Origin of the sequence: Aliiroseovarius zhejiangensis (assembly GCF_014656375.1) — a bacterium.
In the GTDB taxonomy this organism is placed as follows: domain Bacteria; phylum Pseudomonadota; class Alphaproteobacteria; order Rhodobacterales; family Rhodobacteraceae; genus Aliiroseovarius; species Aliiroseovarius zhejiangensis.
This window is the reverse complement of the sequence record NZ_BNCH01000005.1, coordinates 57,672-113,830: the sequence shown is the minus strand read 5'-3', so window position 1 is coordinate 113,830 and position 56,159 is coordinate 57,672. Positions and strand designations below refer to the sequence as shown.

Genomic DNA, 56,159 nt, shown 5'->3' with positions numbered 1-56,159 from the left:
CGCCCGGCTCAATTTATTATTGGGAATGTCTGATTCTTTCGCGGGCGGGTCAAGGGGATAGGCCCAAAACCCGCCGTCGTTTTGCCAAATCAGGCTTCAAGCGCGCGGCGCAGAAGCTCAAGATCCTCGGCGATCTGATCGTCGGCGACTTTCAGTTCGTCGATCCGCTTCACCCCGTGCATGACGGTGGTGTGGTCGCGACCCCCGAAACGACGCCCGATTTCGGGCAACGACCGCGAGGTCATGTGCTTGGCCAGATACATCGCCACCTGGCGCGGTCGGGCAATGGTGCGTACCCGCTTGGGGCCGATCAGGTCGGACAGACGAATGTTGTAATGATCGCTGACCTTGCGTTGGATTTCTTCGACCGTGACCTTGCGATCCGAGGCGCGCAGGATGTCACCCAGACAGTCCTGTGCTAGCTCCATCGTCACTTCGCGCCCGACAAGCGAGGCGAACGCGAACAGCCGCATCAATGCGCCTTCCAGCACGCGCACATTGGTCGAGATACGATGCGCGATGAATTCCAGAACGCCATCGGCAATCACCAGCCCGTTATATTGCTCGCGATAGGCATTGACCTTGTTCTGCAACACGCCAAGACGCAATTCGTAGTCGGTCGGGTGCAGGTCAACCACAAGGCCACATTGCAGACGGCTCTTGATGCGGTCTTCCAGGTCCTTGATTTCGCCGGGGGCACGGTCGGCCGAGATGATGATCTGCTTGTTCTGATCCACCAGCGCGTTGAAGGTGTGGAAGAATTCTTCCTGCGTGCTGTCCTTGCCCGCAATGAACTGCACATCATCCACCATCAGCACATCGACCGAGCGGAACAGTTGCTTGAAATCCATCATCTGCTTTTCGCGCAAGGCCTGCACAAAGCGATACATGAACTGTTCCGCCGACAGATAGACGACGCGCAGCTCGGGGTTGCGGCTGGTCATTTCATGCGCGATGGCATGCATCAGGTGGGTCTTGCCCAGACCCACGCCGCCATACAGGAACAGCGGGTTGAAGGTGACGGGGCCGCCCTCGGCGACGCGCCGGGCGGCGGCATGGGCCAACTCGTTGGGTTTGCCCACAACGAAGTTGTCGAAAGTGAAGCGGTCATAAAGCGGCGCGCCGGGCAGGTCGTCCTGATCGGTTCGGGTGGCAGAAGCGGTGGGGGCAGCACTCTCCGCGCCGTCAACCTTCTGCGACGATGAGGGCTTCGCCTGCGCGGGTTTGCGTGGAACTTCGAAGTCCAGCCGCGAGACCTTCAGCCCTTCGCCGACCATATGATTCAGAATCTTGTCACCGAAGTTCCGATCCACCCAGTTGCCCATGAAGTTGGTCGGAACCAGAAACCTTGCCACGCCGTTCTTCAGATCGGCAAATTCAAGCGGTTCAATCCAGTTGGTATAGTTGTTCTGCCCTACAGCCTTTTGCAGCTTGTTTCGAACAAGTCCCCATTCTTCGTTCGTCATGTCACCTCGACCCGGTTTCTTAAACGGACTGCTCACTGACAGCCCTTTGCCCAAACACATTCACACCAGGCGCCCCCAAGCACCTGACGATCCACATTTCCGGCACGCTTGCCTCACCTAAGCGTGCACGACCAAGGACGTTCGCTGCACAAGACCGCAGTCTTGGCGCAGGATCGCCCGATTGGGCCAGGAGACATAACATAAGTTAACAAACCGGTCCGAGACGGTCCGGCATTCACTGAGTGACGCAGATTTCCCCACCGACCCCCAAGTCGGCAACAAATACTGGCGTCGATTGCACCGGACAGGCTCCGATTCAATCTTCAGGTCAGATTTTAACCTAATTTTTCAAGGGGTTAACCCTTGATGTATCATAGTCCCAAGTCGGCGATGTGAATCGCTGAAGGCAAATTAGCAATCTGTCCGCGGCGCGTGCAACTGATCTTCGTGCTTGACTCAGTCTTTCCCAGAGCGAATCCCAAGCGGCTTGCACTAATGCAATTTTTACCGCCGAAAACGCGAACGGAGCGTGCCTTTGAGGACACGCTCCGCCTGTTTTTGCTTACTGGTCTTTCGACCAGAATCGCGATCAGCCCAGGGCTTTGACGCGCGCCGACAGGCGCGACATTTTGCGGGCTGCGGTGTTCTTGTGATAAACGCCTTTGGTCACGCCGCGCATCAACTCGGGCTGGGCAACCTTCAGGGCAGCGGTCGCGGCTTCCTTGTCGCCGGACGCAATCGCTTCTTCGACTTTGCGCAGGAAGGTGCGGATGCGCGAACGGCGGGCTTTGTTGACGGCGAAACGAGCCTCGTTCTGGCGGGCGCGTTTTTTGGACTGGGGCGAATTTGCCATGTGTCTGTTCCCTTCATCGGGTGTAGTTAACGTTTCAAAAGCTGCGCATCAGCACCCGACCGGGTTCAGAACCGGTGATTCTGGCCAAAGCGGGCCTCACGCGCATGTATGACGGCACCCTTTACGGAAAAACCTCCGTAAAGGGAACCCTTAAAACGCGTTACTTGTCGCGGAATTGCGGTTCGCGTTTTTCCGAGAAGGCGGCCATGCCTTCTTTCTGGTCCTCGGTCGCAAACAGAGAATGGAACACGCGGCGTTCAAACAGGATGCCTTCGGTCAGCGGCAGCTGTTCCGCGCGATTCACCGATTCCTTGATCGCCATCACGGTGATCATCGACTTTTCCGCGATCTTGGCGGCGGCGGACATGGCTTCGTCCATCAGCTTCTTGGCGGGCACGACGCGGCTGACAAGGCCAGCGCGTTCGGCTTCTTCCGCGTCCATGAAACGGCCGGTCAGGTTCATGTCCATCGACTTGGCACGGCCGACCAGCTTGGTCAGGCGCTGCGTCCCACCCATGCCAGCCATCACGCCCAGGTTGACTTCGGGCTGGCCGAATTTGGCGGTGTCCGACGCGATGATGAAGTCGCACATCATTGCCAGTTCGCACCCGCCGCCCAGCGCATAGCCGGACACGGCCGCGATGATCGGCTTGCGAATGCGCATGATCGCATCTTCTTCCGGTGTGAACAGGTCGCCCGCGAACACATCGACAAAGCTTTTCTCGGCCATCATCTTGATGTCAGCCCCGGCAGCGAAGGCTTTTTCGGATCCGGTGATGACGATGCAACGGGCCTTGTCATTCTTCTGAGCGTCCGCCAGGGCGTCACCAAGTTCGCCCAGCAGGTCAAGGTTCAGTGCGTTCAGCGCGTCGGGTCGGTTGAGCTTGATCAGACAGATGTGATCTTCGATCTCAACGATAATGTTTTTGTAGGCCATGGTTCCCCTTGCCATTGTCCGTGGTGGTCGAAGCGGAGTCGTAAGGCTGCCCGCCCCGGTGATCAAGTTATCTTTGGCATTGCGCACAATAGAATGTCGATCGCCCGGATTGCGTGATTCGCCTTATTTTTCCAGTGCAACCTTGCGTCACACAGGGTTGGCCCTCGCGCCCATAGACCCGGAAATTGTGTTGGAAATAGCCCAGTTCGCCATCGGCCTGCCGGTAATCGTTCAGTGACGAGCCACCACTTTCAATCGCCTCGCCCAGCACATCGCGGATGATTGGCACCAATCCGGCGGCGCGGGTTGAGGACAGGCGCGCGGCCTTGCGCGTGGGGTGAATGCCCGCGCGAAACAGCACCTCGCAAACATATATGTTGCCAAGCCCCGCGATGATTCCCTGATCCAGAAGTGCGGTCTTGATCGGGGAGTTTCGGCGCTTGAGCGCGTCCATCAGATAGGGTTCATCAAACGCATTGCCCAAGGGTTCCGGACCCAGCACACGGATCAGCTTGTGGGCGTCCAGCCCGGCCGTGTCACACAGGTCCATCGCACCGAAGCGCCGTGGGTCGTTGAACGTCACCCGCGCGCCATTTTCCATGTCCAGCACAACGTGGTCGTGTTTCTCAGGCGCCGGGTGGTCGTGATGAAACTTGCCCAGCGCATGGCCCGAGATCAGCATTCGCCCCGACATGCCCAGATGGGTGATCAACGTCTCGCCGGTATCAAGATCGGCCAGCAGGTATTTGGACCGTCGCGCCAGCCGCAACACCCGTGCGCCGGTCAGCCGGTCGGCCATCCGGTCGGGAAACGGCCAGCGCAGACCGTCACGACGAATGTCAGCCCGGACGATCCGCGCGCCTTCCATCACGGGGGACAGACCGCGACGAACCGTCTCGACCTCGGGTAATTCGGGCATATCGAGCGCCTCTCCATTGTGCGTGGGTATTCGTCGGGATATGAGGGAGCAATCGCAAGAAATGGGCAAGCCCGATGAGCACATCCGAGACAAAAACAACCCATTTCGGGTTCAAGACCGTGGCCGAGGATGACAAGGCCGGCATGGTCCACGGCGTCTTTACCAATGTCGCATCAAAATATGACATCATGAATGATGTGATGTCGGCGGGCATTCACCGCGTCTGGAAAGACGCGATGATGGACTGGCTGGCCCCCCGAAACGGTCAGCGGCTTCTGGATGTGGCGGGCGGCACTGGTGACATTTCGTTCCGGTTTCTGGACCGCGCGCCCGAAGCCTCCGCCGTTGTGCTGGACATGACCGAACAGATGCTGGTCGAAGGCCGCAAACGCGCCGATGCCACCAACAAGGCAGATCGGCTGGATTGGGTCGTTGGTGACGCGATGGCGCTGCCGTTTGAAGACAACAGCTTTGACCGCTACACGATCAGCTTCGGCATTCGCAACGTGACGCGCATCCCTGACGCATTGCGCGAAGCCTATCGCGTGCTGCGCCCCGGTGGCCGCCTTATGGTGTTGGAGTTCAGCCAGCTTCCCAATGACGGAATGCAGAAGCTCTATGACCTGTATTCCTTCAACGTCATACCCCGGATGGGCAAGCTGATCGCGAATGATGCCGACAGTTATCAATATCTGGTCGAGTCGATCCGCAAGTTCCCCGATCAGGAAACCTTCGCGCAAATGATCCGGCAAGCCGGGTTCGAGAATGTGAAATACCGCAACCTTTCCATGGGCATTGCGGCGCTGCATTCGGGTTGGAAAATCTAGGATGCGCGGCCCCCACAACATCTGGCGGCTGATCCGCACCGGTGCGACCTTTCAACGGACGGGCGCGATGGGGGTTGTGCTGGATGCGATGAACGCGCCGCCGATCATTCGCATGGCCGCGCGGATCATCGGCTTTCCCTTCGCGTGGCTGGGCAAGAAGGGCGACACATCGCTGCCGCCCCTGACGCGCGCGATCACCGCGCTTGGCCCGGCCTATATCAAGTTTGGCCAGATCCTGTCGACGCGGCCCGATGTGGTTGGTGCGGAACTGTCCGATCAGTTGCAGTATCTGCAAGACAAGCTGCCCCCGTTTCCGTCTGCCGTGGCCCGGCGGATGATCGAAAAGGAACTGGGCATCAAGATCGACGAGGTGTTTTCCGAGTTTTCAGAACCTGTCGCCGCCGCATCCATCGCGCAGGTGCATCGCGCCCGGATTGCGGCCACCGGGGAAGAGGTCGCGGTCAAGGTTTTGCGCCCGCATATCGAACGCGCCTTTCGCACCGACATTGACGCTTTCCATTTTTCGGCTGCGGTGATCGAGTTTTTGCTGCCGTCCACCCGCCGCCTGCGCCCGGCCGATGTGGTCGAACATTTCGAAGGCGTGGTGATGGGCGAGCTGGATTTGCGTCTGGAAAGCGCCTCGGCCAGCGAATTTGCAGAGAATACCGCGAATGACGAAGGGTTCGTGGTGCCCAAGGTGAATTGGGGCCTGTCTGGGCGCACGGTGATGACGCTGGGTTGGGGTGAGGGGATTCCGGCCAATGATCTGCCGGCCATCCGTGCTTCGGGGCTGGACATGGATCGTTTGGGCGAACGTGTGTTGCAACTCTTCCTGTCACATGCGCTGCGCGATGGGCTGTTTCATGGCGACATGCATCAGGGCAACCTGAAATTTGCTGCAAACGGGGACATCATCGCCATTGATTTCGGCATCATGGGGCGGATCGACGAATACACCCGCCGTGTCTATGCCGAGATCCTGTATGGCTTCATCAACCGCGACTATCGCCGAGTGGCCGAGGTGCATTTCGAAGCGGGCTATGTGCCTGCCGACCGCAATGTCGAAGAGTTTGCCCGCGCCCTGCGCGCCGTGGGCGAGCCGATCTTCGGCATGGATGCGACGCAGATTTCGATGGGGCGGCTTCTGTCTTACCTGTTCGAGGTGACCGAGAGGTTCGGGATGGAAACCCGCACCGAGCTGATCCTGCTTCAACGCACCATGGTGGTGGTCGAAGGGGTGGCGCGATCGCTGAACCCGAATATCAACATCTGGCAGGTCGCCAAACCGGTGGTCGAAAGCTATATCGCCAGTTCGATCGGCCCAAAGGCGCTGCTGACCGATCTGGCCCAGACAGTACGTGTGCTGGCGCGTTTCGGCCCGCGCCTGCCCGAACTGGCCGAAGCCGCCCTGATCCGGCAAGCCACGCCGATACCGGAAACCGACCGGGCGCGTCCGGTCCGGGCGATGGGTTATGTCACCCTTGGCGGCGGGTTGGCGTTGGTCGCGGTCTGGGTCTCAAGCCTGCTCTGACGCGGCCAGTTCCAGGTCGGCGGCGCGGGCATAATCCTGATCCCCGCGCCCCGCTTTCCAGAGGCAATAGGCCGCCATGCGCCAGTGATACAGCGGGGACAGCGCGCGATAGCGGGCGATGGTCTGCGCGTCGTTGCTTTCATGCAGATAGGCGGACAGAAATTGCGCAATCTCGTCCCGGTTTAGTGGACGATGGCCGTACAATAGCTGCATGGCTGGCGACAAAAATATCGCGATGTCCGCGCTGGGGTCGCCAAGGGCCGGGCATTGCCAGTCGATCAGGCGCAGCCCATGGGGCGTGTCCAGAATATTGCCCGGCACGATGTCACCGTGCAGGAATACACGGCGGGCGTTTGGTGGTTCATCCGGAACGGGTGGCGGAGCTGTCAGGCCGGATGGCGCCATGCCATACCCATCGGCACACAACGCGGCGGGGGTCACGGTCAGTTCCGGCAGACCATCCGGTGGGGTATGTGCGTGCAGCCGCGCCATCATCCGCGCAACCTCGGTCACGTCGCCGCTCCAGACACGCCCTTCGATATGTTGATAGATGATCGTTTCGCCAATCGTGCTGTCCTGGAATGCCACAAGATCCGGCGCAATCTCTGCGCCCGACAAGGCGCGCAGGGCCAAGGCCTCGCGCGTTCCGTCATTGGCAAACAGCGGCGTGGCGGTGTTCGGAAGGAACAGTTTGCAGACCAATGGCGGTCTGTCGGGCAGATCAACCCGCCAGGTCAGGTTGGTGCGCCCACCTGTCAGAAGGGACCAACTGGCATGTTCCGGAACAACACCCGCATCCGCCCAGATGCGTTGCAGTTGGCGTCGTCGTGACCCCGCAAGACTGTTCTCCATAGCGCCGCCCCTGTTTCGTGCGTCGCCAAGCTAGGGGGCCGGGCCGTGAAGGGCAACCAGAGTGGTCTATATTGATAGCGGGTCTTTGCGATGGCTTAACAGCTCGACCTTTCGCGGCCGCGCTGCTTGAGTTGGTTGGCGAAGCCGCAGCCCTTTACGGTTCGCGGATGGCAGACACGGTGTCTGCCGCGATCTTTTGTCCGCTTTCAAGGATCAACCACAGTTTCCCATCGGCGTTCTGGCTTTCCGTGATCTTGCTATAGGCTTGCACGGCGTCGGTCGACAGATGCCGCCCGTTGCCCGAGCTGACCAGCTCGAACGTGTATACCCCGCGTGGGAACGGTGTACCGGATTCGTCCACGCCAGCCCATTCGATCGGGTCGGTCGAGGTCGGGATGATCTTGTTTTCAACAATCGCGCCGTCCGCATTCTTGACGACAAGCCGGGTTTCGTCCGCACCGGTTGCCGGTGCGGGCACCAGCGTGACCGGGGTTTGGTCAAACAGAACCGGCGCGGCGACGCGCGCCTCCATCCCGACCCATCCGGCAATATCGGACAATCCCATCAGCCCCAGCTTTGTGCCAAGCCCGTCCAGCAGGTCATTGGTGCGCACTTGCTGTTCGACACCCGAGAATGTGGCAAGCTGCACGGCGTAATCCGAACTTTCAATCGGGTTCATCGGATCCTGATTTTCCATCTGGGCGGTCAGCATCTTGAGAAACGTCTCGAAATCGGACGAGATTACGGCATCACCGTTCCTGGTGCCCTCGGAATACTGTGCGGGTCCGGCCGTCAAGGCGGCGGGCATGGTTTGAGTGACGTCCATCTGCTGTCCTTTCTATATGCGAATGTCCATGCCAGCGCCCGGGCTGATATGGATTTGCACCTTGTCCTGCGCGACAGGTTGGTCGCCAAGACCATCGGTGCGTGGGGTCGATCGTGTATCTGGATCTGCACCGGCCTGACCGTTCGACGCGGCATCCTGTTGCTGTTGCTGGAATGTGAAATTGACCTGATCATAGCCAAGATCGTGCATGTCCTGCGCCAGTTGCTCGATGTGGCGTCGCATCAGATCCAGCGTTTCGGGCCGTTCGACCTGAAGAACAACGGTCAGGGAAGATGCATCTGTTTGAAAGCTCATCCTGAGACGTCCCAACTCCTCCGGGTTCAGGGTCAGTTCGACTGGTTTGTCCGGGGCAGTGCGCACGATATCGGCCAGTTGCGCCGCGATGTGGCGCGGCAGGTCAGGCAACGTGCGGGCCGGTTGGGACGGCTGGCTTGCCTCGCGCAGATGGGATGTGGTCAGTTCGGACCTGGGGTCATCGGTTGAGGTGACAGCATCATTCAGGCCGGCACTGTCGTCCACGGGATTGACTGGCGTCCAGTTCGCGCCGGTCTGCATCTGGGCGGTGGCAATCGGTATGGATCCGGCCACAGGTGAGGACGGATGCGGCACGGTGTTCTGTGACGCATTTCGGATCTGGCCAGTGAGCGGAGCTGGTTCCTGCAGCGCATTTTGCCCGCGCAGATCCGCGGTCGGTGGGTGCGAAGTGGACTTTGTGTGGTCATGTGATGGAGCGGCGGGCGGGGGCGACTTCAGGCTTGGCGCAGTGGGGTCTGCGGCCAGATGCTCAGAATGCGGCGAAGGCGTTGGTTGGACACCCTCGTGATTCGAAAGCGGTGGCTGACCCGCGTTCGGCGATGCCAGGACACCGGATTGGGTGGGTGCAAAATGCGCAGGTGTCGTGGACGGCGATGCCGTGCCGAATGCTGCAAGATCGGCTCGCACGTGTTTCGCCGGGTCCGACCGCGACAGATCGCGCGGCGAAGTGTCGGGGTATGCCCCCCCCTTGTTTGCCTGAGGCGCATCGACCGGTGGTATCATTTCACGCAATCTGCCCCCCTCTCTCGCGATCGGCATCTGCCCGGCAGACGGCAAGGGGGTTCCTGATGCATTCTGCAGGTTCCGCGCGGACAGCGACCCGATGTTGCTTGCCAGCGCCCTGTTCCCCTCATCAGGTTGCGCCACACTTGGCTTAGACGGTGGATTGACCGCCGGCATCGCTTCTTCGTGGCGCGATCTGTTGGGTTGCGACGCAGCCATACGGTGTTCGGCGAGGATCGGATTTGCGTCTGGATCAGGTGTAGGCTTCGTGTCTTTATTGCCCGAAACCGCAAGATCCGGGTCGTTCTGATGTCCTGCTTCCCTTGCGTGCGCAACTCTTGCCTCGGTGTGCGCCACCGGAAAGCCAAAGTCCTGGGATGCTATCGACGAACCCTCGTCCAGCGAAAATGGTGCACTGTCCGGCGCGGACCCAACCTTCGATGGCTCGGGGTTGGCCTTGGCCGTCACATGGCCATTTCTGGTGTCGATGTCGCCTTGTCCGATGGACGGGATGGCGGGATTGAACTGCATGTCACGTTCCGGGTGTTCTAACTCCGATACCGCGATCATGTCAGGTGCAAGTTACCAGTTCTTTACCGCTTGCTGCGATAACCGGGAAAATTGTCGCTAAAAAGGACTGGAACATGGATGCAGTTGCCGCCCCCCGCCTGATCGGCGCCCCCCCCAAGACCGACCCAAACGGGCAAGATGATGCACGCCTAAAGGAGGTCGCCCGCAAGTTGGAGGCCAGTTTCCTGTCCGAAATGCTGAAATCTGCGGGGGTTGGCGCCACGCCCGACCAGTTCGGAGGGGGTGCAGGTGAGGATCAGTTTTCCTCGTTTCTGCGTCAGGCGCAGGCGGATGAAATGGTTAAGGCCGGTGGCATTGGATTGGCTCAATCCTTGTTCGAAGCGTTGAAGGAGCAGACCAATGGCGGACAATAAGGCCCGATCCATAACCCATGCGCTGGAAGATTTGCTGGAGCGTGAACGGCACCTTGTTCTTGCTGGCGAAATCGAGCAACTGACCCGTCTTGCCCCCGAGAAAGAGCGATTGCTGCAAAGCCTTGCCGCATGTGACGGCAGCCCGACGGACCTGGAACATTTGCGATTGAGCACCGAGCGGAACCAGCAGTTGCTGACGGCAGCGGCGCGTGGAATTCGCTCAGTGAAACAGCGGCTTGATGCGCTGATAAGCGGTCAATCGGAGTTGCGCACCTATACGCGCGACGGTTTCGCGCGGGATCTGTCCCGGCGGGAATCACGTTTCGAGCGGAAGGCTTGATCGTGCCGAAGTTGTCTCAAATTGAAGGCAATTTAAGCGGGCAGATTCAGACTTCCTTTAGACCCTTGGAACACGGTTGTCCTGCATCCTGATGGATGGCGCGTTCCGGTCAAATGGCAACGCAACGGTCAGAACGACTTGAATACCCGCCGTGACAGGCGGTTTTGAAATCTGGTGCAAAGCACCAAAGACTGAAGGAACAACTCAATGTCCAGTATTCTGACCAACAACAGTGCGATGGTCGCACTTCAGACGCTGAAATCCATCAACTCGAACCTCGCCAGCACGCAGGCGGAAATCTCGACCGGTAAGTCCATTGGTTCAGCCAAGGACAACGCGGCTGTTTGGGCCATTTCCAAGGTGATGGAAGCCGATGTCAAAGGGTTCAAGGGAATTTCCGACAGCCTGTCGTTGGGGGAAAGCACCGTCGCCGTGGCACGCCAGGCGTCGGAGACCGTGACCGACCTTCTGACCGAGATCAAATCCAAGATCGTCGCCGCACAGGAAGACAATGTCGACCGCGGCAAGATCCAGACCGACATCGTCGCGCTTCGTAACCAGATCACATCGGTGGTCGGCGCGGCGCAGTTCAACGGACTGAACCTTGTTGATGGCTCGCAAACCGGAACGAATGCCAATGGCAACACCGGTGTGGATGTGCTGTCGTCACTTGATCGCAAGGCGGACGGGTCCATCGTGACCAGTTCGATCGGTGTCGACGCACAAAACCTGTCCCTGACCGCTGGCACGGCGCTGGGCGCGGCCGCCGCGTCTGTCGGAACCGATACGGGAACGGCTGGCGTCATCGACGCCAATGATGGCGGAACCAACGATTCGATCACGTTGGATACGTTTGCGTTTCTTGATGCTTCCGGGGGTGCCACAGCTACCGCTGCGGTGATGCCAGATGCCGCGGGTGTCGATACCGCTGTAACCAACGGCTTGGTTGTCGGTGATCAATTGTCCCTGACCATCGGAACGGTGCAGGGGAACTATGTCGTCAAGGAAGGTGACACCGCAGAATCGGTCGTGGCCGGGATGAAAAATGCCCTGGTTGCGCAGGGTCTTGATGGTGACAGCTTCAGCATGGACATCGACACCAACGCGGCCCAGCTGGTGATTACCAATGAAACCAACGCCGATGTTGCTTACTCTTTCAGCGCATCGCGCGGGTCGGGTGGATTGTCCGGTCTGGCCACGATGGATGTCTCAAGCAGCGGTGGTGCTGATGCCGCTCTTGGTGCGATCGAGAACATGATCCAAACCTCGATTGATGCCTCTGCCGCTTTCGGTTCCGTCGAGGGCCGGATCGAGATCCAGTCCGACTTCGTCGGCAAGTTGTCCGACTCGCTGAAGTCGGGTATCGGCGCAATGGTGGACGCTGATATGGAGGCGGCTTCGGCACGGTTGCAGGCGCTTCAGGTGCAGCAACAATTGGGCACGCAGGCCCTGTCGATTGCCAACCAGGCGCCGCAGAACATCCTGTCGTTGTTCCGCTAAGCGGACCCTGAGGGCGCCAAAAGGCGCCCTCTTTCCCCCCACCTCAACTAACCAACCCGTCACAGGAAGGACTCCCCCGTGAACGCAGTTGCCTTGGCCAAAACGGCCTACAACACCTCCTCCCGTGCGCCACTTCGCACGTCCCGCGGAACCGAATATGATGCATTCGCGAAGGTCACGCATCAACTTGGGCGGGCGCAGACCACCGGTTTCGCTGTTCTTGCGGCCGCCCTGCACGAAAACCGCCGACTTTGGACCCTGCTGGCGGCAGATGTCGCGGAAGTTGGAAATGGTCTGCCGGATGACCTGCGGGCCCGCATCTTCTATCTGGCCGAGTTTACCGCCGACCATAGCCGGAAGGTCCTGTCCGGCGAGGAAGAGGTTTCCATCCTGATTGAAATCAACACCGCCGTGATGCGCGGATTGCGCCAGTCGGGGGACGCGACATGAGCGGTCTGGTCCTGAAACTCAGCCCGAAAGAACGCGTCCTGATCAACGGGGCGGTCATCGAAAATGGTGATCGCCGGTCGCGTCTTTCGATCGTGACGCCGAATGCCAACATTCTGCGGCTGCGGGATGCGATCCATCCGGAAGACGCCAATACACCGGTGCGCAGGGTATGCTACATTGCGCAGCTTGTTCTGTCGGGCGATGTGACCAAGGATGATGCGCACCTGCAGCTTTTGCGCGGGATAGAGCAGTTGAGCCAGGTGTTTACTGACCCGGACAGTCGCGATTTGCTGTCGCTGGCCACGTCTGCGGTGCTGGAAGATCAACACTATCTTGCGCTTAAACAGTTGCGGGCCTTGTTGCCGCGCGAGGAGCGTCTGTTGGGCGCACGCCTGTCATGAGCTATCAACCCGTCATCCCCATGAGCGGCGCGGCGGGCTACGCGTTTCTGAAACGCACCCAGGTCGTGCAACAAGCAGCGTTTGACGCTTCACCACAAATCCAGCGGGATACGAAATACTTCGAAGACAAGATCGGATCGGTCAAAACCAGCGAGGAATTGGTCAGTGACAGACGCCTGTTGCGTGTGGCGCTTGGGGCATACGGATTGGGCGAGGACATCAACAGCACGTATTTCGTGAAGAAAGTGCTGGATGACGGGACGCTTGATCCGGGCGATCTGGCCAACAAACTGTCTGACAAGCGCTACCTTGAGTTTGCCAAGGACTTCGGCTTTGGCGACTACGATATCCCACGCACACAGCTTTCGGACTTCGGGACCAGGATCACCGGGGCGTATCGAAAGAACCAGTTTGAAATCGCGGTGGGAGAGCAGGACCCGAACATGCGCCTGGCCATGACGCTGGACAACCAGCTGTCGGATATTGTGCAAGGCACAGGGTCGGATGACACCAAATGGTACAGGATCATGGGCAATCCGCCCCTGCGTGAAGTGTTTCAGACGGCATTCGGACTGCCCGCTGCCTTCGGTGCCATCGACCTTGATCAGCAGCTTGCAACCTTCCGCGACAAGGCGGACCGGTATCTGGGGGCCTCGTCGGTTGACCAGTTTGCGGATCAGAGCAAGGTCGACGAACTGAACCGGCTGTTCCTTGTGCAGTCCCAGATCGCCTCCGGCTCGGCGGCGATGTCCAGTGGAGCAATTGCACTAAGCTTGCTTCAGACTGTTTAGAAGTGCTCCGGTGGGCGTCAGGGCGTCAGGGCGTCATGCAAGCCGCAAGACGCTGGAAGCTCGCGGCGCAATCCCCGACTTCGGATTGGGTCAGGAATGTGTCCAGGTCGGGCCAGGCAGCGATCGCCTCGTCCAAAGCCGGGTCTGATCCGGGGGTGTACAAGCCGGACTGGATCATCATCTCGGACCGACTGTAGTGACCGAGCAACCGCCGTCCCTTTGAAATCAGGGCGTTTTCGTCGTCCGTTGCGGCCTCGGGTAATGCGCGCGACACCGAGCGCAGCAGGTCGATCGCCGGGAACCGGCCACGTTCGGCGATGGTTCTGTCCAGCACGACATGCCCGTCCAATACGCCGCGCAAGATGTCTGCCACCGGCTCTTCCATATCTGAACCTGCGACCAGCACCGAGAATATGGCGGTGATGTCCCCGGCCGCCGCGGACCCCGGCCCGGCGCGTTCGCACAGGGTGGTAATCTGTTGTGCGGTCGATGGGGGAAAACCACGCAGATTCCCGCCTTCACCGGATGCCAGCGCGATCTCGCGATGGGCTTCGGCATAGCGGGTGACGCTGTCAGCCAGAAGCAACACATGCAATCCCTGGTCGCGAAAATGCTCTGCCACTGTCATAGCAGTCCAACCGCAACGCCGCCGCACCATCGGTGACTGGTCCGAGGTGGCGGCAACCACAATTGCGCGCTTCATGCCCTCGGGGCCAAGGACCCGATCAACGAACTCTTTCACTTCGCGCCCGCGCTCGCCGATCAGCGCGATAACGACAACATCGGCCTGCACACCGCGTGCGAGTTTCGCCAGCAAGGTCGACTTGCCCACCCCCGAACCGGCAAACAACCCGATTCGCTGCCCACGCACGATGGGCAAGAACGTGTTGAACGCCGCCAGACCGGTTTCCAACCGGGATCCCAGGGGACGTCGCTGGGTGGGGTTTGCTGGCTGTCCCCGCAAGGGTTTTGTCTGTGTGCCGCGCAAGATCGGCTGCCCGTCCAGCGCCTGTCCCATCGGGTCGATCACGCGTCCAATCCAACTGTCGTCAGGCGCGATTTCGGCCCGTCCGTGCAGGATCACCTGATCCCCGATCTGCAACCCCTCGACGTCCCCGTCAGGCAGGATTGTAACGGTATCCGCGTTCAGGTTCAGAATTTCACCCATGCGCGCGCGGCTGGCGGAGGGCCGGATGTCGACCAGGTCAGCCTGTGCAGCAACCGATGACAACCCGCGCACCTGAATGGTGCCACGCCCGATTTCCACGATGCGTCCAACATCGCGGACGGGGCGCACCGCCGATACTTCGGCAGCCAATTGTTCAAAACCGATCTGGGTCACGTCTTGCCTCCAATCATGTGCTGAAACCCTTTCTAAAGGAATCAGGGTTAAGCCTTGGTTGAAGCCAATCGAGGGAGAAGCCCCGATGTTTGAAAAAATGAATGTTCTGAACAAAGCCGTGGGGCTGGCCCAGCATGCCGCCGCCCGTCAGTCTGTCATCGCTCAGAATGTGGCGAATGCGGACACACCCGGATATCGCGCGAGGGACATCGCATCTTTTGCGGATCAGTTTCGGGAAGGTCCGGGGGCTGCGATGCGGGCGACACGTGCGGCGCATCTGAACGGATCAACCATTGTATCCCACGGGCAGGCAGGGGACGTGCCCCAGGCGGTCTATCGTCCTGGCGCCATGTCGCCCAACGGCAATTCGGTCGCGTTGGAGACCGAGATGATGGCTGCCGCCGAGGCAAAGCGCGACCACGATCTGGCCCTGACGGTGTACAAGACGTCGCTGGGCATCATGCGCTCTGCACTGGGTCGCAGGTGAGGTTGGCCAAGATGAATGATCTGAAAGCCTCAGTCGCCGCCGCCGCATCGGGTATGCAAAGCCAGGCCAACCGCCTGCGCCATGTGTCCGAGAATATCGCCAACGCCGACACACCCGGATACCGCCGCAAACTGGCTAGTTTCGAGGCGGTCATGGACGGCGGGCAAAGCACCGGCGCGGTGCGGTCAGGTCGCGTGACCCTGGATCAGACCGCGTTGCCTGCGATTTATGACCCCGCCCATCCATTGGCGGATGAAACGGGCCATTACCAGGGGTCGAATGTCGATCTGGTGATCGAGATCGCCGACGCCCGCGAAGCTCAACGCAGCTATGAAGCCAACCTCAAGATGTTCGATCAGGCCCGACAGATGTCGCGCGGTCTGCTTGACCTTCTGCGCCGATAGGAAGCCTCTCCATGGATATCAGATCAACCCTCGCCGCCCAGCAATATGCCGCGTCCCGACAGGCCGCGACGCCAACGCCGCAAAGCGAACAAAGCACGAACCCGTTTTCGACCGCGACCACCAGTTTTGCCGACACCGTTCAGCAGGGCGAAAAGACTGCGATGGCTGCCCTGTCGGGAAATGCCGATCCACACGCACTTGTACAGGCATTGGCACAGACAGAACTGGCGGTCGAAACGGCCGTGACCGTCCGGGACAAGGTGGTCGAGGCCTATCAGGAAATTCTGAGGATGCCGGTCTGATGATGGATGAAATCATCTTTTACGACACGTTGCGGGCGGGTCTTTGGATCGCGGTGATGATTTCATTGCCAATCCTGACCGTGGCGCTGCTGTCGGGTCTGATTGTTGGCCTGTTCCAGGCGCTGACCTCGATCCAGGAAATGACGCTGACATTCGTTCCGAAACTGATCGCGATCCTGGTCGTGTTCTGGGCCAGCATGGGGTTCATGACGGAAACCCTGGTCGGATTTTTCCAGTTGCGGGTGATCCCGCTGATCGCAGGAGGATAGGCATGGACAATATCGGTTACACATCACTGACCCGCCAATCCGGGTTGATGCGCGAAATGCAGACCGTCGCGAACAATATCGCCAATGCCTCCACAACCGGCTTTCGGCGCGAAGGGGTCGTGTTCTCGGAATACATCCATGCGCTGGAGGCGGGGGATCCGTCGCTGTCGATGGCAACGGCCAATGCCCGTGCGCTGGATTTGCAACAAGGAGCCCTGACCCAAACCGGCGGAGCTTTCGATTTTGCGATCGAAGGGTCGGGGTTCTTTCTGCTCGACGGTCCGGATGGGCAGTTTCTGACCCGCGCCGGGTCGTTCACCCCGTCAGCCGAAGGTGAGTTGTCCACCCCGGACGGCTATCGTTTGCTGGACAGTGGTGGCGCACCGGTTTTCGTTCCGCCGGACGCCCAAGCCGTGTCGGTGGCCGCCGACGGCACATTGTCGATAGATGGCCGTGCGGTGGCGCAGATTGGTCTTTATGCCCCCACGGATCAGAATGACCTTCTGCACCGCGATGGCGTCCGGTTCGAGGTCGCAGGCGGCACCGAACCCATCCTTGAGGGCGCGGCCATCCTGCAAGGGTTTGTCGAAGGTTCGAATGTCGATCCGATCACGGAGGTTGCCCGGATGATCGAAGTCCAGCGCAGTTATGAGCTGGGTCAGAAATTTCTTGAAAAAGAGGACGAACGCATCCGTTCCGTCCTGAAAACCGTCGCCGGATAAAGGGGGTACACCATGCGTGCATTGGATATCGCAGCCACGGGAATGTTGGCGCAGCAAATGCGGGTCGAAACGATTTCGAACAACCTCGCCAATATGTCTACCACTGGATACAACGCGCGGCGCGCCGAGTTTGCCGATCTGCACTATCAACAGATGGCCCGCGCGGGCACGATCAATGCGTCCGATGGCACGGCCTTGCCGACAGGCATTCAGCTGGGTCTGGGGGTGCGGCCGACATCGGTGTCTATGCTGGTGCAACAAGGAACATTGTCGCAAACCAATGGCAATCTGGATATCGCCATTGAAGGCAAAGGGTATTTCGAGGTGACACTGCCGTCAGGCGGTTCGGGATACACGCGCGACGGTGGCTTGAAACTGTCGGGCGACGGGCTGATCGTGACCTCGGACGGGTATGCCGTTGCGCCAGAGATCACTGTTCCCAGTGATGCCCGATCCATTTCGATCAACGCAGACGGCGAGGTTTACGCCTATTTCGAAGATGCGGTCGAGCCGGAGCTGCTGGGCGCCTTCACCCTTGCCGGGTTCACCAACGACAAGGGGCTTGAGGCGATCGGATCCAACCTGTTTCGCGAAACGCCCGCCTCGGGTCCGGCATTTGTCGGCGCACCAGGCGAAGATGGGCGTGGCACCTTGCGGCAGGGTTATCTGGAAAACAGCTCGGTCGATGCGGTGCGCGAAGTCACTGAATTGATCGAGGCGCAGCGGGGATATGAGTTGAATTCCAAGGTCATCACCGCCGCAGATCAGATGCTGGCCGCAACGACGCAGGTGCGGTGATGCGCGGGATTCTGACCCTTTTGACGCTGCTTGCCACATCTGGTCTGGCCTATGCCGATACCGTGGTCGCCACACGCAACATCCGCGCCAACGTGATCATCACGGCGCAGGATCTGAAGCTGGTGCCGTCCGAACTGCCCGGCGGATTTCAGCTTCTCGAAGACGTGGTCGGGCAAGAGGCTCGCGTCGTGCTGTACGCCGGTCGCCCGATACTGGTGAAAGACATCGGCCCTCCCGCCTTGGTTGAACGAAACCAGATCGTGACGCTGGCCTATGTCTCGGGTCCGCTGACCATTCTGGCCGAAGGTCGCAGCCTGGGCCGGGCGGGCATCGGTGATCGCGTCCGCGTCCTGAACCTGTCATCCCGCACAACCGTTACCGGATCGGTTCTGGCCGACGGAACGGTTTCCGTCTCTCAGTCGCATTAACAAGCCCGAGGATTTTCCATGCGCCCCGTTTCCTTTCTGCTTCTTGTCCTGATGGCTGTGTCAGCCTGCACCCGCATGAATGAGGTGGGCAAAGCGCCCGATTTGAACCCGGTCGAGATGAGCGCCGAGCACGTCGCGATGAGCGCAACGGCCCTGCCGCGCGCCACCCCCGCCAATAGCTCGCCTGTGCGGGCATCGTTGTGGAGCGGTGGGCGTCAGTCCCTGCTGGGCGACCGCCGGGCGCAACAGGCCGGGGATATTCTGACCGTGGTCATTGAAATTGATGATCGGGCCGAGTTTTCAAACAGCTCGAAACGCGCCCGGTCGGGGACGGAAGAGATGGGGGTTCCCAACCTGTTCGGCCTGCCGCAATCCATCGACAAAGACCTGCCCGACGGCGCGTCGATGGGCAACGCCGTGTCGCTGTCATCCAGCAGCGCCTCGAACGGGACCGGATCGGTCAAACGGAACGAGAAGCTTGAATTGCGTGTCGCCGCGACGGTGATCGGCACGTTGCCCAATGGCGTTCTGAAGATTCAGGGCACGCAAGAGGTACGGGTGAATTTCGAACTGCGCGAGCTTCTGGTCACCGGGTTCGTGCGGCCCGAGGATATCTCGCGTCAGAACGAGATTTCGTATGACAAAATCGCGTCGGCCCGCATTTCCTATGGCGGCCGTGGTCAGATCAGCGATGTTCAGCAACCCCGGTATGGCCAGCAGGTCGCCGACATCATCCTGCCCTTCTGAGGAACTCGCGATGGGAAAGATTATTCCGGTACTTCTGGCTCTGGTCGGGTTGGTCGCGGGGGGCGCTGCCGGCTATGTGCTGAAACCTGCGCCTGAACCCGAGCTTGCAAGCCCTTGTGGTGACGCGGCCGTCGAAAACGCGGACCACACGCCCGCAGCAACCACGGCAGACGTTGAAGTTGACAGTGAATTCGTCAAGATAAACAATCAGTTCGTGATCCCGATCATGAAGGATGAGAAGGTGACCGCGCTTGTCGTCATGTCACTGAGTCTGGATGTCGCAGCGGGCAATCGCGAAACCGTTTACCTGCGCGAACCAAAACTGCGCGACGAGTTTCTGCAAGTCATGTTCAACCACGCCAATAGCGGCGGTTTTGACGGCGTGTTCACCCAGACAAGCCGCCTGACCAGTTTGCGCCGTGCGCTGCGCGAAGTGGCGACCGGCATTCTTGGCGAAATCGTCCATGATGTGCTTGTCACCAACCTCGTGCGCCAAGATCAGTAGGCGCTGTTGGCGAGGCATCAGAACCGGGTGGCAGAGAACGGGGCCAGATCGATGGGCGGATTGGTCCGCATGGCCAGGTCGGCCACCAGTTCGGCGGTGCCTGCCGATTGGGTCAGACCAAGATGCCCATGCCCGAACGCATAGAGGATGCGGTCGCCCGCGCCAGAGGGGCCAATGACCGGCAGGCTGTCCGGCAGCGATGGCCGATACCCCATCCACTCTGACCCGCCCGACAGGTTCAAACCGGGAAGGAAGGTTTTCGCCTTCTGCACCAGCACTCTGGCCCGGCGGTAGTTGGGTGGCAGATCCAACCCGCCCAGTTCAACCGCGCCACCGATGCGCAGACCGGAGCCGATCTTTGACATCACGAATCCATGCGCGGCGAAGGTCAGATGCGTTCTCAGCTCGACCGAGGCGTGATCAAATGTGGTGTTGTACCCGCGCTCGGTCTCAAGGGGGATCTTGTCCCCGATCTTCGCAGCCAGCCTGTGGGACCAGGCCCCGGCACAGATCACGACCTGCCGTGCCAGGATGGGGCCTTCGTCTGACAGAATCTCGATATGATCCGCGCGCGGTGTCAGGTCGTGTATGTCCCGCACCTGCAACGCGCCTCCGCGATCTGTAAAGGCGCGGGCCAGGGTCTGGGTCCAGGTCAATGGATCGGTGGTGTTGAACCATCCGGGGGTAAACCCGGCATGGGTGAACTTGCGGCTCAACCCTGGTTGAATGTCGGCAATGGCATCGGCGCTGTCCAGCAGCGTCACCTCGATGCCAAGATCGGCACGGCGTTGCCATTTGGGACGTGCGTGTTCAAATGCGCGGGCACCCTCGTACAGCTCCAACTGTCCTTCGCGGCGGATCAGGCTGGGATTCCCGAACTGCGCCAGTTGCCGTTCGAACGCAGCCTGACAATGCTGCATCAGGCGGGTTTGCGCAGACACTGCTGCATCATAGCGATCCGCCCAACTGGCGCGCCAGAACTTCAGCATCCATGGCGCAATTTTCAGGGCATAGGAGGGCGGAATGGACAGCGGTCCCAGCGGGTCAAGCAGCCATTTCGGTGCCCGGCGCATGATGCCCGGCGTGGCCAGAGGCTCGACCTCGGAAAAGGCGAAGGCACCGGCATTGCCATGCGACGTTTCAGCGGCGACGCCCGCGCGATCGATCAGCAGGGGGGTGCGACCGCGGGCCTGAAGCGCCAGAGCAGTGCTGACCCCGATGATGCCAGCACCGATGACGACGATGTCGATGGGATCTTGTGTCATTCAGGTCTCCGCAAAGCCGGGGCGTCCGTCTGTCGGCAGCATCAGCGATGATCGGCGCGAATGCCAGTCCGAAACGGATCGTCGGCAGTGAAGATCAGGGTGGCCTCTGCGGTCACGAAGGCGCGGCCCTGAATGGTGGCCACGATCCGGTCGGGGGATTGGTCCACATAGGTACAGTCATAGGTGCTGCCGATTACGCTTTCCTGCCGCCATGTCGCACCTGCGGCAAGCGATCCATCCGCCGCAAGGCAGGCCAGCTTGGCCGAGCAGCCCGTGCCGCAGGGCGACCGGTCATAAGCCATGCCGGGGCACAGGACAAAACTGCGACCGTCTGCCGTGCTGGATCTTGCAGGTCCAAGCAGTTCGACGTGGTCGATTTCGGCCCCATCCGTTCCGGTGATGCCGTCGCGTTGCAACGCCGTCCGGATACGATCTGCCGCATCCGTCAAGGCCGGGATGTTGTCCATCGTCAGGTCGATCTGGTGGAAATCTGTCAGGAAGAACCAGTTTCCACCCCAAGCCACGTCACCTGTAATCGGACCAAGCCCGTCCACCTCAACCGTGACACCGGCGTGCAGGCGATAGCTTTCGACATTGGTGACGCGCACGGTGTTGGTGTCCAGAAGCTGGGCCGTCACCACGCCGACAGGAGTTTCGATCCGGTGGGTGCCGGGGCCGATCTGACCCAGATGAGCCAGAGTTGCCACCAGCCCGATGGTGGCGTGTCCGCACATGCCCAGGTTGCCGACCGTGTTGAAATAGATCACCCCGGTCACGCAGGTCGGGTCGGCCGGTGGGACCAGAAGTGCGCCCACCATCGCGTCATGGCCGCGCGGTTCGGCCAGCACGCCCGTATGGATCCAGCCATGTTCGTCGCACAGGCGCCGGGCGCGGTCGGCCAGGCTGCCATTGCCAAGGTCTGGACCGCCCGACAGGATGACGCGGGTCGGCTCACCCTCGGTATGGCTGTCGATCACGCGCATTCAGAGACAACACCGCCCTGTTTCGACCAGGTGTCATACCAGGTGCGGAACAGATGAAACTGGTTTTCGGCATAGTTGCGCTGGGCGTCTGACAGCGCGTCGGTTTCGTTGAAATGGGTGCGATAGGCGTCGTCACCGGTCAGGACCATCAGGTGTTTGTAATACAGAACCAGGTCGGGGCCTTCGTCGAAACTGGACAGGATCGCCAATGCGCCCTCAAGCTCTTGCGCCTTCACGCGGGCCTCGGGGTCCCCGGCGGCGGCTTTCTTGCTGAGCGCGACAAGGTGCAGCACCTCGCGCGGCAGCACGTTGCCGATTCCGGTGATTGCCCCCGTTGCGCCGCAGTTTACATAACCGTGGTAGACCGTGGTATCGACGCCGATCATCAGCGTGACCTTATCGTCTTTCGAGGTGATGTGTTCGGCGGCATAGCGCAGATCGTCCGCACCGCCGAATTCCTTGAAGCCGATCAGATTCGGATGCTCGGCACGCAGGGCGAAAAACAGGTCGGCACGGGTCGCGAAGCCGTAATAGGGACTGTTATAGATCACAGCAGGCAGGTCGGGGGCGGCCGACAGGATGGCGGCAAAGTGGTTGCGCTGGGCGGCAGGTGACGATCCGCGCGACAGAACCCGTGGGATCACCATTAAGCCGTGTGCGCCGACCTGTGCGGCGTGGGTGGCGTGGGCCACGGCCATCCGGGTGTTTACCGCGCCGGTGCCGACGATCACCGGGATGCCTGCGGCGGTCAGGCGGGCGACACCTTCCATCCGTTCATCATCCGTCAGAAGCGGCCAGTCGCCCATCGACCCGCAATAGACGACCGCCGACATGCCTGCGGCAATCAGTTCCTGCCCCTTGGCCACCAGTGCATCGTAATCCGGTTTGCGGTCGGGCGTGCACGGGGTCATCAGGGCGGGGATGCAGCCTGTAAAGATGTCGGTGTTCATCGGGGTCTCCTGCAAGGATGGATCGCTTTGGGCGAAGGGCTGTTTTCAATTATTGTAAATTGGATCCAATATGCAATAATTATCTTGATCCCTTCAAACCGATGCCGCGCCTTGTTAGGGTGCGCCTCGCAGGAGACCGTATATGCCACTTGAATCTGTTGATATTTCCAAGACCGCCTCTGCTGCGACGATCATATTTGACGCGCTCAAGAAAGCGATCATCGAAGGCGAAATCGAAGAAGGCGCGCCCCTGCGACAGGATGAAATTGCCAGGATGTTCAACACGTCGCGCATTCCGGTGCGCGAGGCGATTCTGCGGCTGGAAGAACACGGCTTGGTGCGGTCGCAGCGGTATAAGGGTGCGGTCGTGTCGTCGCTGTCATCGACCGAAGCCTCCGAGATTTTCGACTTTCGCGCTGTGTTAGAGCCACATGTTATTCACCACGCGGTGCCCAGAATGACGCGGGAAACGCTCGCACAGGCGCGCGGCTTCTGTGAAGCGTTCCACCGGGAAACGGACCCTATGCAATGGGGTGATCTGAACCGGCAGTTTCACGCGACCCTCTATGACGCCAGCGGTCTGACCTATCACCTTGAGGCGATCGACGGCGCGTTGAATCGAATCGACCGTTATCTGAGGGCGCAGCTTGTGCTGAGCCGGGGCATGTCGCGCGCAAATGACGAACATATGCAAATTCAGGAGGCCTGTGAGCGCGGGGATGCGGACAAGGCCGCCGAACTGACGCGCCAGCACATTCTGGGTGCGCGCGACAGCCTGATCCTGCATCTGTCGTCCATCACGGGTTAGGCGGCGGGCGTTCCGATCCGGGTGGTCAATCGGCCCAGGCCGTCGATCTCGACCACGCAGGTATCGCCCGGCACCAGCGGGCCGACGCCTTCGGGTGTGCCGGTAAAGATCAGGTCGCCGGGGGCCAGCGCCACCAGCGACGACAGATAGGAAATCACATCGGCCACAGGCCAGATCAGGTCAGACAGGTTCGAAGACTGGCGCGGTTCACCATTGACCGTCAGGCTGATTCTACCGCTTGACGGATGGCCCACGGCGGACACCGGGTGCAAAGGCCCACAGGGGGCGGAGTGATCGAAACCCTTCGCCATATCCCATGGCCGCCCGATCTTCTTGGCCGCTGCCTGCACGTCACGCCGGGTCAGATCATTGCCGACGGCATATCCCCAGACGTGATCCAGCGCCGCATCGCGCGCGATGTTGGTGCCCCCGGTGCCGATGGCCACGACAAGCTCGGCCTCGTGATGCAGGTTCTCGGTGCCGGGTGGATAAGGGACGGTCGTGCCGTCCGCCACCAGCGCATCTGCGGGTTTCGAGAAGAAGAAGGGCGGTTCCTGATCGGGGTTCGATCCCATTTCACGCGCATGTGCGGCATAGTTCTGGCCGACGCAATAGATGCGGCGCACAGGGAAACGCGCGTCCGAGCCTTCGATTGCAAGGCTGGGTTGCGCAGGGCAGGGAATGGCCCACGTCATGTCAGAAATACCTCGGCTTTCATGGTGTCAGGGATGGGGGCGCCCAATCGCGATAGAATCGTGGGGGCAATCTGCAACTGGCACAGGCGGTCGTCGAAATCCGGGCCGGTCGCGGGGCCGAAATAATAGAGCGCTGCATCCTGTTGCAGATCCTCGCGCCCCCCATGGTGCCCGCGATCGGTCTGGCCGTGATCAGCGGTCACGATGACCTCGTACCCATCAGCGCGCCAGCGATTGATGAACAGCGCCAGTTGCTCATCAGCCTGAAAACAGGCGTGATCCATTTCGCGGCACTCATGCCCGAACCGATGCCCCATACTGTCGAGCGTGCAACTGTGCAGGATGCCGTAGTTCAGCCCGAACCGGTCGCAAAGCATGGTCAGCGTTGCGAACAGGTCCACATCCGCCGGCGTGGTCTGATTGATCAGCCCGTATCCCGTCATGGTGTGAAACCGACCGTGATTGATCGTCGGGCTGTCGGGCTCGTCATATTCGATGTCTCGCACCAGATCGAACGGCGCGCGGTTGAAAAACTCGGACCAATAACTGTGCGTGACCGCACCCGTAATGCCGCCCGCCTTGCGCACCTGGCTGAACACGTCGGGCTGCGTCAGGCGAAACACGTTGTTATTGCCCGTTGCGCCATGTTCCTGCGGTGTGACGCCCGTATGGATCGAGGCATAGCAACTGGCCGATGTCGATGGCAGCACCGAGCGGACCTTCCAGCGTTGTGCCTCGCCCGCGTCCACCCAGCCTTCCAGGTTACCAAAAAGCCTGCGCCAGTTACGCCAAGGCACACCATCAAGGATGATCAGAAGCAGTTTGCGATCCATCAGGCCCATTCCGAAATCCGTGCCTAGTCCGTTCCCGGAGTCAGTTCCCGGCGCTTTCCATCTTGCGATGCTCCACAACCTCTTCAAGCCAACCCAGCCGCATTTCAGGCACAGAGCTGAGCAGAAGGTCGGTATAGTCATCAAACGGCGGCGTCAGCACATCAGCTTTCGGGCCATAACGGACGACCCGACCCTGATACATCACGGCAATACTGTCCGCGATGGCGCGCACGGTGGCCAGATCGTGCGTGATAAACAGATAGGCCACATTCTCCCGTTTCTGAAGATTGTGCAGCAGCCTGAGGATGTCTTCGGCAACCAAGGGGTCGAGCGCCGATGTCACCTCGTCACAGATGATGATCTTGGGTTTCGCGGCCAGGGCACGGGCGATGCAAACCCTCTGTTTCTGACCGCCCGACAGTTCGGCCGGATAGCGGTCTTTGAACTCCACCCCCATTTCGATGTCGTTCAAAAGCTCTTCGATGCGCTTGCGCTTTTCGGCGCCGCGCATCCCGAAATAGAACTCCAACGGGCGACCGATGATCGTGCCGACGGTCTGGCGCGGGTTCATCGCCACATCGGCCATCTGATAGATCATCTGAATCTCTCGCAGGTCGTCGCGCGACCGCCCGGCAAGGTCGGCCGAAAGGGTGCGCCCCTCGAACACGATCTGCCCTTCGCGTGCGGGCAAAAGCCCGGTCATCACGCGGGCGGTGGTCGACTTGCCCGAGCCGCTTTCACCAACGACAGCAAGGGTCTGGCCTGCATGAAGCTCCATCGAGACATCATGCAGCACATCGAAATTCGTGCCTTTGTAGCGGGCGGTGATGTGTTCGATCGTCATCACCGGGTTGTCGGTCGGGGGCTTGCCCTCGTGCTGACGTGACCGGACGGACACCAGATCGCGGGTATAATCCTCGACCGGGGCGTTGATGATCTGATCGGTGGTGCCATGTTCGACCATGTCGCCCATGCGCAGCACCATGATCTCATCCGACACTTGTGCCACCACTGCCAGGTCATGCGTGATGTAAAGCGCCGCAACCCCGGTGTCGCGGATCGCGTCCTTGATTGCCATCAGCACGTCGATCTGCGTGGTCACATCCAAGGCCGTGGTCGGCTCGTCGAACACCACCAGATCGGGTTCGGGACACAGCGCCAGCGCTGTCATACAGCGTTGCAACTGTCCGCCCGACACCTGGTGCGGATAGCGGTTTCCGATGCTTTCCGGGTCCGGCAGGCCCAGCTTGGCGAACAATTCAACCGCGCGCGCCTCGGCGTCTTTTTTCGAGAATTTGCCCGCGTGCACCGATGCCTCGATCACCTGTTCCATGATCTTCTTGGCCGGGTTGAAGCTGGCGGCGGCGGATTGCGAGACATACGTGACCTCGGTCCCGCGCAGCTTGCGCAGGTCGCGCAGGCTGGTGTGCAGGATCTCACGCCCGTTGACCCAAACTTCGCCGCCTGTGATTTCGACGCCGCCGCGACCATAGGCCATCGTGGCAAGCCCGATCGTGGACTTTCCCGCGCCGCTTTCCCCGATCAGGCCCAGCACTTTGCCTTTTTCCAGATCGAAGGACACGCCGTGCACGATCTCTATGTCATGCGGCTTTTCGCCGGGGGGATAGACCCGCGCGCCGATCTTCAGGTCGCGTACTTTCAGAAGTTGATCGCTCATCCCCGGCCTCCTTTCAGGCTGGTGGTGCGGTTCAGGATCCAGTCCGCCACCAGATTGACCGAGATGGCGAGTGTCGCGATGGCAACCGCAGGTACAAGGGCCGCCGGGATGCCATAGACGATGCCATCCTTGTTTTCCTTCACGATCCCGCCCCAGTCGGCATTGGGTGGCTGCACCCCAAGGCCAAGGAAGGACAGGGTCGACACGAACAGGACCGCGAAGATGAAGCGCAGGCCCATCTCCGCCACCAGGGGCGACAGGGCATTGGGCAGGATTTCCCGGAAGATGATCCAGAGCCGCCCTTCGCCGCGCAGTTTGGCGGCTTCGACGAAGTCCATCACGTTGATGTCCACGGCGACCGCGCGGGCCAGACGATAGACGCGTGTGGCATCCAGCAGGCCCATGACAACGATCAGGATCGGCAGCGTCACCGGCATGACCGACAGGACCACAAGCGCGAAGATCAGGGTGGGGATCGACATGATCAGGTCGACAAACCGGCTGAGCACCTGGTCAACCCATCCGCCGATGACGGCGGCGGTAAACCCAAGGATCGACCCGGTCACAAAGCTGAGGATCGTGGCCATGGTTGCGATGAAGATCGTCGTGCGACCGCCATAGATCATGCGGCTGAGCAGGTCGCGCCCGATATTATCGGTGCCAATCAGGTGCTCTGACGACCAAGGCTCCCACACGCCGCCGACAACTTCGGTCATCGAATAAGGCGCGATCCAGGGGGCGAAGATCGCCATGAAGAAATAAAGGCCGGTGAAGAACAGGCCGAACAATGCGGCAGGGGGTATTCTGGTCATTTCGGATGCCTCAGCCTTGGGTTGGCAAGGATGGACACGATGTCCGCGACCATGTTCAGACCGATATAGACCGCCGCGAAGATCAGCCCGCAGGCCTGCACCACCGGCACGTCGCGTTTGGACACGTGGTCCACAAGATACTGTCCCATGCCGGGATAGGTGAACACGACCTCGACCACCACGACACCGACGACAAGATAGGCCAGGTTCAGCATCACCACGTTGACGATCGGCGCGATCGAGTTGGGAAAGGCGTGGCGCCAGATGATGGTGAACATCGTCAGGCCCTTCAATTCGGCCGTTTCGATATAGGCGGATTGCATCACGTTCAGGATCGCAGCCCGCGTCATGCGCATCATATGGGCCAGCACCACCATGGTCAGAACAGCGACCGGCAGGGCGATCGAGCTGAGTTTCTGCCCAAGGGTCATGCCGTCATGAATCATCGACACGGTGGGCGCCCAGCCCAGCTTCACGCCGATGAAATACATCAGGATGTAGCCGATCAGAAACTCGGGCACGGAGATCGACGCCAGCGTGATGGCCGAAATCAGCTTGTCGGGCCAACGTTCGCGATAGCGCACGGCCAGAAGGCCCAGAAAGATGGCCAGCGGCACGGCGACCACGGCGGCCCAGAAGGCCAGGAAAAGAGTGTTTTTCAAGCGCGATCCAAGGCTCGACGCGATATCCTGACCCGAAGTCAGCGCGGTTCCAAGATCGCCATGCGCCAATCCGCCAAGCCAGTCGAAATACCGGCTGAGCGCAGGTTCGTTCAGGCCCAGTTCTTCGCGGATATTGGCAAGGGCTTCGGGGGTTGCCGATTGACCCAGAATGGATTGCGCCACATCGCCCGGCAGGATGTTGGTTCCCCAGAAGATCAGGGCCGAGACGAGTAGCAGAAGAAGCAGGCCCAACGCGATGCGTTGGACCAGCAGTTTCATGAGCAAGGGCATATCAGCCGACGACCCACATTTTCATCGGCGCATAAAAGTTCATAAGGTCGAAGCCCTTATGGTTCTCGACCCAGCCCGCAACGCGGTTGGTCGTGCCGTCAATGAAGTCGTTGAACATCGGGCAGATCAATCCGCCTTCGTTGTGCAGAAGCATCCCCATATCGGCATAGATCTGGGTGCGCTTTGCCTCGTCCAGCTCGCCCCGTGCGGCCAGAAGCATCTGGTCGAACTGTTCGTTGAAGAACCGCGTGTCGTTCCAGTCTGCCGTCGACAGATAGGCCGTGGAATACATCTGGTCCTGAGTGGGGCGGCCGCTCCAATAGCTTGTGCAAAACGGCTGGGCGTTCCAGACCTCAGACCAATAGCCATCGTTCGGCTCGCGCTTGATTTCAAGATTGATGCCGGCTTTGGACAGGGATTGCTGGAACAGGGCCGATGCATCGGGCGCGCCGGGGAAGCTGTTGTCCGAGGTGCGCAAGAGGATCGGCCCCTCGTGCCCGGATTTGTCAAAGTGGAACTTGGCCTTTTCGGGATCGTAGCTGCGCTGCTCCATCTCGGTGAACAGCGGGTAGGAGCTGTTGATCGGCGTGTCGTTCCCGATCGAGCCGTAGCCGAACAGGATCTTCTCGACCATTTCTTCGCGATTGATGCCGTATTTCAGCGCCATTCGCAGGTCGTTGTTGTCAAACGGTGCCGTGTTGCAATGGGCGATAAAGACATAGTGGCCCGGCCCGGGGGTCGAATGGACATTGATATTGGGTGCGCGTGCCACAAGTTGCGCGGTGCGCGGTGGAACGCGTCCGACCATATCGACCTGCCCGGACTGAATGGCAGCCATACGGGCCGTATCATCGTTGATCACCACGACTTCGATCGTGTCGGCGTGACCCATGTCACCCCAGTAGTTGGGGTTCTTTTCAGCCACGAAGCGCACGCCCATATCGGCTTCTTTCAGAATATAGGGGCCGGTGCCGATGGCTGCTGCGGGATCATCCTTGCCACCGTTGGGCTGAATCAGCAGGTGATAGTCGGTCATCAGGTAAGGCAGGTCGGCGTTCGGCGTGTCCAGCTCGACGATGAACTTGTCACCTTCAACCCGCATCGCCGTGATGCCACGCATGATGCCCAGCGCGCCTGATTTCGTGTCTTCGCCCGCGTGGCGCTCCATCGTTGCAAGCACGTCATCAGCGGTCAGCGGCTGACCGTTCGAGAAACTGATGCCCGAGCGGATCTTGAACGTCCAGACCTTGGCATCGGGCGATGCCGACACTTCTTCCGCCAGCCGGTTCTCAAGGCCGCCTTCAGGCGCAAGTTCGACCAACGGTTCACCCCAAAGGCGGCTGATCATGGTGCCTGTCGAGTTCGTCGTGGTGGCCGGATCAAGGCTGTCGGTGGTCGAGCCGCCCGGAAGGCCAACACGGATCGTACCGCCCTTGACCGGGCCTTGGGCATAGACCGCAGATGACAACATGGTACTTGCCCCTGCTGCGGTCAGGCCAAGCGCCGCCGCGCGGCCCATGAAGTGGCGGCGCGACAGCTTGCGCGCGACAAACTGTTTGGACAGATATTCAAGTTCTTTGGACATTTAGGACTCCCCGTGTGAAGCATTTGGGCCTGTTGCGGCTCGGTTTTTTCTGGATCGGCCCAAGGGTTCACCAGATGGTCGGATTACGCAAGGTTTTATACCGACCGTAAATCATGCGTTTCCGACACTTATCCTATGTTCGGACCGAAATTGCCACCCTTTCCACAAACAAAAAGGGCCGGTGCAGACACCGGCCCTTTTTTCCGAGTTTATGAATTTGCTTAGAAATTCAACGATATATCGCGATGGCGCGATGAACACGAAGCCATGGCCAGCGCCTGTTCGCGGGTAAAGCGATCCTGGACGCGAATGCCCAGACTGCCGCGCAACGTGTCGACATAGGCGGCCAGACCCGGGCGCAGGCTTTCGTTCGCTTGCTGTCGCCACGCGATCTGTGCGTCATAAGCCGCGATAGCCGCGTTATAGGCTTCCATCGCTTTGGCACGGTCAGGCTCGCTTCCCTTCAGCGCCTTGGCCGCATCTTTCAGGGCGTCTTCGATATCATCTGCCCCGTCGATCTTGCCAAAGACCTTTGCCAGTTCGTTGACCTGATCCCTGGCATCATCGCCAGAATTGGTCTCGACCGTGGCTTTCAGGTCGCGCAATTGCGGTTCCAGCGCGACCAGGTCCTCGGTCCCTTCAAGTGCGGCCAGCACATCCAGCGCGTCTTCATAGGCCGCATCTGCGGCCCTGCGATACCTTGTGCGTGCCGCATTCTCGGCGTTGGTCAAGGCTTGGAAGGTTTCGTGAACCTCTTTCCAGCTTTCAGGGATCTGTTCGCGCAGATGTTCGACTTCGGCGGTCAAGGCGGCCATGTCGGCTTCCAACGCGTCGCGCGCCGCCGCCTGGCTTTCATCCCGCATCCGGCCGATCCGCGTCTTCAGCTTGTCGATCTCTTCATTTGTGCTGCGGATCTCTTTTTCGATCCCGCGCACCAGGCGCAGTTGCGGGCGATACGCATCTGCGGCGCCTTCCACCTCGTCTGCGGCGGCAAAGGCAGCCTCAAGCTCGGCCACGGCGGTGTCTGCCGAGTCCAGCGCATCGGTCAGATCATCCGACAGGTCGTCGGGCAGCACGGCCAGATCGAAATTGCGCGCGATCGCGATGGCGTCCTGAAGCTCGGTGCTTTCTGAAAGCTTCTGTCCCACATATTCCTCAAGGCACATCTGAAGCCGTGGGTTGCGTGGTGGCGGGCTGGTTTCCGACAGGAAACTGACGCGGTTGGGCAGATAGTTCACCAGCGGGGGATAAGTGCCTACAATCGCAAGTGCGGTCAGTTGCAGCAGGATGAAGGCGATCACGCCCTTGTACATCTGCACCGTCTTGACGATCGCCGGGGCGACCCCGCGCAGATAGAACAGCGCGAAACCGAACGGTGGCGTCAGGAAGCTGGTCTGGATGTTGAGACCAATCATCACACCCAGCCAGACGGCGGTGATGTTGGCTTCGGGATCGGCCAGCAGGATGGGGGCCACGATGGGCACCACGACCACGGCGATCTCGATGAAATCAAGGAAGAAGCCAAGAATGAAGATCACCAGCATCACGATGACGAATTGCGTCCAGAACCCGCCGGGCAGGCCCAACAGGAACTCTCGCACCAGTTCTTCCCCACCGAAGGCACGGAAGGCGGCGGTCAGCATGGCGGCGCCCAGCAGAATGATGAACACCAGCGAGGTCGTCTTGGCGGTTTCCAGCATGACGCCGGACAGCGTGTTCTCGATCTTGAAAATGCGCCAACAGGACCAGCCCAGCGCCACCAGCAGCATCAGGGTCGAGATCACCCCAAGCGTGATGCCCAACTGATCGGTGGTGTTGGTGATGCCTTTCACGTTCATGTCAAAATTTGACAATGCATAGGCCGCAAGCGCCAATGCCGCCATCGCCAACAGCGCCGGGTAATACAGCGTGCGTCCGGGGGCAGGCAGGCGATAGCCCGCCATGATCATCGCCCCGGCCGCCCCGATGGCGCCAGCCTGGTTCACCGTCGCGATCCCTGCGATGATCGACCCCAGCACAAGGAAGATCAGCGCCAGTGGCGGCACCAGCGTCAGCAGTACATTTTTCAGGAAGTCGAGATTGTATGCACCTTCATAGTGAACGGCGGGCGCGTGTTTGGGGCGCAAGATCGCATAGAACAGGATATAGAGCATATACAGCCCGACCAGCAGGATACCCGGGATGAACGCGCCCAGAAACATCTCGCCCGCCGAGGTGGACACAACGTCGAACATGGATGGCATGGACAGTTCGCCTGTGGCTTCCTTGTGCAGGATCTTGCGTGCGGTTCCGGCCTGATCAGTTGCCGACGCCAACTGGTCAGCGAGGATGATGAGCACGATCGAGGGCGGGATGATCTGCCCCAGTGTGCCAGACGCGGCGATGGTGCCGGTGGCCAGCGATTGCGAGTAGTTGTTGCGCAGCATGGCAGGCAGAGAGATCAGGCCCATGGCCACCACGGTTGCGCCGACGATCCCTGTCGTGGCCGCCAGCAGCGCGCCAACGAACACGACCGAAATGCCCAGACCGCCCGGCACGGGGCCGAACAGTTGGGCCATCGTGACCAGCAGGTCCTCGGCGATCTTCGACCGCTGCAGCATGATGCCCATGAAAATGAACAGGGGAATGGCGATCAGCGTATCCCGTTCGACCTCCCAATACACCCCGCGCAGGTTCGTGACCCCCGCGGACAGCCACTGGTTCGGGCCACCACTGTGGAAATAAGCGTCCGTCGATCCCGCGAACATATAGCCCGCGCCAGCCGCAAGCCCGATGGTGATGATCGCGGCCCCCGGAAGGGCAAAGGCGACCGGATACCCGGACCCCAGCGCACCCGCCATGATCACGATCAGCAGGAAAAGAAAGAAAAGTTCCATGTGTCAGACCTCAGTGCGCGGATGATTGTGCGATTTCGCGGTGGCCGGGCTCATCCCGTTTATCCGCCACGGCATCGAAGAAATAGCTGACGAACTGGATCAGCATGGTGATGGCAAACAGGCCGATAAAGGCGGCCATCTGGTATTTGGTATAAAGACCAAAGGGGCCGGCCTGCGAAATCTCGAAATTGCTGACAGGCGCGTTGATGATCGACTGCTTGCCGCCGAAGCCCACGGCCATGATGACCCAGGCGGTGGACATGCCCAGAAGAATGGTGCCGATGCCGTTGACGATCCCCCGTGTGGTGCGGCCAAACCCGGCATAAAGCACATCGACCCGAACGTGGCCTTCGTCAAACAGCGTATAGGCCGAAGAAAACAGGAACAGCGCGGCGTACCAGTAGCGCACGAGGTCGCCCATCAGCGCCTGTTCATAGCTGAACATGAAGCGCGAGATCACGATCAGAAGCTCGGCCACCACGATCAGGAAGGCCAGCCAGAAAAACCCAAGCGTGCGCGTGACGGTCGCAATTGCAAAGGCAATCACGATCAGCGGGATGTGCACATAGGTGCCGACCCAGCTTGGCCGGCTGAACAGCCTCGCATTCTCAGATCCCAGCAGCGGCTCGATCAGGCTTTCGGCGCGCATGAAGGCAATGGTCGCATCGGCCACCCCGATCAGGAACACCGCCCAGAACAGGGCGCGGATCAGATAGACGTTGAACCTGTGCACCCGGTGCGCGTCCCACCTGAGCGACGTCGTCCGACCACGCAACACCACCGCCACGGCCACCGCGATGGCCACCGCATAAAGCGCCACATGCACCCATCCGCCGGGCGCACTGCCGTTCAGAAACGCCTGTGTGCCGGGAAAGCCGAACCCGACCACCAGCACATTGTTGATCAGGAACGCCGCCAGAACGGTCAGCGTGCTCCAACCGAACAGCCGCGCAAGGATCGCGGGGTCGCCATGTCTTGGAATGTCTGGATGGGTGCTGTCTTGTGCCATGTCGCCTCCCGAACGGCCGTCGGATCAATTCTTGTGTGATCCTTTGGAAAGGACGGGGAAGCCTCCCCGCCCTTGTTTTTGTGTTGTCGTCAGACCAGCTTACAGATCCAGGATCCGGTTACGCTGGTTCACGAACTGACCTTCGAACAGCGAGATACCGCGACCGATTTCGCGCATCTTGGCCTGAACGGCATCGTTCACTTCGGCGGCCAGTGCGTCATAGCTTGCGGTTTCTTCGAACACTTCCTGCGCGGCTTCGCCCATGGCGTCCCAGGTTTCTTCGTTGAAGCTGCGCACTTCGACGCCTTGTTCGTCCACCAGTTTGGTCAGGTATTCGCCGTTCAGTGCCATCGCCTCGTAGTACGAGTTGGCGTTTTCTTCCAACGCCGCCGAGGTGATCACCGCACGTTCCCAATCCGACAGGCCGGACCACCACGACTTGTTCGAGGTCAGCGACAGCTGCGCGCCCGGCTCATGCATCCCGCCGGTATAGTAGTACTTCGCGGCTTCGTAGAACTTCATGAAATAGTCGTTATAGGGGCCAACCCACTCGGTCGCGTCGATGGTGCCGGACACAAGGTTTTCATAGATCTGGCCACCGGGCAGCGACACGGTCGATGCGCCCAGCTTGGACAGAACCTGACCACCCAGGCCCGGAATACGCATTTTCAGACCTTTGAAGTCATCGGCGCTTTCGATTTCCTTGTTGAACCAGCCACCAGCTTGGGTGCCTGTGTTGCCGGCGGGTAGGCCTTTCAGGCCGAACTGGTCCTGCACCTTGTCCCAGATTTCCATGCCGCCGCCATAGAGGCACCAGGCGTTGATCTCGGCGAAGGACATGCCGAAGGGCACTGCGGTGAAATAGGCCAGCGCAGGGTGTTTGCCGGTCCAGTAATAATCGGCACCGATGTAAGCCTGGCTGTTGCCCGAGGCGACTTCGTCAAACACGTCCAGCGCGCCAACACGTTCACCGGCGGCAAAATACTCGACGTTCAGCGCGCCTTCGGACAGCTCGCCGATGCGGGCGGCCAGACGCTGCGCCGAGACACCCAGACCCGGAAAGTCGCGCGGCCAGGTCGACACGATCGTCATTGTCTTGCCACCTTGCGCCAGTGCCGGTGTGGCAAGGGCCGTTGCGCCAGCACCGATTGCTGCGCCTTTCAGAAACTTACGGCGTTCCATGTATGTTTTTCTCCTCCGAGTTTTGGATATTTTGTTATTCGAACGCGTGCCGACCAGGGGCCGACGATACGCTGCCACGCAATTACTACGTAGTTAAAACCAGATTTCAAATGATATTTCGCAAACTGGTAATATTTCTTTACCAATTTGATGAAAGCGTGAACCAAGGCCGCGACGCGAACGTGCGGTGGATTGCGATTAACCCGTTGATGATCGCCGACGATTTTCTGCGACGCAACGGAAACTCGCGGTTTACGTTGGGGCAGTTCGACGCATTGGCGATCCATCTGTGTATGTCGCACGCTAACGGAGGTATTTTTTATTATTTCTCTGGAAGTTTCAAAATATGAAGTATATTTGGACGTCATTGCGACTCGGATTCTACCCTATGACCAACACACCTGATCCTCTCAATCCAAACCACACCCCGGTCGAGCCGGAGCTTGGCGCATTGCTGGGTGTTTTTGCCCTGCACGGCTTCATCGACGCCCTGATGGGCGAAATCGACAGTCGAACGGATGTGTCCTACCTTGAACGAAAGATCATGATCTGGCTTGACCGCCCCAAGCGGCTGGGCACCCTGGCGCGCGAGATGAATGTACTGCCTTCGACCATGACGACCGCCGCCGATCAGCTTGAGGCGCACGGGTTGGTGGTGCGCGAACGCGACCCCGATGACCGGCGGGCCTGGCTTCTGACCCCGACGGATACCGGCGCAGACCTGCGGGCCACGATGGTCGTGATGGCGCGCACGCTTCTGTGCGAAACTCTGGGCCTGAGCGATGAAGAGCTTCGCAGCTTCGCGCAGACCTCGTTGAAAATTCATCGAAACATTCAGAAACACATGACCTGCTAAGGACGACACATGCCTGTATTTCCGCGTTTTCTGGCCGCCGTTGCAGCCGCGATCATCGCCACCGCTTCGACCGGCTTCGCAGAAGAGCCCGTCAGACCCGTCAAGTTGATGACGGTGACGGCGAATGATGACACGTTAAGCCGGGTGTTCTTTGGCAAGGTGGTGGCGCGGCAAAGCGTCGACCTGGCCTTTCAGGTGGGGGGCCAGATTGTCGAATTTCCGGTGATCGAAGGCCAGTTCGTGTCCGAAGGTGACATGCTGGTGCAACTGGATCAGGAGCAATTCTCGTTGGCGTTGGAGCAGGCGGTGGTACAGAAAGATCTGGCCGAACGGACATTGGACCGGTTGACCAAGCTGCAAGGAAACACCGTCAGCCAGGTCGCACTGGATGATGCCACGACGCAGTTGAACCTGACCGACATTGCCTTTCGTCAGGCCGAGCGGAACCTGAACAACGCCACGCTATACGCGCCATTCGACGCGCTGGTCACGGCGCGCAATGTCGACAATTTCGTCACTGTTTCTGCCGGAACGCCCGTTGTGCGCCTGCATGACATGAGCGAAGTCCGGATCGAGATCGACGTGCCGGAAATCCTGTTCCAGACGGCATCCAAGGAAAAGAACGTGCGTTTCATGGCCGAGTTTCCCGCCCATGACACGCCCTTTCCCGTCGCGATCCGTGAATTCAATGCCGAGGCATCCTCGGCCGGTCAGACCTATCGCCTGACCCTGGGCATGGCGCCGCGCAGCGATCTGAACGTGTTGCCGGGGTCGTCGGTGAACGTGCGGGTGTCTGCCTCGCACGAGACCCCCGGCATCCTGATCCCTGCAACCGCCATCGTCGCCGCCCCGGATGGTGCGCTGTCGGTCATGCGGTTTGTCGCGGATGCGGGTGACGGTGATACGGGCACGGTCAGCGCGACTCCGATCACTGTCGAACCCGCGCCAAACGGGGATTTCACGCTGCTGTCCGGCCTTTCGGACGGTGATGTGATCGTCGCGGCGGGCGCGACCGCCCTGCGTGACGGCGATGCGGTGCGCCGCTTCACCGGCTTTGCGAACTAAGGGGGCTGACATGCCGAACATCGCGCGCGCGTCGATCGAAAAGCCTCTTTATACGTGGCTGATCATCCTGACCATGCTGCTGGGTGGCATCTGGGGGTTTCTGAACCTTGGTCGCCTGGAAGACCCTGCCTTCACCATCAAGCAGGCCGTTGTTGTCACGCATTATCCCGGTGCGACGGCCGCCCAGGTTGCGACCGAGGTGTCTGAACCGCTGGAAAGCGCGCTGCAGAAAATGGAAGAGGTTGAAAAGATCACGTCGACCAACCGTCCGGGCGAAAGCCGGATCGACGTCGAGATCAAGTCGACCTATCCCGCCGAAGCCTTGCCGGATATCTGGACGCGCCTGCGTGCGCGGGTGCGCGACACCGCGCGGCATTTGCCGGACAATGCGCAGCCGCCTTTCGTGAATGACAGTTTCGGGGATGTATTCGGGCTCTACTATGCCGTCACGGCGCCCGGCTTCACCGACGCCGAGAAATACGACCTTGGCACGTTCCTCAGGCGCGAGCTTCTGGTGGTCGATGGTGTGGCCGATGTCGACCTGTCCGGCATCCCGGAAGAGGCGATTTACATCGAGCCTGACATGACCCTGTCGGTCAATCAGGGCATCCCACCCAACGCGATCATCGGCGCGGTGTCGTCGGCCAATTCCGTGACCTCGGCGGGATCGCTGGAAAAGGATGGCGCGCGGATCATGTTCCAAGCCCCCGAGGGGTCGGAAACCGTGTCCGACATTGCCTCGCTCAGCATCGGGGTGAACGGGCAGCTGTTCAATGTGGCGGATGTGGCCCGCGTCAGTCGCGAGCGCGTGGCAACTCCGGGTCAGATCATCAGGTTCAACGGCGAAGAGGCGTTTACCATCGGCATTGCAGGGCTGGACAGTGAAGACATCGTCAAGGTCGGCCACCGGGTCGATGCGCGGCTGGCAGAGCTGTCGGCGGACATCCCGCATGGGATCGAACTGCATCCGATCTATCAGCAACATCTGGTGGTCGAGCAAAGTTCGAACGATTTTTTGAAGAACCTCGCCATGTCGGTGGGGATCGTGATCGTGGTGCTTGGGGCCTTCATGGGCTGGCGCGCGGCGATCGTCATTGGCGCCACGCTGCTTCTGACCGTGGTCGGGACGCTTTTGTTCATGGCGATCTTTTCGATCGAGATGGAGCGAATATCGCTGGGCGCGCTGATCATCGCGATGGGGATGCTGGTGGACAATGCCATCGTTGTCGCGGAAGGGATGCAGATCTCGATGCTTCGCGGGCGTAATTCCCGTCAGGCGGCGGATGACGCGGCCAAGAAAACGCAGATTCCATTGCTGGGGGCGACGGTGATCGGGATCATGGCCTTTGCCGGGATCGGCCTGTCACCGGATTCCACCGGTGAATTCCTCTTCTCCCTCTTTGCAGTGATCGGGATCTCGCTTTTGCTGTCATGGCTTCTGGCCCTGACGGTCACCCCCTTGCTGGGTCATTACCTGTTCAAGATCAGCAATCAGGATGCGGCGGATGCCTATTCCGGACGGTTCTTCGTGCTTTACAAGAAAGTTCTGGACAAATCCCTGACCTTCCGTTGGCCGGTGATTGCCGGGCTGGTTGCCGTCACCATGGCCTGTTTCGTCGGGTTCGGATCGGTGAAGCAGCAGTTTTTCCCCAACTCGAACACACCGCTGTTCTTCGTTTACTACAAGCTGCCACAAGGCAGTTCGATCCAGCAGGTGTCAGATGATCTTGCGGTGATGGAAGATTGGCTGCTGGCCGAAGAAAGCGTAACCTCGGTCGCGTCCTATGCCGGGCGGGGGGCGGTGCGCTTCATGCTGACCTATGATGGCGGCAAGGACAACCAAAGCTATGGGCACCTGATCATCCGCACCGCGTCGCTTGACGATATTCCCGATCTGCACGCCCGGCTTGAGGCGTTTGGCAAGGAAACCTTCCCCGAGGCCGAGTTCCGTGTGCAGCGCCTCGTCTTTGGTCCCGGTGGCGGCGATCCGGTGCAGGTGCGGTTCTCGGGTGGGGATCCGGCGGTGCTGCGGGGGCTGGCAGATCGGGCCATGCAGGTGATGGCGGACAACTCGGACAGCCTGTTGAACCTGCGCACCGATTGGCGCGAGCAGGAACTGGTGATCGCGCCGATCTATGCCACACAACGGGCACAGACGGCGGGGATCAACCGCGACGACGTAGCGGCCTCGCTTCTCTATGCCACTGATGGGTTGCGGGCGGGTGTCTATCGTGAACGCGAGCGGCAAATCCCGATCATCATGCGCCGTCCGCAGACCGATGCGTTCAACCTGAATGACCAGCTTGTCTTTTCGCCGATCACGGGCACCTATCTGCCGATCGATCAGTTGATCGACGGGTTTGATTACCGTGTCGAGAACACCCTGGTGCAGCGACGCAACCGGGTGCCGACGATTTCCGTCGGGGCGGATGTGGCAACAGATGTCACCGCCGCCGAGGCGCATAGTGACATCCGCGCGGCGGTCGAAGCGATCCCGCTGCCCGCCGGATACACGATGGAGTGGGGGGGCGAGTTCGAGAACGCCTCGAAAGCGCAGGCCAGCCTTGGTGCGCAACTGCCGCTGAGCGCGCTGATCATGGTGATGATCTCGGTCCTGTTGTTCAACGCGATACGGCAGCCCATCATCATCTGGCTTCTGGTGCCGATGTCGGTGAACGGGGTTGTGATCGGCCTGTTGGGCACGGGCCTTCCGTTCAGCTTTACCGCGCTTCTGGGGCTTTTGAGCCTGTCAGGAATGCTGATCAAGAACGGCATTGTTCTGGTCGAGGAAATCGACCTGGTCCGCGCCGAAGGCGTGCCGCTGCGACAGGCCATCATCGAGGCATCCGCGTCGCGGGTGCGCCCCGTCGTGCTGGCCGCGGTGACGACGATCCTGGGTATGGCGCCCCTGTTGTCGGATGCGTTCTTTGTGTCGATGTCGGTGACGATCATGGGCGGGCTGGCGTTTGCCTCGATCCTGACCCTGGTGGCGGCGCCGGTGTTCTACTACGTGTTTTTCAAGCGGGAGGAGGCGCGGGAACTTGCCGCGCAACCTGCGTGATAAAGTGGAGCGAAGAGCGAGAAGAGTTCTGGAGCGGGCGGCGGGAATCGAACCCGCGTCATTAGCTTGGAAGGCTAAGGTCTTACCACTACACAACGCCCGCCCAGTAGGTTGACGACATATGCCATGCGCTTTTGGGCGTCAAGCCCGTGCTCAAAGTCTCAGCCGTCCAGAAACGCACCGACGGTCGCGCCCACATCCGCGCGTTGGGAATACATCAACAGATGTCCGGCGGGATAAACCTCAAGCCGGGCATTCTGCATCATGTTCGCCAACAGAATCTGGTTGGTGATCGGGATCAGCGCATCATATTTCCCAGCGATGATCAGTGACTTTTGCGGCAGTTGACGCAGCCAGGGCAGGCTGGTCCAGCTGCACATCGCGCGCACCTGTGTGAAATACCCTTCGGGGCTGGGTGCGATGGCGTGTTTTGAATACTCGCGGAACTGCGCCGGGGCGAAAATCGCCTCGCCGCCATACATCAGGGGGCCGATGAAGTTGCCATAGGTCTTGCTGATGTAACGCATCGGGAACATGATCTCGGACAACGCAATCGGGGTCCCCCACCAGCTGCCGATCCCGCCCGCCGAGGTGATGGACAGCACAAGCCGGCGTACGCGGTTTGACAGGTCATGCGCCAGTTGCTGCGCCACCGCGCCGCCCCATGAAATGCCCAGAATGTCACATTGGTCGACCTGCAGCGCGTCCAGAACACGGGTGGAAAAATCTGCATAATCGGGGATCGTGATGATGTGTTCGATCATCGGGGTCCGCCCGATCCCCGGCATGTCGAAGGCCAGAACAGTGCGGTCTTTCAACTCGTCAATCAGCGGCAGCAGCACCTCAAGCGACTGTCCCAAACCGTTGAATATCACAAGCGGCGGGGCCGTGTCAGAGCCCCTGCGTCGCAGATACCGGACCGGTATGTCGTCGACTGAAATTGTGTCGAAGGTGATGTCGGGATGCGACCCGGCCGCATTCAGATCTTTCATGGCTTACACCCCTTCATGCACATAGATGCCGGGGGCGGGATCCATCGGGGCATAGGTCTTGTTGCCAAGCGCCTTGGGTTTGGCGCCACGCTCGGCCGGGTTCTGTGTGTCCAGCCAGTCCAGCCAATGCGGCCACCAGCTGCCGTCGGTCAGGGTCGCGGTCTCGTGCCAATTGTCGGCATCGCCCGTGGTCTCGCCCCCCGTCCAGAACTTGCGGCGGCTTTTGGCAGGGTGGTTGATCACCGTGCCCGAGACATGCCCGCCGGTGGTCAGCACGAATTCGGTCGGGCCGGACACAAGATGTGTCGCCGTAAAGGATGTTTTCCACGGCACGATGTGGTCGCCATCGGCGGCAAGGAAATAGCACGGCAGGTCGATATTGCGCGTGTCGACCGGGGTGCCGCACAGGGTCAGCGCACCCGGCTCTTTCAACCTGTTCGCCATATACATTTCCTCAACGAAATAGCTGTACCATTTTGCGGGCAGGTTCTGGGTGTCGGCGTTCCAATAGAGCACGTCGAACGGTGCGGGCGATTTGCCCATCAGATAGTTTGATACAACGAAGTTCCAGATCGACTCGTTGACATGCAGCATCGCCATCGCATTGGCGATGTCACGCCCCGGCGCGACCTTTTCCGCCTTCAGGCGCTGGTCATAGGCTTTGACCTGCGTATCGTCGATGAACACCCTGATCTGGCCGGGGTCGGAAAAATCGATCAGCGATGACAGGAAGGTCGCGGTGCCCAGTTTGGACTTCAACGCTTTGGGCATGACGGCCAGCGCCGCGGTCAGCATGGTGCCGCCGTTGCACCAGCCCAGAATGTCGATGGATTTCGATTTGCTGACGGCGGATGTGGCATTGATGGCTTCGAATATCCCGTCGGCGATATATTCGTCCCAGCCAAGATCCCCAAGCTCTGGCCCCGGATTGCGCCAGACCATGGTATAGACGCTTTGACCCTGTTCCAGCAGATACCGGATCATCGACTTCTTTTCGTTGAGGTCGAAGATATAGAACTTGTTGACGCAGGGCGGCACGATCAGAATCGGGGCCTTGCGGGTCTTGGCGGTCATCGGTTCGTATTGAATCAGCTCGATCAGATGGTTGCGGTAAATCACGGCACCGGGCGTCGTGGCCAGGTTCTTGCCGACCTCGAACGCCTCTTCATCCGTGGTCGAGATATAGCCTTTTTCAAGGTCGGCCAGCAGATTCTGATACCCGTCAAACAGGCTTTGGCCACCTGTTTCCTTTGCCAGTTGCTGGGCTTCGGGATTGGTTAGCAGAAAATTCGACGGCGCCATGTTGTCGGCTGCGATCCGGGCATAGAAGCTCAACTTCTCTTGTTCCTGCTCGGGCAACCCTGCCTTGTCGGCCATGTCCACCATGGCTTTCGATGTCAGTTCATAGGAATGGCGCAGGATCGGGAAGATACCCTTGCTCCAGGCTTCGTCGCCAAAACGGCGGTCCTGGGTTTCGGCAGCAGCGGCTTCGCCATGCAGGGCCGTGCCCAGCCACAACTTTGCCATGTCGCTTTGGTATCTGAGCATCGTGTTGGCCCAATCCATAAAGACGGAATTGTCCGTTTTGCGCATTGCCTCGAACAGTTTGAAAAGATCCTTGGACATATGCTCTGCCCTCCTGCTTGCACCCTCGTCGCGCGCGACCCTTGCAGGCAAATGCTTCACGAATTTTGCAAAGCGCGCTGCTTGTGCCGTTTTTCTATCAGTGATGCAGGCAAGAAAGAAGGCGTCAGGTATCGACTGATATCAAACCAGTGGGCTGGAAATCGTCGTGTCAGCGGAAAGCCGGGCAACACTCGCAGGATGACGCCGCCGACCGAGATTTAATGCAAATCCGGCCCGACTATGGTTCAATTCAGGCCCAGAGCCCTTGTGACATTACCAACTCCGAGCCGGAGACCTTATGATGACGATCCTGAAAATCAATCGCTGGCCCTCAATTCTTGTCTTTCTGCTGGCGGGCTGCACGGCAACGACCTTTGCCTTCGTGTCGATCAACCTGTTTTCCCAGTCGATGGCCAGCCTTGAGTTTCTGAGCAAGTTTGGCGGTGAGGCGGTTCGGCATGGTGTGCTTTGGCAATTGATCGAACTGGTGATCTGGGGTCTGCTCTCACTGTCGTGCTGGGTTCTTTTCAAGATCTGCGAACATGAACTGGTGGACCGCTACACTGTTTGGGCAACGAAATAGTCACCGCCATCGAATGCGTTGTGTTCTGACGAAATGTTCTTGAGAAATGGTGCCCAGAAGAGGACTCGAACCTCCACGTCCATACGGACACTAGCACCTGAAGCTAGCGCGTCTACCAATTCCGCCATCTGGGCACGGTTGGTGAAGCCGCGATGTAAAGTGAGCGGCTGGAACTGTCAACCGCAATTCGCGGGGTTTTCAAGAAATCCGTTTGCGGCTTGCCCAAAGCGGCGCGGAAAGCTATGCAAAGCCCAAGGTTTTCAAGGAGAGCTACCATGTCCAAACTTGTCACCATCTATGGCGGTTCGGGCTTTGTCGGGCGCTATATCGCGCGTCGCTTAGCCAAACAGGGGTGGCGCGTGCGCGTGGCTGTGCGCCGGCCGAATGAAGCCCTGTTCGTCAAACCCTATGGGGCTGTGGGGCAGGTGGAACCGGTCTTGTGCAACATTCGCGATGATGCGTCGGTGCGCGCGGCAATGTTGGGTGCGGACGCGGTGGTGAACTGCGTGGGTGTCCTGAACTCGATCGGCAAGAACAGCTTCGACGCCGTCCATCACGAAGGGGCCGAGCGCGTCGCACGGATCGCCGCCGAGCAGGGAGTGGACCAACTGGTGCAACTGTCGGCCATCGGGGCGGACGCGGACAGCGACAGCGAATATGCGCAGACCAAAGCGCAGGGCGAAGCTGGCGTCCAGGCCGCGTTTCCGGGGGCGGTAATCCTGCGCCCGTCCGTCATTTTTGGCCCCGAGGACGAGTTTTTCAACCGTTTCGCCGGGATGACCCGGTTCGGGCCGATCCTGCCGATCACCGGGGGCGACACCAAGTTTCAGCCGGTCTATGTCGATGACGTGGCTGCCGCCGCCGAAAAGGCCGTTCTGGGTCAGGTCGATCCGGGTATTTACGAGCTGGGCGGGCCGGATGTGGCGACCCTGCGCGAGTTGATCGACGAGATGCTGGAGGTGGTTCAGCGTCGTCGTGCCGTGATCAACCTGCCCTTCGGCATCGCGAAGCTGCAAGCGGCCATCTTTGATTTTATCCAGTGGATTTCGGGTGGTCTGATCAAGGCGCCTTTGACCCGCGATCAGGTGCGGTCGCTGGCGCATGACAATGTGGTGGCCGATGACGCCAAGGGCTTTGCCGATCTGGGCATTACCCCCACCGCGACCGAGGCGATCCTGCCCGATTACCTGTGGCGGTTTCGGCACAATGGGCAGTATGCGGCCATTCAGAACTCGGCCAAGAACCTGCGCACCAACGGCTGACGGTGCGGATCACAAGGTTACAAAGGCGCGGCACAGACCGCGCCTTTTTCATTGATAGGCGATGATCAGCAGCACGGCCCCCAGCAACAGCCGATAGATCACATAAGGCGTGAAGCTCACGGTTCTGAGCAGCCGCATCATCAGGCTCAGCGCCAGAAGGGCGGATAGAAACGCCAGAACCGCCGCGATGGCACCGTCCCTGGCAACCTGCATGTTGGCGGTGGCCACAACCTCGGACCCCAGCAACACGCCGGATGCAAAGATCGTCGGGATCGACATCAGCATCGACAGTTTGGCCGCGTCGTGACGGTCATATCCCAGGGCGCGCGCGCCCGAGATGGTCGCGCCGGATCGGGACGTTCCGGGGATCAGCGCCAGCGCCTGCCAGAACCCCATGATGATGGCATCTTTGAGCGTCCAGACTTCGGCCCGTTTCGTCGACGCGCCCTTCTGATCGGTCCAGTATAGCACCAGCCCGAACAGGATCATCGTCCAGGCAATGACCTTGACCGACCGCATCGCGTCATTCAGCCCGGTCAGCTTCAGGATCAGGCCGATCGCGATGGCCGGGATCGTGGCAATCGCCAGCAGGAAAGCAAGACGTGCGCCGGGCGTGTCGATCCGCCCGGTCAGCATGCGGGGCACCCCGGCCAGACCCATGCGCACATCGCGCCAGAAGAACAGGACGACCGCCCCCAAGGTGCCCACATGAACGGCCACGTCAATCGTCTGCCCCTGATCGGGCAGGTTGGTCAGGTGCGGGACAAGTGCAAGGTGCCCAGACGACGAGACCGGCAGAAATTCGGTGATTCCCTGTATCACGGCGACAAGAAACAAATGGGCAAGGGTCATGCGTGAACCTTCTGAAATGGGTTGCGGCGCAAGCTAAAGAACGCGTCTGGAAAGGGAAGAGGGATAAAGGGTAATATATACTGACATAAAAATAGGTGACTTGGGGCGGGAAAGTGAAAAAAAGTGCACTGGAACGGTAAAAAGGTCAGTAATGCTGTCTTTTAATCCCGCCCGGCCTTGTCTAAAAGCGCAGGACCGAGCCAAATTGACGGAGAGCCAGGATGGCCAAGCAGCCTATGTTGAAATTTGTGACTGTCGGACGGGATATGCCCGAAAAGCGTGCCGCCGAAGCGCGCAAGGATGACTTTCACGAAATCTATGCCGAGTTTGCGGCCCAGAAAGCTGCCGAGCAAGCCAGCCGGTGCAGCCAGTGTGGTGTGCCGTATTGCCAGACTCACTGCCCGCTGCACAACAACATCCCCGATTGGCTGCGCATGACAGCAGAAGGCCGTCTGAAAGAGGCCTATGAGCTGAGCCAGGCGACCAACACGTTTCCCGAGATTTGCGGTCGTATCTGTCCGCAGGATCGGCTGTGCGAAGGCAATTGCGTGATCGAACAATCCGGTCACGGCACCGTCACCATCGGCGCGGTTGAGAAATACATCACCGATACCGCCTGGGATAACGGGTGGGTCGAGCCGATCACGCCTGTCGCCAAGCGCGATGAAAGCGTGGCGATCATCGGGGCCGGGCCGGGCGGTCTGGCCGCTGCAGATGTTCTGGTGCGCGCAGGCGTGAATGTGACGATCTATGACCGGCACGACCGGGCGGGCGGGTTGATGACCTATGGCATTCCGGGGTTCAAACTGGAAAAAGATGTGGTCATGCGCCGCGTGAAACTGCTGGAAGACGCCGGGGTCGAATTTGTTCTGAACTGCAATGTCGGTAGGGACATCAGCTTTCAGGATATTCGCGCGATCCATGATGCTGTTCTGTTGGCCACCGGTGTTTACAAAGGGCGCGACCTGTCCGGGCCGGGGGCCGGGGCAAAGGGTATCGTGCCGGCTCTGGATTACCTGACCTGCTCGAACAAGCTGGGATTTGGCGATGCCGTTCCTGCCTTCGACAGCGGAGAGCTGAATGCGGAAGGCAAGAATGTCGTGGTGATCGGCGGTGGCGATACTGCGATGGACTGCGTACGCACCGCTGTGCGGCAGGGCGCAAAATCGGTGAAATGCCTGTATCGCCGTGACCGCGCCAACATGCCCGGATCGCAACGCGAAACGCAGAACGCCGAAGAGGAAGGCGTGGAGTTTGTCTGGTTGTCAGCCCCGAAAGGGTTTTCCGGCGATCCGGTCACTGGTGTGATCGTGCAGAAGATGCGCCTTGGCGCGCCTGACGCAACCGGGCGTCGCAGCCCCGAGGTGATCGACGGCTCGGAATACACCGAGGACGCCGATCTGGTCATCAAGGCGCTGGGCTTTGAACCCGAAGACCTGCCAACCTTGTGGGACGAGAAGGATCTGACCGTCACCCGCTGGGGCACCGTCAAGGCCGCCTTTGGCACTCACCGGACTGATATGGATGGTGTCTGGGCCGTGGGCGACATCGTGCGCGGTGCGTCGCTTGTGGTCTGGGCCATCCGCGACGGGCGCGAAGCGGGGGCGGACATTCTTGCCTCGCTCAACGCCGCGCGCGCGGTTGCTGCCGAATAACGAATTTTCCGGGCCAGCCGGGTCAACACGCCCAAGCCCGTCCGAAAGGAGAACCGATATGACGAAATATGATGCCGATTGGGTCCGCCGCGAGGAAGCCAAGCGCAAATTCATGGCCGAACACAGCCTGTATCGCGAAGAGGACGAACACAGCTCGTGCGGCGTTGGTCTTGTGGTGTCGGTCGAGGGAAAACCCTCGCGCGATGTGGTCGAGGCCGGGATTGCCGCGCTGAAGGCCATTTGGCACCGGGGCGCGGTGGATGCCGATGGCAAGACGGGCGACGGGGCGGGTATTCACATCCAGATCCCTGTGCCGTTCTTCTATGATCAGATCCGCCGCACCGGGCACGAGCCCCGCGAGGATCAGTTGATCGCTGTCGGTCAGGTGTTCCTGCCGCGCACGGATTTCGGTGCACAGGAAGCGTGCCGAACCATCGTGGAATCCGAGATCCTGCGCATGGGCTATCATATCTATGGCTGGCGCCACGTGCCTGTAGACATCACCTGCCTGGGCGAAAAAGCCAACGCCACACGGCCCGAAATCGAGCAGATCATGATCTCGAACTCGAAAGGGGTCGATGAAGAAACCTTCGAGCGCGAGCTTTATGTGATCCGCCGCCGCATCGAAAAAGCCGTGGCCAGCGCGCATATCAACGGGTTGTATATTGCGTCGCTGTCCTGTCGTTCGATCATCTACAAGGGAATGATGCTGGCCGAACAAGTGGCCGAGTTCTATCCCGACCTGATGGATGAGCGGTTCATTTCGACCTTCGCCATCTATCACCAACGCTATTCAACCAACACCTTCCCGCAATGGTGGCTGGCGCAGCCGTTCCGGATGCTGGCCCATAACGGCGAAATCAACACGCTGAAGGGCAACCTGAACTGGATGAAAAGCCATGAGATTCGCATGGCATCCTCTGCCTTTGGCGATTTGGCCGAAGACATCAAACCCATCGTGCCGGGCGGGTCGTCCGACTCGGCCGCTCTGGACGCGGTGTTCGAGGTTCTGGTGCGTGCGGGCCGGTCGGCCCCGATGGCCAAAACCATGCTGGTGCCGGAAAGCTGGTCGAAACAGGCCGTCGAACTGCCCGAGGCGTGGAAGGATATGTATTCCTATTGCAACTCGGTGATGGAACCGTGGGACGGCCCCGCCGCCCTGGCCATGACCGATGGCCGCTGGGTCTGTGCCGGGCTTGACCGCAACGGCTTGCGCCCGATGCGCTATGTCGTCACCGGCGAGGGTCTGGTGATCGCGGGATCCGAAGCCGGGATGGTTCCGATTGACGAAGCAGGCATCGTGGAAAAGGGCGCGTTGGGGCCGGGGCAGCTTCTGGCCGTCGATACGGTCGAGGGCAAGCTGTATCACGACACCGAAATCAAGGACCGGCTGGCGGCGTCCCTGCCATTTGGCGAGTGGGTCGGCAAGATCAGCGAGTTGAGCGATGAATTGAACCAGGTCGAGGAACAGCCGATCTTTACCGGCGAAGAGCTGCGCCGTCGACAGCTGGCCGCCGGCTACACGCTGGAAGAGCTGGAGCAGATTCTGGCCCCGATGGCCGAGGACGGCAAGGAATCGCTGGCCTCGATGGGGGATGATACGCCGTCTGCGGTGTTGTCCACCAAGTATCGCCCGCTGAGCCATTTCTTCCGCCAGAATTTCAGCCAGGTGACCAACCCGCCCATCGACAGCCTGCGCGAGTTCCGCGTGATGTCGTTGAAAACCCGGTTCGGGAACCTGAAAAACGTGCTGGATGAAAGCGGCACACAGACCGAGATCATCGTTCTGGAAAGCCCCTTTGTCGGCAACGAGCAGTTCAAGAAACTGACCGAAGCGTTCAACGCTCAGATGGCGGAAATTGACTGCACCTTCCCCGCCGGGGGCGACGAGGGGGCATTGCGCGTTGCCCTGAACGACATTCGCGCCAAGGCGGAAGACGCCGTGCGCTCGGGCGCTGGCCACCTTGTGCTGACCGATCAGGGGCAGGGCAAGGATCGCATCGCCATGCCGATGATCCTTGCTACATCCGCCATTCACAGCTGGTTGGTGAAAAAGGGTCTGCGCACCTTCTGTTCGGTCAATGTGCGGTCGGCGGAATGTCTGGACCCGCATTACTTCGCAGTGCTCGTGGGCTGTGGTGCGACCACGGTGAATGCCTATCTGGCCGAGGACAGTCTGGCGGATCGCATTGAACGCGGCTTGTTGGAGTGTTCGCTTAGCGAAGCGGTGCGCCACTATCGCGAGGCGATTGACCAGGGTCTGCTCAAGATCATGGCAAAGATGGGCATTTCGGTCATCTCGTCCTATCGCGGTGGCCTGAATTTCGAGGCCGTGGGGCTGAGCCGCGCCATGGTGGCGGAGTATTTCCCCGGCATGACCTCGCGTATTTCCGGCATCGGCGTGAACGGTATCCAGAAGAAGCTGGAAGAGGTCCACGCCGCAGGCTTTGGCGGTGGCAATCAGGTGCTTCCGGTGGGTGGCTTTTACAAGGCGCGCCGGTCGGGTGAAACCCACGCATGGGAAGCGCAGACGATGCACCTGATGCAATCGGCGTGCGACCGGGCCTCGTTCCAGATGTGGAAGCAGTATTCGGCCCGGATGCGGGCCAACCCGCCGATCCACCTGCGCGATCTGTTGGACATCAAGCCGATGGGCAATCCGGTTCCGATCGAGGAAGTGGAAAGCATCAACGCGATCCGCAAACGCTTCGTGACGCCGGGCATGTCGCTGGGGGCGCTCAGCCCCGAGGCACACAAGACGCTGAACGTCGCGATGAATCGCATTGGCGCGAAGTCGGATTCGGGTGAAGGCGGGGAAGATCCTGCGCATTTCCACCCCGAACCCAACGGCGACAACCCGTCGGCCAAGATCAAGCAGGTGGCGTCCGGCCGTTTTGGTGTGACCGCCGAATACCTGAACCAGTGTGAAGAACTGGAAATCAAGGTGGCCCAGGGCGCCAAGCCCGGCGAGGGCGGCCAGCTGCCGGGCATGAAGGTCACCGACCTGATCGCCCGTCTGCGCCATTCGACCAAGGGCGTGACGCTGATTTCACCGCCGCCACACCACGACATTTACTCGATCGAGGATCTGGCGCAGTTGATCTATGACCTGAAACAGATCAACCCGCGCTGTAAGGTGACGGTGAAGCTGGTCGCGGCCTCGGGTGTCGGCACGATTGCCGCCGGTGTGGCGAAGGCCAAGGCCGATGTCATCCTGATTTCGGGCCACAATGGCGGCACGGGCGCGTCGCCCGCAACCTCGATCAAATTCGCGGGTCTGCCCTGGGAAATGGGCCTGACCGAGGCGCATCAGGTGCTGGCGATGAACAACCTGCGCGACCGGGTGACGTTGCGCACCGATGGTGGTCTGCGCACGGGGCGTGACATCGTCATGGCCGCGATGATGGGGGCCGAGGAATACGGCATCGGCACCGCCGCCCTGATCGCGATGGGCTGCATCATGGTGCGTCAGTGTCAGTCGAATACCTGCCCCGTGGGTGTCTGCACGCAGGACGAAGACCTGCGCAAGAAGTTCACCGGCAGCGCGGATAAGGTCGTCAACCTGATCACCTTCTACGCGCAAGAAGTGCGGGAAATCCTCGCCTCGATCGGGGCACGGTCACTGGACGAGGTGATTGGTCGCGCGGATTTGCTGAGCCAGGTCAGCCGTGGCTCGGCGCATCTGGACGATCTGGACCTGAACCCGCTTCTGCTGGTCGTCGATGGGGCGGACAAGATCGTCTATGACCGCAATCGCGACCGTAACGCGGTGCCCGATACGCTGGACGCCGAGATCGTGCGCGACGCCCATCGCTTCCTTGAAGATGGCGAGAAGATGCAGCTGTCCTATACGGTGCAGAACACGCATCGGACGGTCGGCACGCGGATTTCCAGCCATATCGTGAAGCGGTTCGGAATGCGCAACAGCCTGCAGCCGGATCACCTGACGGTGAAGCTGCAGGGCTCGGCCGGGCAGTCGCTGGGCGCGTTCGCGGCACCGGGTCTCAAGCTCGAAGTGTCGGGCGACGCCAACGACTATGTCGGCAAGGGCTTGTCCGGTGGCACCATCGTGGTGCGTCCACCGCTGTCCAGCCCGCTGGTGGCCAAGGACAACACCATCATCGGCAATACGGTGCTTTATGGCGCGACGGACGGGTTCCTGTTCGCCGCCGGGCGTGCGGGTGAACGATTCGCAGTGCGCAACTCGGGCGCGCATGTGGTAATCGAAGGCTGCGGATCGAACGGGTGTGAATACATGACCGGCGGTGTCGCAGTGATCCTAGGCACGATCGGGTCGAATTTCGGTGCAGGCATGACGGGCGGCATGGCCTATCTCTATGATCCTGACGGTGTTGCGCAGAAATACATGAACATGGAAAGCCTCGTGACCAACCCGGTCACGGTCGACCATTGGGAAACGCAACTGAAATCGCTGATCGAACGTCACGCGGAAGAAACCCGCAGCCAGTTGGCGACGGAAATCCTGCGGCATTGGGATCTTGAGAAAGGGAACTTCCTGCAAGTCTGCCCGATCGAGATGCTGGACAAACTGCCCGCACCGCTCAGCATGGAAGCAGACGCTATTCCGGCCGAGTAAGGCAGAAAACCACAAAACGCCCACCTTGCCGGTGGGCGTTTTCATGCCCCGCCTTCGTCCGATGCCCATCTTGACCGGATCGGCGCGGCGTGGTCTGAAAGATACGTGGCAAGAGCAGCAAAAAAGAAGCCGGCGGGCAAAAAGAAGGCGTCGAAGAAAAAGCGCATAAAGCTTCATCCGATTGATTGGATCAAGCTGTGGATCAAGCGTGTGTTTTTGGCGGCCTGCTGCTTCTTTGCTCTGGGCATCGTGGGCTATGCCTTCATCGACCCCCCAACGACACCACATATCATAAGCGAAAAGATGCGGTTGGGCTGGGCGGATCGGCAATGGGTCGATCTGGATGAAATAGCGCCGGTGATGGCGCGATCTGTCGTGGCGGCCGAGGATGCAAATTTCTGCCGTCACTGGGGCTTTGATATGCGTGCCATTCGGGCTGCGATTGACGATGGCGGGTCGCGCGGGGCATCGACGCTGACGCAGCAGGTGGTGAAGAACGTTTACCTCTGGCATGGGCGGTCATGGCCGCGCAAGGCACTGGAGGCGACGATCACCCCGTTCGTCGAGCTCGTGTGGACCAAGCGGCGGATCATCGAAGTCTATCTGAACGTGGCCGAATTTGACGAAGGCGTGTTTGGTGTCGAAGCCGCCGCGCGCCATTATTTCGGTGTCGCGCCCGAGAAACTGACCGCCGTGCAGGCTGCGCGTCTGGCGGCACTTTTGCCCAACCCGAAGGAACGGTCCGCCTCGCGCCCGTCGCCATTTGTGCGCAAACGCGCGCAATCCATCATGGATGGAGCGGCCACGATCCGCGCGGATGGGCGGGCTGCCTGTTTCGAGGATTGATCCCGTGACCCAAACGCGGCAATACGGGACAAGGAACAACGGCTGATACACACCATGAACCGACTATTTCACGTCCCCCTTTCCCCTTTCTGCCGCAAGGTGCGCCTGTCGCTTGCCGAAAAGAAGATCGAGGTTGAACTGGTCGAGGAGAAGTACTGGGAAAGAAGCTCGGACTTCCTGCGTCGCAACCCGGCGGGCAAGGTTCCGATCCTGAAGATCGACGGCAAGTTGCTGAGCGAGAGCGGCCCGATCTGCGAATATATCGAAGAACGCTTCCCCGACCCTGCGCTTCTGCCTGATGATCCCGAAGCTCGTTACGAGGTGCGCCGACTGGTCAGTTGGTTCGATGACAAATTTCACAACGAGGTGACGTCGAACCTGCTGTATGAGCGGGTGAACAAGAAGGTGATGGGGGCAGGTTATCCCGAAAGCCGCAACATCAAGGCCGGCGCGAAGGCGATCAAGTATCATCTGGACTATATGGGCTGGTTGTTGGAGCAGCGCCGCTGGCTGGCAGGCAACACGATGACGTTGGCCGACTTTGCGGCCGCGGCGCATCTGTCGTCACTGGATTACATCAGCGATGTGGACTGGAACCGGAACGAAAACGTGCGCGAATGGTATGCCAAGATCAAATCGCGCCCGGCCTTCCGGTCGATCCTGGCCGACCAGATCCCCGGCTTTCCGCAGCCACCGCATTACGCGGATCTGGACTTTTGACCGCCGAGATCCGGCAGGCCATCACAGATCAAGCCCTGAACGAAGGTTTCGCGCGCGCGGGGTTCTGCCGCCCTGACAGCGTGCCCCAGATCGCCGAGCAGCTGGAAACCTATGTCTCTGAAGGGCGGCATGGCGATATGGGCTGGATGGGCGAACGGATGCACTGGCGCGGCAACCCCGCCGCCTTGTGGCCCGAGGCGCGCACCGTCATCATGCTGGCCGAACCCTACACGCCGTCGCACGATCCGATGGACGTGATCGGAATGCCCGACCGCGCTGCGATCAGCGTTTATGCGCAGAACCGAGACTACCACGATATCGTCAAGAAACGGCTAAAGCGCGTCGGGCGCTGGATGATCGATCAGTTTGGTGGCGAGATCAAAGTGTTCGTGGACACGGCGCCCGTCATGGAAAAACCGCTGGCCGAAGCGGCGGGTCTGGGGTGGCAGGGCAAGCACACGAACCTTTTGTCGCGCGAACTGGGCAACTGGTTCTTTCTGGGTGCGATCTTCACGACGCTTGACCTGCCCGTAGATGCGCCGGGGCATGAGAACTGCGGGTCCTGCACCGCCTGTCTTGAGGCATGCCCGACCGACGCCTTCCCCGCCCCGTTTCAACTGGATGCGCGGCGCTGCATTTCCTATCTGACGATCGAGCATAAAGGGCCGGTGGACGAGCCGCTGCGCTCGCAAATGGGCAATCGCATCTATGGATGTGACGATTGCCTTGCCGCCTGTCCGTGGAACAAGTTCGCGGTCGCGGCGTCAGAGATACGCTATGCCGCGCGTGACGATCTGGTGGCCCCGAAGCTGGCGGAGCTGGTCAGTTTCGATGACGCGGGTTTTCGGGCCCATTTTTCCGGCAGTCCGATCAAGCGGATCGGATTGTCACGATTCCTGCGCAATGTGCTGTATGCGATTGGCAATTCAGGGGATGCATCCTTGCTGCCCCACGCGCAAATCCATGTGGACCACGCAGATCCGGTGGTGGCGGATGCTGCGCGCTGGGCTGTGGGCAAGCTTTCTGCGATCCCCTAGTTCGCAGGGGCGTTTGGCGGACGGGTCGAAACCATGTGATAGGCCATGATCGCGGCGTTCACCCCCTTGACGGCCTTGTCTTTCGGAAAGGGGCCAATTCGCGAGGCCCCGACCACGAACAGCACCGATGTGGCCTCCCCGGTGTTGTCGGTCACGATGACACGCAGATCGACTTGCTTGATGTCGAAGGCTTGCACCAGAGATTGTGCGAACGTGTCGCTGGGTTCGGCTTCCTGCGCGCGGTTCCAGGACAGATGTGCGACCACTTCCGATGCGGTGGCATTTTCGTGTTCGGTCAGGGCAGATTTCGTAATACCCAGCGGTCGCAAGGTTGGGTCGTTGGTATGGTGATACCACGCCAGCGCCACCACGCTGGGCAGGGCGATCACGCCGATGATCACCGCCAGCAATCTGACCCCACGCCGCGCAAACATGCCCCTCTCCTATCCTGCGTTATGGGCAGGATAGGGTGGGCAGGTTCACGAAATGTTAAAGGGTGCTAGCTGCGCACCAGCTTTTCATAGCTTTCCGCAATTTCGCGGGTCAGCGCGCCGACTTCAAATGTATGTTCACCGATTTGGCCCACAGGCGTCACTTCTGCGGCTGATCCGGTCAGCCAGCATTGTTCAAACCCTTCCAGCTCTTCCGGCATGATGTGGCGTTCATGCACCGCGATGCCCCGGTCTTTCAGCATCCCGATCACGGTCTGACGGGTCAGCCCGTTCAGGATCGCATCGGGCAGCGGTGTGTGCACTTCACCATCCTTCACGAAGAAGACGTTGGCCCCGGTCGCTTCGGCCACGTAACCGCGATAATCCATGAACAGCGCGTCCGAGCAGCCCTTGGCTTCGGCCGCGTGCTTGGACATGGTGCAGATCATGTAAAGACCGGCGGCTTTTGCGGCAGTGGGGATGGTTTCGGGGGACGGGCGTTTCCATTTGGCAATGTCCAGCTTTGCCCCCTGCATCTTGGCATCGCCATAGTAATCCCCCCAGGCCCAGGCGGCCACGGCCATGCGCACCGGGTTGCGCGCGGAGGAAACCCCCATGTCTTCGCCAGCACCGCGCCACGCCACGACGCGCACATAGGCGTTGGTCAGACCGTTCGCCTCGACCACGGCCCGCTTTGCGGCCTCGATCTCGTCAACCGTATAGGGGATGGGCATGTCCATCATCTCGCCCGATTTCAGCAACCGTTCCGAATGCTTGCGTGACAGGAAAATCTTGCCATCATACAGCCGCTCGCCCTCGAACACCGAGGACGCATAGTGCAGCGCGTGGGTCAGAATATGCACATTCGCATCACGCCAATCGACCAACTGGTCGTCCATCCAGATCTTGCCATCACGGTCGTCATATCCGCTCATCTTCCTGTCCTTTCCAGTCTGTCGCCCTTAGGCATGTTTGCAAAAGTTGCGCAGATTAGGTCCGTATCGGATATTAAATTACGCAAAATCAGCATTTCGCTAACAATTGATTCTTGGAAAGTCAACAACACTGACATAAAACTGGACCCTGTAACATGAATTGTGATGAGGCCGGCAATGGCGGACACGCAGACACCGGGCGGACAGACGCTGCTGTTTCTGACGGACGAACAGCTGCGCAAAGGGATCGAGGCGATGTTCTTTGCCTATCGTGGGTTTACCGCCGATCCTGACCGGATCTTGGAAGAATAC

General features: G+C 60.1%; 54 protein-coding genes and 2 tRNA genes (1 of these 56 only partly in view). 29 read left to right on the top strand and 27 right to left on the bottom strand.

The window, feature by feature from the left end; translation table 11 throughout:
- Window positions 1-89: 89 nt before the first annotated feature.
- From dnaA to mutM, 4 genes are all read right to left on the bottom strand, one after another.
- On the bottom strand, window positions 90-1,466 hold the full coding sequence (gene dnaA / locus IE188_RS12140; protein ID WP_191286775.1) for a chromosomal replication initiator protein DnaA: 1,377 nt from the start codon (window positions 1,464-1,466) through the stop codon (window positions 90-92).
- Between the two features lie 589 nt (window positions 1,467-2,055).
- The gene (rpsT, locus tag IE188_RS12135; protein WP_191286774.1) at window positions 2,056-2,319 is read right to left on the bottom strand and encodes a 30S ribosomal protein S20; all 264 of its coding nucleotides are present in this window, start codon (window positions 2,317-2,319) and stop codon (window positions 2,056-2,058) included.
- A 160-nt stretch (window positions 2,320-2,479) separates the two neighbouring features.
- A complete protein-coding gene (locus IE188_RS12130) occupies window positions 2,480-3,256 on the bottom strand; it encodes an enoyl-CoA hydratase (RefSeq protein ID WP_191286773.1) in 777 nt (258 codons plus the stop codon).
- Between the two features lie 67 nt (window positions 3,257-3,323).
- Window positions 3,324-4,175 carry a bifunctional DNA-formamidopyrimidine glycosylase/DNA-(apurinic or apyrimidinic site) lyase gene (gene mutM, locus IE188_RS12125; RefSeq protein WP_191286772.1) on the bottom strand — a complete coding sequence of 284 codons (852 nt, stop codon included), beginning with the start codon at window positions 4,173-4,175 and terminating at the stop codon, window positions 3,324-3,326.
- A 74-nt stretch (window positions 4,176-4,249) separates the two neighbouring features.
- Here mutM and ubiE point away from each other — a divergent pair, with 74 nt between their 5' ends.
- Together ubiE and ubiB are read left to right on the top strand one after the other, a co-directional pair.
- Complete coding sequence (gene ubiE, locus IE188_RS12120; RefSeq protein ID WP_191286771.1) at window positions 4,250-5,002, top strand: bifunctional demethylmenaquinone methyltransferase/2-methoxy-6-polyprenyl-1,4-benzoquinol methylase UbiE; 753 nt, start codon at window positions 4,250-4,252, stop codon at window positions 5,000-5,002.
- A gap of 1 nt (window position 5,003) precedes the next feature.
- Window positions 5,004-6,533: a 2-polyprenylphenol 6-hydroxylase gene (ubiB, locus tag IE188_RS12115; protein WP_191286770.1), complete on the top strand. Its 1,530-nt coding sequence runs from the start codon at window positions 5,004-5,006 to the stop codon at window positions 6,531-6,533.
- On the opposite strand, the gene IE188_RS12110 is transcribed toward ubiB, so the two are convergent.
- The 3 genes from IE188_RS12110 to fliK form a co-directional block, all read right to left on the bottom strand.
- Window positions 6,519-7,385 (bottom strand): phosphotransferase, encoded by an 867-nt coding sequence (locus IE188_RS12110; protein WP_191286769.1) that lies wholly within the window; start codon window positions 7,383-7,385, stop codon window positions 6,519-6,521. The two genes, ubiB and IE188_RS12110, sit on opposite strands and share 15 nt — an antisense overlap.
- 154 nt (window positions 7,386-7,539) lie before the next feature.
- Window positions 7,540-8,211: a flagellar hook capping FlgD N-terminal domain-containing protein gene (locus tag IE188_RS12105; RefSeq protein WP_191286768.1), complete on the bottom strand. Its 672-nt coding sequence runs from the start codon at window positions 8,209-8,211 to the stop codon at window positions 7,540-7,542.
- A 12-nt stretch (window positions 8,212-8,223) separates the two neighbouring features.
- On the bottom strand, window positions 8,224-8,841 hold the full coding sequence (gene fliK / locus IE188_RS12100; protein WP_191286767.1) for a flagellar hook-length control protein FliK: 618 nt from the start codon (window positions 8,839-8,841) through the stop codon (window positions 8,224-8,226).
- 1,073 nt (window positions 8,842-9,914) lie between these two features.
- On the opposite strand from fliK, the gene IE188_RS12095 reads away from it, so the two are divergent.
- The 6 genes from IE188_RS12095 to IE188_RS12070 all read left to right on the top strand — a co-directional run bounded on the left by IE188_RS12095 (window position 9,915) and on the right by IE188_RS12070 (window position 13,696).
- Complete coding sequence (locus tag IE188_RS12095) at window positions 9,915-10,214, top strand: rod-binding protein (RefSeq protein ID WP_191286766.1); 300 nt, start codon at window positions 9,915-9,917, stop codon at window positions 10,212-10,214.
- A complete protein-coding gene (locus IE188_RS12090) occupies window positions 10,201-10,554 on the top strand; it encodes a flagellar protein FlgN (protein WP_191286765.1) in 354 nt (117 codons plus the stop codon). The genes IE188_RS12095 and IE188_RS12090 overlap by 14 nt, the downstream gene beginning before the upstream one ends.
- Before the next feature lie 207 nt (window positions 10,555-10,761).
- The gene (locus IE188_RS16860; RefSeq protein WP_191286764.1) at window positions 10,762-12,054 is read left to right on the top strand and encodes a flagellin; all 1,293 of its coding nucleotides are present in this window, start codon (window positions 10,762-10,764) and stop codon (window positions 12,052-12,054) included.
- Window positions 12,055-12,132: 78 nt separating this feature from the next.
- Window positions 12,133-12,504, top strand: a complete 372-nt coding sequence (gene flaF / locus IE188_RS12080) for a flagellar biosynthesis regulator FlaF (RefSeq protein ID WP_191286763.1) — start codon at window positions 12,133-12,135, stop codon at window positions 12,502-12,504.
- Window positions 12,501-12,905, top strand: a complete 405-nt coding sequence (gene flbT, locus IE188_RS12075) for a flagellar biosynthesis repressor FlbT (protein ID WP_191286762.1) — start codon at window positions 12,501-12,503, stop codon at window positions 12,903-12,905. Before flaF ends, flbT begins: the two co-directional genes overlap by 4 nt.
- A complete protein-coding gene (locus tag IE188_RS12070; RefSeq protein WP_191286761.1) occupies window positions 12,902-13,696 on the top strand; it encodes a DUF1217 domain-containing protein in 795 nt (264 codons plus the stop codon). The genes flbT and IE188_RS12070 overlap by 4 nt, the downstream gene beginning before the upstream one ends.
- A gap of 25 nt (window positions 13,697-13,721) precedes the next feature.
- Here IE188_RS12070 and IE188_RS12065 read toward each other — a convergent pair whose 3' ends face one another.
- On the bottom strand, window positions 13,722-15,038 hold the full coding sequence (locus IE188_RS12065) for a FliI/YscN family ATPase (RefSeq protein WP_191286760.1): 1,317 nt from the start codon (window positions 15,036-15,038) through the stop codon (window positions 13,722-13,724).
- An 85-nt stretch (window positions 15,039-15,123) separates the two neighbouring features.
- Between IE188_RS12065 and IE188_RS12060 the strand changes: the two genes are divergently transcribed.
- From IE188_RS12060 to IE188_RS12020, 9 genes are read left to right on the top strand one after another with little or no spacing between them, the layout of a single operon-like run.
- A complete protein-coding gene (locus IE188_RS12060) occupies window positions 15,124-15,525 on the top strand; it encodes a FlgB family protein (protein ID WP_191286759.1) in 402 nt (133 codons plus the stop codon).
- A gap of 11 nt (window positions 15,526-15,536) precedes the next feature.
- Window positions 15,537-15,929, top strand: coding sequence for a flagellar basal body rod protein FlgC (flgC, locus tag IE188_RS12055; protein WP_191286758.1), 393 nt, complete (start codon window positions 15,537-15,539; stop codon window positions 15,927-15,929).
- A gap of 11 nt (window positions 15,930-15,940) precedes the next feature.
- Window positions 15,941-16,231, top strand: a complete 291-nt coding sequence (gene fliE / locus IE188_RS12050) for a flagellar hook-basal body complex protein FliE (RefSeq protein ID WP_191286757.1) — start codon at window positions 15,941-15,943, stop codon at window positions 16,229-16,231.
- On the top strand, window positions 16,231-16,500 hold the full coding sequence (locus IE188_RS12045) for a flagellar biosynthetic protein FliQ (RefSeq protein WP_191286756.1): 270 nt from the start codon (window positions 16,231-16,233) through the stop codon (window positions 16,498-16,500). The genes fliE and IE188_RS12045 overlap by 1 nt, the downstream gene beginning before the upstream one ends.
- Before the next feature lie 2 nt (window positions 16,501-16,502).
- A complete protein-coding gene (locus tag IE188_RS12040) occupies window positions 16,503-17,222 on the top strand; it encodes a flagellar hook-basal body complex protein (protein ID WP_191286755.1) in 720 nt (239 codons plus the stop codon).
- Between the two features lie 12 nt (window positions 17,223-17,234).
- Window positions 17,235-18,020, top strand: a complete 786-nt coding sequence (flgG, locus tag IE188_RS12035; RefSeq protein WP_191286754.1) for a flagellar basal-body rod protein FlgG — start codon at window positions 17,235-17,237, stop codon at window positions 18,018-18,020.
- On the top strand, window positions 18,020-18,448 hold the full coding sequence (flgA, locus tag IE188_RS12030; protein WP_191286753.1) for a flagellar basal body P-ring formation chaperone FlgA: 429 nt from the start codon (window positions 18,020-18,022) through the stop codon (window positions 18,446-18,448). The genes flgG and flgA overlap by 1 nt, the downstream gene beginning before the upstream one ends.
- 18 nt (window positions 18,449-18,466) lie before the next feature.
- Entirely contained in the window at window positions 18,467-19,195 is a 729-nt protein-coding gene (flgH, locus tag IE188_RS12025) for a flagellar basal body L-ring protein FlgH (protein WP_191286752.1), read from the top strand.
- A gap of 10 nt (window positions 19,196-19,205) precedes the next feature.
- Entirely contained in the window at window positions 19,206-19,700 is a 495-nt protein-coding gene (locus IE188_RS12020) for a flagellar basal body-associated FliL family protein (RefSeq protein WP_191286751.1), read from the top strand.
- Between the two features lie 17 nt (window positions 19,701-19,717).
- Here IE188_RS12020 and IE188_RS12015 read toward each other — a convergent pair whose 3' ends face one another.
- The 3 genes from IE188_RS12015 to IE188_RS12005 are packed head-to-tail and all read right to left on the bottom strand — an operon-like array spanning window position 19,718 to window position 22,898.
- Entirely contained in the window at window positions 19,718-20,965 is a 1,248-nt protein-coding gene (locus IE188_RS12015; protein WP_191286750.1) for an NAD(P)/FAD-dependent oxidoreductase, read from the bottom strand.
- A 41-nt stretch (window positions 20,966-21,006) separates the two neighbouring features.
- Window positions 21,007-21,948, bottom strand: coding sequence for a 4-hydroxyproline epimerase (locus IE188_RS12010; RefSeq protein ID WP_191286749.1), 942 nt, complete (start codon window positions 21,946-21,948; stop codon window positions 21,007-21,009).
- Window positions 21,939-22,898 carry a dihydrodipicolinate synthase family protein gene (locus IE188_RS12005; RefSeq protein ID WP_191286748.1) on the bottom strand — a complete coding sequence of 320 codons (960 nt, stop codon included), beginning with the start codon at window positions 22,896-22,898 and terminating at the stop codon, window positions 21,939-21,941. The genes IE188_RS12010 and IE188_RS12005 overlap by 10 nt, the downstream gene beginning before the upstream one ends.
- Before the next feature lie 142 nt (window positions 22,899-23,040).
- Between IE188_RS12005 and IE188_RS12000 the strand changes: the two genes are divergently transcribed.
- Window positions 23,041-23,706 carry a GntR family transcriptional regulator gene (locus IE188_RS12000; RefSeq protein ID WP_191286747.1) on the top strand — a complete coding sequence of 222 codons (666 nt, stop codon included), beginning with the start codon at window positions 23,041-23,043 and terminating at the stop codon, window positions 23,704-23,706.
- Here the strand turns inward: IE188_RS12000 and IE188_RS11995 are convergent.
- The 9 genes from IE188_RS11995 to IE188_RS11955 all read right to left on the bottom strand — a co-directional run bounded on the left by IE188_RS11995 (window position 23,703) and on the right by IE188_RS11955 (window position 35,329).
- Window positions 23,703-24,401, bottom strand: a complete 699-nt coding sequence (locus IE188_RS11995; protein WP_191286746.1) for a fumarylacetoacetate hydrolase family protein — start codon at window positions 24,399-24,401, stop codon at window positions 23,703-23,705. The two genes, IE188_RS12000 and IE188_RS11995, sit on opposite strands and share 4 nt — an antisense overlap.
- Window positions 24,398-25,234, bottom strand: coding sequence for an alkaline phosphatase family protein (locus IE188_RS11990; RefSeq protein WP_191286745.1), 837 nt, complete (start codon window positions 25,232-25,234; stop codon window positions 24,398-24,400). Before IE188_RS11990 ends, IE188_RS11995 begins: the two co-directional genes overlap by 4 nt.
- Before the next feature lie 40 nt (window positions 25,235-25,274).
- Window positions 25,275-26,912 carry an ABC transporter ATP-binding protein gene (locus tag IE188_RS11985; protein ID WP_191286744.1) on the bottom strand — a complete coding sequence of 546 codons (1,638 nt, stop codon included), beginning with the start codon at window positions 26,910-26,912 and terminating at the stop codon, window positions 25,275-25,277.
- Window positions 26,909-27,724 carry an ABC transporter permease gene (locus IE188_RS11980; protein WP_191286743.1) on the bottom strand — a complete coding sequence of 272 codons (816 nt, stop codon included), beginning with the start codon at window positions 27,722-27,724 and terminating at the stop codon, window positions 26,909-26,911. Before IE188_RS11980 ends, IE188_RS11985 begins: the two co-directional genes overlap by 4 nt.
- Window positions 27,721-28,677 carry an ABC transporter permease gene (locus IE188_RS11975; RefSeq protein WP_191286742.1) on the bottom strand — a complete coding sequence of 319 codons (957 nt, stop codon included), beginning with the start codon at window positions 28,675-28,677 and terminating at the stop codon, window positions 27,721-27,723. Before IE188_RS11975 ends, IE188_RS11980 begins: the two co-directional genes overlap by 4 nt.
- Window position 28,678: 1 nt before the next feature.
- Entirely contained in the window at window positions 28,679-30,262 is a 1,584-nt protein-coding gene (locus IE188_RS11970; RefSeq protein ID WP_191286741.1) for an ABC transporter substrate-binding protein, read from the bottom strand.
- Between the two features lie 221 nt (window positions 30,263-30,483).
- On the bottom strand, window positions 30,484-33,138 hold the full coding sequence (locus tag IE188_RS11965; protein WP_191286740.1) for a TRAP transporter large permease: 2,655 nt from the start codon (window positions 33,136-33,138) through the stop codon (window positions 30,484-30,486).
- Window positions 33,139-33,148: 10 nt separating this feature from the next.
- The gene (locus tag IE188_RS11960) at window positions 33,149-34,147 is read right to left on the bottom strand and encodes a TRAP transporter small permease subunit (RefSeq protein WP_191286739.1); all 999 of its coding nucleotides are present in this window, start codon (window positions 34,145-34,147) and stop codon (window positions 33,149-33,151) included.
- Between the two features lie 99 nt (window positions 34,148-34,246).
- Window positions 34,247-35,329 carry a TRAP transporter substrate-binding protein gene (locus IE188_RS11955; RefSeq protein ID WP_191286738.1) on the bottom strand — a complete coding sequence of 361 codons (1,083 nt, stop codon included), beginning with the start codon at window positions 35,327-35,329 and terminating at the stop codon, window positions 34,247-34,249.
- A 388-nt stretch (window positions 35,330-35,717) separates the two neighbouring features.
- Here IE188_RS11955 and IE188_RS11950 point away from each other — a divergent pair, with 388 nt between their 5' ends.
- The 3 genes from IE188_RS11950 to IE188_RS11940 are packed head-to-tail and all read left to right on the top strand — an operon-like array spanning window position 35,718 to window position 40,311.
- Entirely contained in the window at window positions 35,718-36,185 is a 468-nt protein-coding gene (locus tag IE188_RS11950) for a MarR family winged helix-turn-helix transcriptional regulator (RefSeq protein ID WP_191286737.1), read from the top strand.
- A 9-nt stretch (window positions 36,186-36,194) separates the two neighbouring features.
- On the top strand, window positions 36,195-37,250 hold the full coding sequence (locus tag IE188_RS11945) for an efflux RND transporter periplasmic adaptor subunit (RefSeq protein WP_191286736.1): 1,056 nt from the start codon (window positions 36,195-36,197) through the stop codon (window positions 37,248-37,250).
- A 10-nt stretch (window positions 37,251-37,260) separates the two neighbouring features.
- A complete protein-coding gene (locus IE188_RS11940; RefSeq protein WP_191286735.1) occupies window positions 37,261-40,311 on the top strand; it encodes an efflux RND transporter permease subunit in 3,051 nt (1,016 codons plus the stop codon).
- A gap of 29 nt (window positions 40,312-40,340) precedes the next feature.
- Here IE188_RS11940 and IE188_RS11935 read toward each other — a convergent pair.
- From IE188_RS11935 to IE188_RS11925, 3 genes are all read right to left on the bottom strand, one after another.
- Window positions 40,341-40,414 (bottom strand) — tRNA-Gly (locus IE188_RS11935).
- Between the two features lie 58 nt (window positions 40,415-40,472).
- Window positions 40,473-41,303 (bottom strand): alpha/beta fold hydrolase, encoded by an 831-nt coding sequence (locus tag IE188_RS11930; protein ID WP_191286734.1) that lies wholly within the window; start codon window positions 41,301-41,303, stop codon window positions 40,473-40,475.
- 3 nt (window positions 41,304-41,306) lie between these two features.
- Window positions 41,307-42,929, bottom strand: coding sequence for a PHA/PHB synthase family protein (locus tag IE188_RS11925; protein WP_191286733.1), 1,623 nt, complete (start codon window positions 42,927-42,929; stop codon window positions 41,307-41,309).
- Window positions 42,930-43,230: 301 nt separating this feature from the next.
- Between IE188_RS11925 and IE188_RS11920 the strand changes: the two genes are divergently transcribed.
- Entirely contained in the window at window positions 43,231-43,512 is a 282-nt protein-coding gene (locus tag IE188_RS11920; protein WP_191286732.1) for a hypothetical protein, read from the top strand.
- A 47-nt stretch (window positions 43,513-43,559) separates the two neighbouring features.
- Here IE188_RS11920 and IE188_RS11915 read toward each other — a convergent pair.
- Window positions 43,560-43,646 (bottom strand) — tRNA-Leu (locus IE188_RS11915).
- Window positions 43,647-43,787: 141 nt separating this feature from the next.
- Here IE188_RS11915 and IE188_RS11910 point away from each other — a divergent pair.
- Window positions 43,788-44,774 (top strand): complex I NDUFA9 subunit family protein, encoded by a 987-nt coding sequence (locus IE188_RS11910; RefSeq protein WP_191286731.1) that lies wholly within the window; start codon window positions 43,788-43,790, stop codon window positions 44,772-44,774.
- A 48-nt stretch (window positions 44,775-44,822) separates the two neighbouring features.
- On the opposite strand, the gene IE188_RS11905 is transcribed toward IE188_RS11910, so the two are convergent.
- Window positions 44,823-45,626, bottom strand: coding sequence for an undecaprenyl-diphosphate phosphatase (locus IE188_RS11905; protein ID WP_191286730.1), 804 nt, complete (start codon window positions 45,624-45,626; stop codon window positions 44,823-44,825).
- Window positions 45,627-45,847: 221 nt separating this feature from the next.
- On the opposite strand from IE188_RS11905, the gene IE188_RS11900 reads away from it, so the two are divergent.
- The 5 genes from IE188_RS11900 (at window position 45,848) to queG (ending at window position 54,481) form a co-directional block, all read left to right on the top strand.
- On the top strand, window positions 45,848-47,281 hold the full coding sequence (locus tag IE188_RS11900; RefSeq protein ID WP_191286729.1) for an NAD(P)-dependent oxidoreductase: 1,434 nt from the start codon (window positions 45,848-45,850) through the stop codon (window positions 47,279-47,281).
- 58 nt (window positions 47,282-47,339) lie between these two features.
- Window positions 47,340-51,878: a glutamate synthase large subunit gene (gene gltB / locus IE188_RS11895; RefSeq protein ID WP_191286728.1), complete on the top strand. Its 4,539-nt coding sequence runs from the start codon at window positions 47,340-47,342 to the stop codon at window positions 51,876-51,878.
- 105 nt (window positions 51,879-51,983) lie between these two features.
- On the top strand, window positions 51,984-52,724 hold the full coding sequence (mtgA, locus tag IE188_RS11890; protein WP_191286727.1) for a monofunctional biosynthetic peptidoglycan transglycosylase: 741 nt from the start codon (window positions 51,984-51,986) through the stop codon (window positions 52,722-52,724).
- A 54-nt stretch (window positions 52,725-52,778) separates the two neighbouring features.
- Entirely contained in the window at window positions 52,779-53,444 is a 666-nt protein-coding gene (gene fzlA / locus IE188_RS11885; RefSeq protein ID WP_191286726.1) for an FtsZ-binding protein FzlA, read from the top strand.
- Complete coding sequence (gene queG, locus IE188_RS11880; RefSeq protein WP_229836774.1) at window positions 53,441-54,481, top strand: tRNA epoxyqueuosine(34) reductase QueG; 1,041 nt, start codon at window positions 53,441-53,443, stop codon at window positions 54,479-54,481. The genes fzlA and queG overlap by 4 nt, the downstream gene beginning before the upstream one ends.
- Here the strand turns inward: queG and IE188_RS11875 are convergent.
- On the bottom strand, window positions 54,478-54,915 hold the full coding sequence (locus IE188_RS11875) for a hypothetical protein (RefSeq protein WP_191286724.1): 438 nt from the start codon (window positions 54,913-54,915) through the stop codon (window positions 54,478-54,480). The two genes, queG and IE188_RS11875, sit on opposite strands and share 4 nt — an antisense overlap.
- Window positions 54,916-54,980: 65 nt before the next feature.
- Entirely contained in the window at window positions 54,981-55,847 is an 867-nt protein-coding gene (locus tag IE188_RS11870) for a branched-chain amino acid aminotransferase (protein ID WP_191286723.1), read from the bottom strand.
- Window positions 55,848-56,024: 177 nt separating this feature from the next.
- Between IE188_RS11870 and IE188_RS11865 the strand changes: the two genes are divergently transcribed.
- Window positions 56,025-56,159 carry the 5' portion of a MarR family winged helix-turn-helix transcriptional regulator gene (locus tag IE188_RS11865; RefSeq protein ID WP_191286722.1) on the top strand. Its footprint extends 372 nt past the window's final position, so the window shows 135 of its 507 coding nt (coding positions 1-135); the start codon lies at window positions 56,025-56,027; its stop codon lies off the right edge, out of view.

Excerpts from the sequence above, each read along its gene's own strand:
- IE188_RS11920 (WP_191286732.1), top strand. The coding sequence starts at position 43,231 with ATGACGATCCTGAAAATCAATCGCTGGCCCTCAATTCTTGTCTTTCTG.
- rpsT (WP_191286774.1), bottom strand. The coding sequence starts at position 2,319 with ATGGCAAATTCGCCCCAGTCCAAAAAACGCGCCCGCCAGAACGAGGCT.
- IE188_RS11900 (WP_191286729.1), top strand. The coding sequence starts at position 45,848 with ATGGCCAAGCAGCCTATGTTGAAATTTGTGACTGTCGGACGGGATATG.
- ubiE (WP_191286771.1), top strand. The coding sequence starts at position 4,250 with ATGAGCACATCCGAGACAAAAACAACCCATTTCGGGTTCAAGACCGTG.
- IE188_RS11965 (WP_191286740.1), bottom strand. The coding sequence starts at position 33,138 with ATGGAACTTTTCTTTCTTTTCCTGCTGATCGTGATCATGGCGGGTGCG.
- IE188_RS12000 (WP_191286747.1), top strand. The coding sequence starts at position 23,041 with ATGCCACTTGAATCTGTTGATATTTCCAAGACCGCCTCTGCTGCGACG.
- mutM (WP_191286772.1), bottom strand. The coding sequence starts at position 4,175 with ATGCCCGAATTACCCGAGGTCGAGACGGTTCGTCGCGGTCTGTCCCCC.
- IE188_RS11940 (WP_191286735.1), top strand. The coding sequence starts at position 37,261 with ATGCCGAACATCGCGCGCGCGTCGATCGAAAAGCCTCTTTATACGTGG.
- IE188_RS12040 (WP_191286755.1), top strand. The coding sequence starts at position 16,503 with ATGGACAATATCGGTTACACATCACTGACCCGCCAATCCGGGTTGATG.
- IE188_RS11955 (WP_191286738.1), bottom strand. The coding sequence starts at position 35,329 with ATGGAACGCCGTAAGTTTCTGAAAGGCGCAGCAATCGGTGCTGGCGCA.
- IE188_RS11980 (WP_191286743.1), bottom strand. The coding sequence starts at position 27,724 with ATGACCAGAATACCCCCTGCCGCATTGTTCGGCCTGTTCTTCACCGGC.
- IE188_RS12045 (WP_191286756.1), top strand. The coding sequence starts at position 16,231 with ATGATGGATGAAATCATCTTTTACGACACGTTGCGGGCGGGTCTTTGG.
- IE188_RS11875 (WP_191286724.1), bottom strand. The coding sequence starts at position 54,915 with ATGTTTGCGCGGCGTGGGGTCAGATTGCTGGCGGTGATCATCGGCGTG.
- IE188_RS11905 (WP_191286730.1), bottom strand. The coding sequence starts at position 45,626 with ATGACCCTTGCCCATTTGTTTCTTGTCGCCGTGATACAGGGAATCACC.
- fzlA (WP_191286726.1), top strand. The coding sequence starts at position 52,779 with ATGAACCGACTATTTCACGTCCCCCTTTCCCCTTTCTGCCGCAAGGTG.
- IE188_RS11995 (WP_191286746.1), bottom strand. The coding sequence starts at position 24,401 with ATGACGTGGGCCATTCCCTGCCCTGCGCAACCCAGCCTTGCAATCGAA.
- IE188_RS11950 (WP_191286737.1), top strand. The coding sequence starts at position 35,718 with ATGACCAACACACCTGATCCTCTCAATCCAAACCACACCCCGGTCGAG.
- flgA (WP_191286753.1), top strand. The coding sequence starts at position 18,020 with ATGCGCGGGATTCTGACCCTTTTGACGCTGCTTGCCACATCTGGTCTG.
- IE188_RS11960 (WP_191286739.1), bottom strand. The coding sequence starts at position 34,147 with ATGGCACAAGACAGCACCCATCCAGACATTCCAAGACATGGCGACCCC.
- IE188_RS12110 (WP_191286769.1), bottom strand. The coding sequence starts at position 7,385 with ATGGAGAACAGTCTTGCGGGGTCACGACGACGCCAACTGCAACGCATC.
- gltB (WP_191286728.1), top strand. The coding sequence starts at position 47,340 with ATGACGAAATATGATGCCGATTGGGTCCGCCGCGAGGAAGCCAAGCGC.
- IE188_RS11990 (WP_191286745.1), bottom strand. The coding sequence starts at position 25,234 with ATGGATCGCAAACTGCTTCTGATCATCCTTGATGGTGTGCCTTGGCGT.
- flgC (WP_191286758.1), top strand. The coding sequence starts at position 15,537 with ATGAATGATCTGAAAGCCTCAGTCGCCGCCGCCGCATCGGGTATGCAA.
- IE188_RS11970 (WP_191286741.1), bottom strand. The coding sequence starts at position 30,262 with ATGTCCAAAGAACTTGAATATCTGTCCAAACAGTTTGTCGCGCGCAAG.
- IE188_RS11870 (WP_191286723.1), bottom strand. The coding sequence starts at position 55,847 with ATGAGCGGATATGACGACCGTGATGGCAAGATCTGGATGGACGACCAG.
- IE188_RS12010 (WP_191286749.1), bottom strand. The coding sequence starts at position 21,948 with ATGCGCGTGATCGACAGCCATACCGAGGGTGAGCCGACCCGCGTCATC.
- IE188_RS12005 (WP_191286748.1), bottom strand. The coding sequence starts at position 22,898 with ATGAACACCGACATCTTTACAGGCTGCATCCCCGCCCTGATGACCCCG.
- IE188_RS12015 (WP_191286750.1), bottom strand. The coding sequence starts at position 20,965 with ATGACACAAGATCCCATCGACATCGTCGTCATCGGTGCTGGCATCATC.
- IE188_RS11930 (WP_191286734.1), bottom strand. The coding sequence starts at position 41,303 with ATGAAAGATCTGAATGCGGCCGGGTCGCATCCCGACATCACCTTCGAC.
- flbT (WP_191286762.1), top strand. The coding sequence starts at position 12,501 with ATGAGCGGTCTGGTCCTGAAACTCAGCCCGAAAGAACGCGTCCTGATC.
- IE188_RS16860 (WP_191286764.1), top strand. The coding sequence starts at position 10,762 with ATGTCCAGTATTCTGACCAACAACAGTGCGATGGTCGCACTTCAGACG.
- flgH (WP_191286752.1), top strand. The coding sequence starts at position 18,467 with ATGCGCCCCGTTTCCTTTCTGCTTCTTGTCCTGATGGCTGTGTCAGCC.
- IE188_RS12105 (WP_191286768.1), bottom strand. The coding sequence starts at position 8,211 with ATGGACGTCACTCAAACCATGCCCGCCGCCTTGACGGCCGGACCCGCA.
- IE188_RS12060 (WP_191286759.1), top strand. The coding sequence starts at position 15,124 with ATGTTTGAAAAAATGAATGTTCTGAACAAAGCCGTGGGGCTGGCCCAG.
- IE188_RS12090 (WP_191286765.1), top strand. The coding sequence starts at position 10,201 with ATGGCGGACAATAAGGCCCGATCCATAACCCATGCGCTGGAAGATTTG.
- IE188_RS12130 (WP_191286773.1), bottom strand. The coding sequence starts at position 3,256 with ATGGCCTACAAAAACATTATCGTTGAGATCGAAGATCACATCTGTCTG.
- fliE (WP_191286757.1), top strand. The coding sequence starts at position 15,941 with ATGGATATCAGATCAACCCTCGCCGCCCAGCAATATGCCGCGTCCCGA.
- IE188_RS11925 (WP_191286733.1), bottom strand. The coding sequence starts at position 42,929 with ATGTCCAAGGATCTTTTCAAACTGTTCGAGGCAATGCGCAAAACGGAC.
- IE188_RS12020 (WP_191286751.1), top strand. The coding sequence starts at position 19,206 with ATGGGAAAGATTATTCCGGTACTTCTGGCTCTGGTCGGGTTGGTCGCG.
- IE188_RS11910 (WP_191286731.1), top strand. The coding sequence starts at position 43,788 with ATGTCCAAACTTGTCACCATCTATGGCGGTTCGGGCTTTGTCGGGCGC.
- IE188_RS12070 (WP_191286761.1), top strand. The coding sequence starts at position 12,902 with ATGAGCTATCAACCCGTCATCCCCATGAGCGGCGCGGCGGGCTACGCG.
- ubiB (WP_191286770.1), top strand. The coding sequence starts at position 5,004 with ATGCGCGGCCCCCACAACATCTGGCGGCTGATCCGCACCGGTGCGACC.
- dnaA (WP_191286775.1), bottom strand. The coding sequence starts at position 1,466 with ATGACGAACGAAGAATGGGGACTTGTTCGAAACAAGCTGCAAAAGGCT.
- IE188_RS11985 (WP_191286744.1), bottom strand. The coding sequence starts at position 26,912 with ATGAGCGATCAACTTCTGAAAGTACGCGACCTGAAGATCGGCGCGCGG.
- IE188_RS11975 (WP_191286742.1), bottom strand. The coding sequence starts at position 28,677 with ATGCCCTTGCTCATGAAACTGCTGGTCCAACGCATCGCGTTGGGCCTG.
- flgG (WP_191286754.1), top strand. The coding sequence starts at position 17,235 with ATGCGTGCATTGGATATCGCAGCCACGGGAATGTTGGCGCAGCAAATG.
- IE188_RS11945 (WP_191286736.1), top strand. The coding sequence starts at position 36,195 with ATGCCTGTATTTCCGCGTTTTCTGGCCGCCGTTGCAGCCGCGATCATC.
- IE188_RS12095 (WP_191286766.1), top strand. The coding sequence starts at position 9,915 with ATGGATGCAGTTGCCGCCCCCCGCCTGATCGGCGCCCCCCCCAAGACC.